Source organism: Xylophilus sp., from assembly GCA_009914555.1.
Classification (GTDB): Bacteria; Pseudomonadota; Gammaproteobacteria; order Burkholderiales; family Burkholderiaceae_C; genus WNDY01.
Genome location: WNDY01000030.1, coordinates 1 through 55722, shown reverse-complemented (window position 1 = coordinate 55722; position 55722 = coordinate 1). Strand labels below are relative to the sequence as shown.

Here is a 55722-nt window from a genome sequence, read left to right as displayed (position 1 = left end):
GCCGGGGTATGTGCACGTGGACGTGAAGTACCTGCCGCAGATGCACGACGAGAGCAACCGGCGTTATCTCTTCGTGGCCATCGACCGGGCCACGCGCTGGGTGTTCGTGCAACCCAAGGCCAACAAGACGGCCGCCAGCGCCCAGGCTTTCCTCAAGGCATTGCACAAGGCCTGTGCGATCAGGATCTCCAAGGTGCTGACCGACAACGGCAAGGAGTTCACGGACCGCCTGTTTACGAGGAAGGAGCGCGAGCCCAGCGGCAATCACGAGTTCGACCGGCTGTGCCAGGAACTGGGCATCGAGCACCGGCTGACCCAGCCCAGGACACCGAGGACCAACGGCATGGTCGAGCGCTTCAATGGGCGCATCGCCGATGTACTCAAGACGCATCGGTTCAACGGCCGAGAGGACCTCGAGCAGACCTTGCTGCGCTATGTGGCCTTGTACAACCAGCAACTGCCGCAGTCAGCGCTGGGCAGCAAGACGCCCATGCAGGCCATGAAGAACTGGTATCAGACTCACCCGCATCTGTTCCATAAGCGGCTATATGATCGTCCGGGATGCGACAGCTAAGGCCATTTTTTAGAATTGAATTGGTAGGTGCGAAATAAGAAGAAGGCCAAGACTGCATATGCCGATATGTTTAGGATTGTGCCTGTAAAAGATTTCTCGAAGAACATGGCAATGATCCAGAGTGCTACCGGAATAATGAAGAATGCTCGGTATCGCTTCTTGGCTGGTGGTGCGGCTCTTGCTGCTAAAAGAGATGTTGATGTGCCAGATGTTGTTGTGGTTGCGCTACCAAACTCCGGGCCACCTGCGCCGAATGCAAAACCTATTGAGTTGCTTCTGGTGTTGACAGTGCTGGTGCCATTTTGGTAGGCGGCCGCAAGACGTTGTGTGTTGTCAGAGCCGCAGCTTTTACATTGCATCTTTCAGCATCCTTCGCTGGTTGCAGTGAGTTCTAACTAGAATTAGACGACAGGCATCCTATCCGAGCCGGTCAACCAACACAAGAGCAACGATATGCACATCCCTGCTATTGCCGCCGTCGCGCCGCCATTTAGGCAAACCTAAAATTTTCCGGATGAATACGACCGCCACAGGAGGCACCGTTCCCGCTTCGCCCTCGGCTCCGCCCAAGCTGCTGGACCAGCTCCGGGCCCACATCCGTACACGCCACTACAGCATCCGCACGGAAGACGCCCATGCCGATTGGGCGCGGTGGGGGCGTTTCTCACGCATCTGGCGGTGGAGCGCAAGGTCTCGATTTCCACGCAGAACCAGGTCAAGGCGGCATTGCTGTATCTTTATAAACAGTTATTGAATATCGATCTGCCCTGGCGCGACGAGGTGGTGCAGGCGCGGGCCGCAGCGCCTGCCGGGGGTGATGGCGCCGCACGAGGTGCGCGACCTGTTGTTGCAGATCGAGGGCGGCACGATGAGTTTGGTCGTGCGCCTGCTCTATGGCACGGGCATGCGCTTGCTGGAATGCCTGCGGCTGCGCGTGAAGGATATCGAATTCGAGCGGCGCGAGATTATCGTACGCGAGGGCAAAGGCAACAAAGACCGGGTGACGGTGCTGCCCGAAAATCTGATCGCACCCCTGCAATCGCAATTAGCGCGCCAAGAATTTGCACGAACGCGATATTGCCGCAGGTGCCGGCGAGGTGTATTTGCCCGCCGCGCTCGCCGTCAAATATCCAGCGTCGGCCCGCGCATGGGGCTGGCAGTATGTCTTTCCATCGCCGGTGCGTCCGCTCGACCCGCGCGGCGATCCTCCGCTGGAGCGCAGGCACCCCATCTATCCCCCGCGTCGGTGCAGCGCGCCGTGCGCGCGGCTGCGCGCGCCATCGGCTTCGCCAAGCCGGTTACGCCGCATGTGCTGCGCCATTCGTTCGCACCCACATGCTGCAGGCCGGCTACGACATCCGCACGGTGCAGGAACTGCTGGGCCACGCGGACGTGAGCACGACCATGGTTTATACGCATGTGCTCAACAAGGGCGGGCATGGCGTGCTCAGCCCGCTGGACACGCTATAGGCCAGGGCTGCCTTGCCGCGCCCGTGGCGCGTCGTCCTGCTGCGCGTGCAGATGCACCGCCAGCCACAGCGCGCCCTGCGACGTCCGCTCGACCGTGTGCGGCGTGCGCGCCGGGATGAAGAGATGGTCGCCCGCCGCCAGTTCCACGGTCCTGCCATCCACCGTCAGCGTGGCCGCGCCTTGCAGCAGCACGACCCATTCGTCCTGTGGCTGCACATATGCGGTCGGCGTGGTGCCGGCCGCGCTGACGATGCGCTCGACCAACAGGTTGCGGTGGTGCAACAGTGTGTCGAAGCGCTCGCCGTGGGCGGGCGGCCGGGCGTCGCGGAAGAGGTTGCTGGCAGGCTGCGGGGCCATCATGGGCGGCATCTTGCCTCGAGATGCCCGGCGGCGGTGGAACAATCGCGTCCCGTGTCCGCGACCGCTCTCCCGTCCCCCACGCTGCTGCTGCGCGCGCCGCTGGCCGCTGCCTTGCTCGGCCTGATGCCGGCGTTCACCGGCAGCGCCGCCGCCGGGCCGGCGCTGGGGCTCGCCGTCATCGTCGACGACCGCGGTCACCCGGTCGAGTTCGCCCAGGTGCCGCAGCGCAGAGACGGTCTGCGCGCTCGGCGACTGCGCGCGGCGCGTGGGTATCGACCGCAATGCGAACTGGCCGGCAGCCATCGACGGCCCGCCGCGCGTGGGCACGATGGACGACGCGCAGGTCGAGCGCATCGTCGCGCTGCGGCCCGACCTGTGCTGCTGCGCTCGCGCAGCCGACCGGTAGGCCGCCTCCATCAGCGCCAGCAGGTCCTTGGCCCGCGCACCAGGCGCTGCTGCGCGGGCGGGGTGGTGGTCGCGTGCCGCAGGCTCAGGCTTTTTTGTCGCTGCCGACGCGGCCGGGTCGGCGGCGGCGCGGGCCGGCGGGCGCAGGGGGCTTGACGATGGGGCCGGCGCCGACGGCGCGGGCGGCGGCGAGCGGGGCGGCCAGTGCGTGCTGCTGCTTCGCATGCCGGGTGCGGAAGGCGTGCGGATCGGCATCGAAGGCCAGGCGGGCGCGCACGGCAGCGGCGCGGGCTACGGCATCCGCGAGGTTGGCCAGCCGCACGGCGAGGCCGAAGCGGTCCAGCAGCTGCGGGCGCAGCGCGCTTTCCTCGGGTTCATGGTGCCCACGAGCACGAAGCGCGCGGCATGGTGGTGCGAGATGCCGTCGCGCGCGACGGTGTTGACGCCGCTGGCGGCGGCGTCGAGCAGCACGTCGAGCAGCAGGTTGACTTCGTCCACGTAGAGCACACCGCCATGCGCGCGGGCCAGCAGCCCGGGGGCGAAGCGCACCGCGTTGCCGGCCAGGGCTTCGCCCAGGTCGAGGGTGCCGGTGAGGTGTTCGAGGCTGGCGCCCAGCGGCAGGGTGGTGAAGGGCGCCGTCGGGCAGCAACTCGGCCGGGGCGCGGGCCGCGGTGCTCTTGGCCGTGCCGCGGGGGCCTTCGATGAGGACGCCGCCGAGGGCGGGGTCGATGGCCGTCAGCAGCAGCGCCTGCTGCAAGGCGGGCTGGTGGGCGATGGCGGAGAGGGGGAAGAGGGGGCGCGGTTGTCATGTCTTTCTGCCTTTCCTGTTCAGGTGGCTGCCGGGCCCTTCGCCGCGCTCGTGCGCCGTTCGCGCAGGGCAAGGGATGCGGACCGCGCCGCCAGGGGCGCTACCGCGCGGCGCAGACGCGCACCACGTCCGCGCCGTACGCCTCCAGCTTCTTCGCCCCCATGCCGCTCACGCCGTGCAGGTCGTCGAGCGACGCCGGGTTGCGCTCGGCGATCGCCGCGAGCGTCGCGTCGTGGAAGATCACGTAGGCCGGCAGGTTGTGCTCCTTCGCCACCTCGGCGCGCCAGGCCTTGAGGTTGATGAAGCGCACCTGCGCGTCGGCGCCCAGATTGGCGGCGGCCACCGGCGGCGTGGCGGCGCGGCGGGTGCGCTTGGGCGCCGCGCTGGCCGTGGCCTCGCGCAGGGGTATCTGCTGCTCGCCCTTGAGCACCGGGCGCGAGCCAGGGGTCAGGGCGAGAGTATCGAAACTGTGGCCGCTCTCCAGCTGGACCTTGTGCAGGCCGACCGCGCCGATGGCCAGCAGCTGGCGCAGCACGCCGCGCAGCTGGGCCTCGCTGTAGGCCGCGCCCAGGCCGAAGGTGGAAAGCTTGTCGTGGCCGAACTGCCGGACCTTGTCGGTGTCCTTGCCGCGCACGATGTCCATGATGTGCCCGGTGCCGAAGGTCAGGCCGCTGGCCTGGTGTACGCGGTAGACGGTCGACAGCAGCTTGCGCGCCGCGTCGGTGCCGTCCCAGACGGCCGGGGGTTGAAGGCAGTTGTCGCAGTTGCCGCAGGGCTGCGACTTCTCGCCGAAATAGCCCAGCAGCCGCACGCGCCGGCAGTCGGTGGCCTCGGCCAGCGCAAGCAACGCGTCGAGCTTGCCGCGCATGACGCTCTTGAACTCCTCGGCCGCGGGGCTCTCGTCGATCATGCGGCGCTGGTTGACCACGTCCTGCAGGCCGTAGGCCATCCAGGCGTCGGCCGGCAGTCCGTCGCGGCCGGCGCGGCCGGTTTCCTGGTAGTAGCCCTCGATGTTCTTGGGCATGTCCAGGTGGGCGACAAAGCGCACGTCGGGCTTGTCGATGCCCATGCCGAAGGCGATGGTGGCGGCCATGACGATGCCGTCCTCGCGCAGGAAGCGGTCCTGGTTCTGCTGCCGCACCTCGGGCGGCAGGCCGGCGTGGTAGGGCAGCGCGGTCAGGCCCGCGTCGCAGAGCGCGGCGGCGATCTCTTCCACCCGCTTCCTCGACTGGCAGTAGACGACACCGGCCTCGCCCGGGTGCTCGCGCTCGATGAAGCGCAGCAGCTGCGTCAGCGGCTCCTTCTTCTCCTCGATGCGGTAGCGGATGTTGGGCCGGTCGAAGCTGCTGACGAACTGGCGTGCGTCCTGCAGCTGCAGCCGCTCGACGATGTCCTCGCGCGTGAGCGCATCGGCCGTGGCCGTGAGCGCGATGCGCGGCACCTGCGGATAGCGCTCGTGCAGCACCGACAGGCCGCGGTACTCGGGCCGGAAGTCGTGGCCCCACTGGCTCACGCAGTGGGCTTCGTCGATGGCGAAGAGCGACAGCTGGCCGCGCGACGCCAGGCCGTCCATCAGATCCAGAAAGCGCGGCGTCGTCACCCGCTCGGGTGCGGCATAGAGCAGCGTGATCTCGCCGCGCGCCAGGCGGCGCTCCACGTCCTGCGCCTCGGCCCATTCGAGCGTCGAATTGAGGTACGCGGCCGGCACGCCCGCCTCGTGCAGCGCGCCGACCTGGTCGTGCATCAGCGCGATCAGCGGCGAGACGACCACCGCCACGCCCTGGCCGGCCTGCTGCCGCACGATGGCCGGCACCTGGTAGCACAGCGACTTGCCGCCGCCCGTGGGCATCAGCACCAGCGCGTCGCCGCCGGCCGCGACATGCTCGACGATGGCCTCCTGCGGGCCGCGGAAGGCTTCGTAGCCGAAGACATCGTGCAGGACGGAAAGGGCGGGGGACAGCAAGACCGGAAGACTTTCTTTCTGAAAGGAACGGGGGGGAAAGCGGCCCGGGCCGTGGGCGGGGCGCCGCGTATTGTGCGCCCGGCGCGGCGGCGGCCGACGATTCGCAACGCCTATCGATCGGTCCGATTATCCAATTGGACGCGAATGGCTGCCCGGGCGGAAGATGCGCGCAGCCTGCGGCACAGCGGGCGCCGATCCACCACCAGGAGACACGCATGAAGCATCCCGTGCGCGCAGCGCTCGCGGCCTGCGCCCTTGCGGCCACGGCCGTCCTCGCGCCGGCCGCGGCCCCGCAGCAGCCCTATCCGTCCCAGCCGGTCACGCTGGTCGTGCCGTTCGCGGCCGGCAGCGGCACCGATTCGGTCGCGCGCGCCGTCGGCACCCGGCTCGCCGAGCGGCTCGGCCAGCCGGTCGTCATCGACAACAAGCCGGGTGCCAACGGCCAGGTCGCCGCCCAGATCGTCGCCAAGGCCCGACCCGACGGCTACACGCTGTTCATGACGACCAACACCTCGCACTCGGCCAACCCGGCGCTCTACCGCAAGCTGCAGTACGACCCGGTCAAGGACTTCACGCCCGTCGCGCGCGTGGGCGAGCTGCCGTTCGCGCTGGCGGTGCATCCGTCGGTGCCGGCGAAGACGATGGCCGAGCTGCTCGACCACGCCCGCGCCCACCCGGGCAAGCTCAGCTACGCCACGCCCAACAGCACCTCGCTGGTGTCGATGGAGAGCATCAAGCACATCGCCCAGGTCGACATCCTCGGCATCCCCTACAAGTCCAGCCCGCAGGCCATGGCCGACCTGGCCGGCGGCCAAGTGCAGGTCTACGTGGCCGACCTCGGCTCGGGCATGGGCATGCTCAAGACCGACAAGGTGCGCGTGCTGGGCATCACCACCGCCCAGCCCTCGCCGCTGCTGCCGGGCGTGCCGCCGATCGGCGCGACGGTCCGGGGCTGCGACCTGACCTCGTGGAACGGCATCTTCGGCCCGGCCGGCATGCCCCGGCCTATCGTGGAGCGGCTCAACGCCGAGCTGCAGAAGGTGCTGGCCGACAAGGACACGCAGGACAAGCTCGCGCAGATCGGCTTCCAGGTCTGGCCCAGCAAGACGCCTGACGAGTTCGCGCGCTACGTGGCCGAGCAGCTCGCGCACTGGCGAACCCTCATCCGCCAGGCCGAAATCCAACCCGAATGACCACCGCCACCGGCCCGCTCGCGGGCGTGCGGGTGCTCGACCTGACCTCGGTCATCATGGGCCCGTTCGCCACGCAGATCCTGGCGCAGCTCGGCGCCGAGGTCATCAAGCTCGAAACGCCCGAGGGCGACACCATGCGCCACGTCGGCCCCATGCGCCATGCCGGCATGGGTCCCATCTTCCTGCATGCCAACGCGGGCAAGCAGAGCATCGCGCTGAACCTGAAGCGCGCGGAAGGCCGCGAGGCCGCGCTGCGCCTCGCCGAAGGCTGCGACGTGCTCATCAGCAACGTGCGGCCGCAGGCGCTCGCGCGGCTCGGGCTGCACTACGAGGCGGTGCGCGCGCGCAACCCGCGCCTCATCCACGTGAGCTGCTGCGGCTTCGACCAGGAGGGGCCGGACGCCGCGCGCCCCGCGTACGACGACCTGATCCAGGGCGCCACCGGCATCCCCTGGCTGATGCAGCAGTACGGCGCGCCCGAGCCCAGCTACGCGCCCACCACGCTGTCGGACCGCGTGACCGGCCTGCATGCAGTCTACGCGGTGACGGCCGCGCTCTGTGCGCGCGAGAAGACCGGCGAAGGCCAGGCCATCGTCGTGCCGATGTTCGAGGCCATGGCGCAGTTCGTGCTGGGCGACCACATGGCCGGGCTCACCTTCGATCCGCCGCTCGGCGAGCCCGGCTACGCGCGCCTGCTCACCGCCCACCGCAAGCCCTACGCCACGGCCGACGGCATGCTCTGCGTGCTGATCTACAACGACAAGCACTGGAAGAGCTTCTTCGCCGCCATCGGCGAGAGTGACGGCCTGGCGCGCGATGCGCGGTTCGCCACCCACGGCGCACGCGCGGCGAACATCGACGCGGTTTATGCCGAGGTCGCGCGCATCCTGCGCACCCGCACCACGGCCGCATGGCAGGCGCTGCTGGATGCGGCCGACGTGCCCAACATGCCGATGCATTCGCCGGCCGACCTGCTCGACAACCTGCAGCTGCGCGCCACCGGCTTCGTCCACGACACCGTGCATCCGACCGAAGGGCCGATGCATGCGATGGCCCACCCGACGCGCTGGTCCGCCACGCCGCCGGCGCGCCGGCAGCCGCCCGCCCCGCGCCTGGGCGAGCACACCCGCGCGCTGCTGGCCCAGGCCGGCTACACGCCGGCGCAGATCGACGACCTGCTGGCCCAGGGCGTGGGCCACGCCCCGCAACACAACGACGAGACGACCACCCCATGACCACCTCTGCCCCACCCCGCTTCCGCGTGCGCGCCGCCGACGTGCCGAGCTACCAGCCGGCCAACCACCACCACACCTTCAACCAGCGCCTGATCGGCCCCGAGACGGTCGGCGCGCAGCAGATGGAAGTGCTGCTCGGCACGCTGCACCAGGGCGGCGGCGCGCTGCCGCATGCCCATCCGGGCATCGAGCAGGCCTGCTACCTGCTCGAAGGCACGGCGCGTGCCGAGGTGGTGGGCGAACCGGCCTTCGACATGCAGCCGGGCGACATGTGCTTCTTCCCGGCCGACCGCATGCACGTGTTCACGGTGACCAGTGAGACGCCGGTCAAGCTGCTGGTGATCTACAGCCCGCCCTATGGCGAAGCGCCCGACAAGGTGATCCGGCCATGATGGACTTCGGCTATTCGCCCGAGCAGGCGCAGATCCGCGAGGCCATCGAGCGCGTCTGCGCGCCGTTCGACGCCGACTACTGGCTCCGGAAGGACCGCGAGGGCGGCTTTCCGCATGACTTCCACCGTGCGCTGGCCGATGCCGGCTGGCTTGGCATCGCCATGCCCGAGCAGTACGGCGGCGCGGGCCTCGGTATAAGCGAGGCCGCGCTGATGATGCACACCATCGCCGCGACCGGCGCCGGCCTGTCGGGCGCGTCGGCGGTGCACATGAACATCTTCGGCCTGCACCCGGTCGTCGTCTTCGGCAGCGACGCGCAGAAGGCGCGCTGGCTGCCGCCGCTGATCCAGGGGAAGGACAAGGCCTGCTTCGGCGTGACCGAGCCGAACACCGGACTCAACACCCTGCAGCTCAAGACCCGCGCGGTGCGCGAGGGCGACCACTACGTCGTGCACGGCCAGAAGGTCTGGATCAGCACCGCCCAGGTGGCCACCAAGATCCTGCTGCTCGCGCGCACCACGCCGATCGAGGACTGCCAAGGCACCGAGGGCCTGAGCCTGTTCTACACCGACCTGGACCGCAGTACGGTCGAGGTGCGCGAGATCGACAAGCTCGGCCGCACATGCGTCGATTCGAACCAGGTCTTCATCGACGGCCTGCGCATCCCGGTGGAGGACCGCGTGGGCGAGGAAGGCAAGGGCTTCAGCTACATCCTGCACGGCCTGAACCCCGAGCGCATCCTGATCGCGAGCGAAGCCGTGGGCCTGGGCCGCGCGGCGCTGGCGCGCGCGGCCGGCTATGCGGCCGAGCGCGAGGTGTTCGGCCGGCCGATCGGCCAGAACCAGGGCATCCAGCATCCGCTCGCGCAGTCGTGGGTGGAACTGGAGGCCGCCCACCTCCTGGTGCAGAAGGCCGCCTGGCTCTACGACCACCACCAGCCCTGCGGCGCCGAGGCCAATGCCGCCAAGTACCTCGCGGCCGAAGCCTGCTACCGCGCCTGCGAGCGCGCGATCTTCACCCACGGCGGCATGGGTTATGCGAAGGAATACCACGTCGAACGCTACCTGCGCGAGGCCTGGATCCCGCGGCTGGCGCCGGTGAGCCCGCAACTCATCCTGTGCTTCATCGCGGAGAAAGTCCTGGGTTTGCCGAAGTCGTATTGAGGCGCGAGGCGGGGCATCATGCCGGGTATGAAGCTCCACCTGCTGCGCTACTTCGCCGTGCTGGCCGAAGAGCTGCACTTCGGCCGTGCGGCCGAGCGCCTCGCGATCACCCAGCCGCCGCTGTCCTCCGGCATCAAGGCGCTGGAGGACGAACTCGGCGTGCGGCTGTTCGAGCGCACCAGCAAGCATGTGAAGCTGACTGCCGCCGGCACCGCCTACCTGGCCGAGGTCCGCATCGTGCTCGACCGAGTGGCGCGCGCGGGCGAGACGGCGCGCGCCGTGGCCGCCGGCCTGCACGGGCGGCTCGACATCGGCTTCACCGGCTCGATGGTCTATCGCGACATGCCGGCCATCGTGCGGGCGTTCGGCGCGCATGCGCCAGGCATCGAGGTCAACCTGCGCGAGATGTCCTCGAACGAGCAGATCGAGGCGCTGCTGCACCGCCAGCTGCATGCGGGCTTCCTCAACGCCGGCACCGTGCCGCCACGGTTGGCGAGCCTGCCGCTCGCGGACGACCACTTCGTCTGCTGCCTGCCCGACGACCATGCGCTCGCGCAGGCCGCGGCGGTGGACCTGCGCGCGCTGGCCGAAGAGACCTTCGTGATGTTCTCGCGCGAGGTCGCGCCGGCCAACCACGACAACGTGATCGCCCTCTTCCAGCGCGCCGGCATCCATCCGCACACCCGCCATGCCACGCGCCAGTGGCTCACCGTGACCGCACTCGTCGCCATGCGCATGGGCGTGGCGCTGGTGCCGGCGTCGATGGCGCAGGCGGCCGTCAAGGGCGTGCGCTTCGTGCCGATCGCCGGGCTGCGGCATCCGACGGTCGGTGTGCTGGCCTGGCACGAGTCCGCGGTCACGCCGGCGCTGCGCGCCTTCATCGGGGCGGCGGCGGAGCATCCGCGCGGCTGACGGCTGCGCTGTGCGGTGCACCAATCCCCAGGGGCTGGGGTATTGCTCTATGGCCGGCTCTTGGCGGGCGCTTGGGGCCTATACCCTACGGCGAGGGCTGCCCCGGTTTCCCCGCTGGTCGAACATTTCTAGACTGTCTCCTTGCGCCCGCTCGGGGCGCGGAGGAGACAGTGCGATGCCCTGGTCCACCCACGAGGTCTTCAACCAGGCCGACGACCTCGTCGGCTACGACCTGCTCGCGACCGACGCCGCCCTGGGCGAGGCCCTGGCGCGTGCCGGCGCCGACTGGGCCGCACAGCCGCTCGGCGCCTACGCCCGCCGGCTCGGCGAGGCTGCGACCTATGCGCTGGCCGAGCAGGCCAACCGCCATGTGCCGCAGCTCCACGTCTTCGACGCGCGCGGCCGGCGCATCGACGCGGTGGAGTACCACCCCGCCTGGCACGAACTGCTCGCGCTCTACCGTGCTCAAGGGCTGGTCAGCCTGCCGTTGCGCGACACCCGCACCGGCCGCTGGACGGCCTGGGCCGCCGGCTTCTACCTGCACGGCCAGGTCGAGCAGGGCACGCTCTGTCCGGCCACGATGACGACGGCCGCCATCCCGCTGCTGGCGCGCGAGCCGGCGCTCTGGGCCGCCGTGCAGCCGGGCGTCTGGAGCGACGAGCACGATCCGCGCGACCGGCCGGCCGCGCAGAAGGCCGGCCTCTGGTTCGGCATGGGCATGACCGAGAAGCAGGGCGGCTCCGACCTGCGAACCAATGCCACGGTCGCCACGGCGGTCGGCGCGGGCGGGCGCGGCGGCGAATACCTGCTGCGCGGCCACAAGTGGTTCTTCTCGGTGCCCGCCGCCGATGCCCACCTCGTCGTGGCGCGCGTCGGCCAGGGCAGGGGCGAAGGCGGGCCGTGCGCCTGCTTCTACGTGCCGCGCTGGCGGCCCGACGGCACGAAAAACGCCGTCCTCGTCCAGCGCCTGAAGGACAAGGTCGGCAATCGCAGCAATGCCAGCGGCGAAGTCGAGTTCCACGACGCCTGGGGCGTGCTGCTCGGCGAGGAGGACCGCGGCATCCCGACCATCATCGAGATGGCGACGACCACCCGACTCGCCTGCGTGCTCGGCAGCGCGGCCATCCTGCGGCAGGCCACGGTGCAGGCGATCGCCTATGCGCGGCGGCGCCACGCCTTCGGCCGGGCGCTGGCCGACCAGCCGCTGATGCGCACCGTGCTGGCCGACCTGGCCCTGGAGAGCGAGGCGGCGCTCGTCCTGGCGATGCGCCTGGCGCGCGCGTTCGAGCGCGATGCCGACGGCACCGGCGGCCCGGTCGAGCGGGCCTGGAAGCGGCTGGTCACGCCGGCGGCCAAGTTCTGGGTCTGCAAGCGCACGGTCGAACTGACCGGCGAGGCGATGGAAGTCTTCGGCGGCAACGGCTACGTGGAGCCCGGCGTGGCCGCGCGCCTGTTCCGCGAGGCGCCGGTCAACTCGATCTGGGAGGGCTCGGGCAACGTCATGTGCCTGGACGTGCTGCGCGGCATGGCGCGCGAGCCCGAGGCCGCCGAGGCGCTGTTCACCGACCTGGCCGACGCGGCGTCCGGCGCGCCGGTGATCCTGGCCGCGCTCAAGCACCTGCGCCTGCTGCTGCTGCACGGGCCCGAGGAACTGGAGTCGCTGGGCCGGGTGCTGGTCCAGCAGCTGGTGCTGATCGCCCAGGCCGGCCTGCTGCGCCGCCATGCGCCCCGGGCCGTCGCTGACGCCTTCGCCGCCGCGCGCTTCGGCACCGACGACCACCACGCGCCCAGCCGCGTCGCCGGCGCGATCGACCCGCGGATGCTGGATGTGGCGGCGATCCTGGCGCGCGCGTTCCCGGCGGACGCCGCATAAGCATCGAACGGAAGGTTCGTTGGGCGGCGCCAGGGCGGCGCCTAGCATGGCGCTCCCTTTTTTCCGCTCTGCCATTCCCATGCCGCTGCCCCTCTCCCTGCGCACCGCCACCCGCCGCCTTGGCGCCGCGCTCGCGCTCGCCGCCACCGTCCTCACCGCCCAGGCCGAGGGCCGCATCCGCATCGCCTACCAGTTCGACGTGGGCGACATCGTGCTGCACGTGGTGCGCGACCAGAAGCTCATCGAGAAGTACGCCGCCCGGCAGGGCGTGGCCGACGTGCAGGTCGAATGGAAGCAGCTTTCGGGTGGCGCCGCGATCAACGACGCCATCCTGTCCAACACGCTCGACGTGGCCTCCACCGGCCTGCCGCCGCTCCTGACCATCTGGGACCGCACCCACGGCAAGCAGAACGTGAAGGCCATCGCCGCGCTCGGCTCGCTGCCGACCTACCTGCTCACGCGCAACCCGGCGGTGAAGACGCTGGCCGACTTCGGCCCGGGCGACCGCATCGCCGTGCCCGCCACGACGATCTCGCTGCATGCGCGGCTGCTGCAGATCGCCGCCGCCCAGCAGTTCGGCAAGGACCAGGCCAATCGCTTCGACCCGTGGACCGTCAGCCTGCCGCACAGCGACGCCGCCGCCGCGCTGCTGTCGGGGGCGACCGAGATCAACGCGCACTTCGCCAGCCCGCCGTTCCAGTTCCAGGAACTCAAGAACCCGGCGATCCGAAAGATCACGACGTCGTACGACCTCCTCGGCGGCCCGAGCACGCTCAACATCCTGTGGGCGCCCGAGCGCTTCAAGCAGGAGAACCCGCGGACCTTCGCCGCGCTGCGCCAGGCGCTGGCCGAGGGCCTGGCGATCGTCAACGCCGACAAGGCGCGCGCCGCGCAGGTCTACGTGAAACTGGAGAACTCCAGGCTGCCGGTGGACTTCGTTCAGGAAATCATCTCCTCGCCCGACGTGCGCTATACCCTGCAGCCGCAGAACACGCACAAGCTCGCGAGCTTCCTGGCCGACGTGGGTGCCATCAGGAACCGTCCGGCCTCGTGGAAGGACTACTTCTTCGAGGACGCCTGGGCCGACGGCGGCAGCTGACCCGGTATACCCCACGGCTGGGCGCCAGCGGCGGGCAGTCTCAGGGCGCCTGCGCCGGATACCCCTGTATGCCGTTGAAAGGCGGCTGCCGCGGGCCGCCGGCCCGGCAACCCGCCCCCTGCGGGCAAGGTTGTGGATAAGGCCTTGATAAATTACAATGGTCGGTCGCCTGAGGCTCCGAATATCCACAGAACCGACCACAGAATGACAGAGGGATCGAGCCGCGCGGCCGCGGCATCCATGCCGCCACACACTGGCTCCGACGCGGGCCAGGGGCTCTGGCAAGCCTGCGTCGAGCAACTCGCGCAGGACCTCCCCGAACAGCAGTTCAACACCTGGATCCGGCCCCTCGCGGCCGTGGTTACGGACGACTTCTCCAAGGTCACGCTCTTCGTGGCCAACCGCTTCAAGATGGACTGGATCCGCGCGCAGTACGCGGGTCGCATCGCTGCGCTGCTGGAGCAGCTCTACGGCCAGCCGGTCACCCTGGAGTTAGCGCTCGCTCAGCGCGAAGCCACCGTCCGCACGTACGTTCCGCCGCTCGCGGCCGTGGCGCCCAGTGCCGCGCCCGAGGCCCCGCTTGCGGCCGAGGAGCCGGCCTCGGCCGGCGGGGGCTTCAAGTCGCGCCTCAACCATGCGCTCACCTTCGAGACGCTGGTCGAGGGCACGGCCAACCGCATGGCGCGCGCCGCGGCCATGCATGTGGCCGGCACGCCGGGCCACCTGTACAACCCGCTCTTCATCTACGGCGGCGTCGGCCTGGGCAAGACCCACCTGGTGCATGCGGTGGGCAACAAACTGCTGGCCGACCGGCCGGAGGCCAAGGTTCTCTACATCCATGCCGAGCAGTTCGTCTCGGATGTGGTCAAGGCCTACCAGCGCAAGACCTTCGACGAGTTCAAGGAGCGCTACCATTCGCTGGACCTGCTGCTGATCGACGACGTGCAGTTCTTCGCCAACAAGGACCGCACGCAGGAAGAGTTCTTCAACGCCTTCGAGGCGCTGCTGGCCAAGAAGTCGCACATCGTGATGACTTCGGACACCTATCCCAAGGGCCTCGCCGACATCCACGAGCGCCTGGTCTCGCGCTTCGACTCCGGGCTGACCGTCGCCATCGAGCCGCCCGAGCTGGAGATGCGCGTGGCCATCCTGATCAACAAGGCGCGGGCCGAGGCGGCCGAGATGCCCGAGGAAGTCGCCTTCTTCGTCGCCAAGAACGTCCGGTCCAACGTGCGCGAGCTCGAAGGCGCGCTGCGCAAGATCCTCGCCTACAGCCGCTTCAACCAGAAGGACATCTCCATCCAACTCGCCCGCGAGGCGCTGCGCGATCTGCTGTCGATCCAGAACCGGCAGATCTCGGTGGAGAACATCCAGAAGACGGTGGCCGACTACTACAAGATCAAGGTCGCCGACATGTACAGCAAGAAGCGCCCGGCCAGCATCGCCCGCCCGCGCCAGATCGCCATGTACCTGGCCAAGGAGCTCACGCAGAAGAGCCTGCCGGAGATCGGCGAACTCTTCGGCGGCCGCGACCACACGACCGTGCTGCACGCGGTGCGCAAGATCGCCGGCGAGCGCCAGCAGCTCACCGAGCTGAACCAGCAGCTGCACGTGCTGGAACAGACCCTCAAGGGTTGACCGGGAACCCGGGAACCGCCGTCGAAACCAGCGAAAATGACGCGTTTTGCCCATTCCGTCGATCCCCGCTGGGAGGCGGGTTCTTCCATTCACAAGAGGTTGACATGAACGTCCTGAAGGCAACGCAAGACAAGGTCCTGGCGGTACTGCAGTCCGTGACAGGCATCGTCGAGCGCCGGCACACCCTGCCCATCCTGGCCAACGTGCTGATCAAGAAGACCGGCGATGCGTTGCAGCTGACCACCAGCGACCTCGAAATCCAGATCCGCACCACGGCCGAGCTCGGCGGCGACCCCGGCAGCTTCGCCACGACCGTCGGCGCGCGCAAGCTCATCGACATCCTGCGCACCCTGCCGGCCGACCAGACCGTCAGCCTCGAATCCACGCAGAACAAGCTGATCCTGAAAGGCGGCAAGAGCCGCTTCACGCTGCAGACCCTGCCGGCCGAGGACTTCCCGCTGGTGCAGGAATCGGCCAACTTCGGCCCGGCCTTCAGCGTGCCGCAGAAGACCTTGAAGCACCTGCTCGGCCAGGTCAGCTTCGCCATGGCGGTGCACGACATCCGCTACTACCTCAACGGCATCCTGTTCGTGGCCGAAGGCAAGACGCTCTCGCTCGTCGCTACCGACGGCCACCGCCTGGCCTTCGCCTCGGCCACGCTCGACGTCGAAGTGCCCAAGCAGGAAGTCATCCTGCCGCGCAAGACCGTGCTGGAACTCCAGCGCCTGCTGTCCGACGCAGAAGGCGCCATCGAGCTGCAGTTCGCCAACAACCAGGCGCGCTTCGGCTTCGCCGGCATCGAGTTCGTCACCAAACTGGTCGAGGGCAAGTTCCCGGACTACAACCGCGTGATCCCCAAGGGCCACAAGAACAGCGTCACGCTCGGCCGCCAGCCGCTGCTCGCGAGCCTGCAGCGCGCGGCGATCCTGACCAGCGACAAGTTCAAGGGCGTGCGCATCAACGTCGAGCCCGGCACGCTGCGCGTGGCCTCCAACAACGCCGAGCAGGAAGAGGCGGTCGACGAGCTCGACATCGACTACGGCGGCGACACGGTGGAGATCGGCTTCAACGTCACCTACCTGATCGACGTGCTCGGCAACATGGACCAGGACCTGGTCACCGTCGAGCTCGCCGACTCCAACAGCTCCGCGCTGATCACCAATCCGGACGACGCCGCCTTCAAGTACGTCGTCATGCCGATGCGCATTTGATTGGCCGATCTGCCTGGATGGATCCGTCCGCGGGGCCGGCCGGCCCCGTGATGGCGCTGGCCTGCGACGACCCGCGCTGTTTTTTCTGCGCCGCCAGCCCGCGCGGCGCGATGAAAGATTGCTGATATGACCGACCCGATACCGACCCCCCCGCACACCGAGCCCGTCTACGAGGCGGAGATCGAGAAAGCGGTGCCGATCGAGATCACCCCGCCCGTCGGCGGCGACTACGGCGAAAGCTCGATCACCATCCTCGAAGGGCTCGAAGCGGTGCGCAAGCGCCCGGGCATGTACATCGGCGACACTTCCGATGGCACCGGCCTGCACCATCTGGTGTTCGAGGTGGTCGACAACTCCATTGACGAGGCCCTGGCCGGCCACTGCGACGACATTGTCGTCACCATCCACACGGACAACTCCATCAGCGTGGTCGACAACGGCCGCGGCATTCCCACGGGCGTCAAGTGGGACGACAAGCATGAGCCCAAGCGCTCAGCCGCCGAGATTGCGCTGACCGAGCTGCACGCCGGCGGCAAGTTCAACCAGAACAGCTACAAGGTCTCGGGCGGTCTGCACGGCGTGGGCGTGAGCTGCGTGAACGCGCTCAGCAAGTTCCTGCGGCTGACGGTGCGGCGCGAGGGCAAGGTGCACACGCTCGAATTCAGCCGCGGCGCGGTGCAGAACCGCATCGTGGAGACGGTCGACGGCGTCGAGGTCTCGCCGATGAAGGTCACCGGCGAGACCGAGAAGCGCGGCACCGAGGTGCACTTCCTGCCGGACGTCGAGATCTTCAAGGAGAACAACGACTTCCACTACGAGATCCTCAGCAAGCGCCTGCGCGAGCTGAGCTTTCTCAACAACGGCGTGCGCATCCGCCTGAAGGACGAACGCTCGGGCAAGGAAGACGACTTCTCCGGCGCTGGCGGCGTGCAGGGCTTCGTCGAGTTCATCAACAAGGGCAAGACCATCCTGCACCCCACGCCGTTCTACGCGGCCGGCGAGAAGCCCGCCGAGACCTACGGCGGCATCCCCGGCACGCACATCGGCGTCGAGGTGTCGATGCAGTGGAACAGCGGCTTCACCGAGCAGGTGCTCTGCTTCACCAACAACATCCCGCAGCGCGACGGTGGCACCCATCTGACCGGCCTGCGCGCCGCGATGACCCGCGTCATCAACAAGTACATCGAGGAGAACGACCTGGCCAAGAAGGCCAAGGTCGAGGTCACCGGCGACGACATGCGCGAAGGCCTGACCTGCGTGCTCTCGGTGAAGGTGCCCGAGCCCAAGTTCTCCAGCCAGACCAAGGACAAGCTCGTCTCCAGCGAAGTGCGCGCGCCGGTCGAGGACATCGTCGGCCGCCTGCTCACCGATTACCTGCAAGAAAAGCCCAACGACGCCAAGATCATCTGCGGCAAGATCGTCGAAGCCGCCCGCGCCCGTGAAGCCGCCCGCAAGGCCCGCGAGATGACGCGCAGGAAGGGCGTGCTCGACGGCATGGGCCTGCCGGGCAAGCTGGCCGACTGCCAGGAGAAGGATCCGAGCCTCTGCGAGATCTACATCGTCGAGGGCGACTCCGCCGGCGGCTCCGCCAAGCAGGGCCGCGACCGGAAGTTCCAGGCCATCCTGCCGCTGCGCGGCAAGATCCTGAACGTGGAAAAGGCGCGCTACGAGAAGCTGCTGACCTCCAACGAAATCCTCACGCTCATCACCGCTTTAGGCACCGGCATCGGCAAGGCCGGCAGCACGCCCGACGGCAAGAGCGGATCGGACGACTTCGACGTCGCCAAGCTGCGCTACCACCGCATCATCATCATGACCGACGCGGACGTGGACGGCGCCCACATCCGCACGCTGCTGCTCACCTTCTTCTACCGCCAGATGCCCGAGCTGGTCGAGCGCGGCCACATCTATATCGCCCAGCCGCCGCTCTACAAGGTCAAGAACGGCAAGGAAGAGCTGTACCTGAAGGACGCCCCGGCGCTCGACGGCTTTTTGCTGCGCGTGGCCCTGCGCGATGCGGTCGTCACCACCGGCGGCGACGCGCCGCGCGCCATCGAGGGCGAGGCGCTGGAAGACCTGGCCCGCAAGCACCAGGTGGCCGAAGCCGTCATCGCCCGCCTGGGCGCCTTCATGGACGCCGAGGCCCTGCGCGCCATTGCCGACGGCGTCACGCTGGACCTCGACACCGTCGAAGCCGCCGAGCAGAGCGCCATCGCCCTGCAGGCCCGCCTGCGCGAACTGGCCAGCAACGGCACGCCGGCCGAAGTCTCCAGCGAATTCGACAGCCGCACCGACAAGCCGGTGCTGCGCATCAGCCGCCGCCACCACGGCAACATCAAGAGCAGCGTGCTGACGCAGGACTTCGTCCACGGCGCCGACTACGAAGCCCTGGCCCAGGCCGCGCAGACCTTCAACGGCCTGCTGGCGGCCGGTGCTACCGCCCGCCGTGGCGAGGGCGAGCGCGCCCGCGAGGAGAAGGTCGGCGACTTCCGCCACGCCATGCGCTGGCTGCTGTCCGAAGCCGAACGCACCACCGCCCGCCAGCGCTACAAGGGCCTGGGCGAGATGAACCCCGAGCAGCTCTGGGAAACGACGATGGACCCCGACGTGCGCCGCCTGCTGCGCGTGCAGATCGACGACGCGATCGAGGCGGACCGGGTGTTCACGATGCTGATGGGCGATGAGGTCGAGCCGCGGCGGGACTTCATCGAGACGAATGCGCTGCGGGCGGCGAATATCGACGTGTGAGCGCCAGCGCGGCCGGGCTGCGCTCGATGGATGCAAGGGCCCGGCGTCGCCGGGCCCTTTCCTTTGGACGGCCTGCCGACCGGCGCCGCCGCGCTGCCGGCGGGCGCTATGATGGACCGCTCCGCGCCCTCTGCCGACCCGTGCGGTGCGCCGCTTTCCGATAGCGCCGGCCGACGTGCAGGCGCGCAACCATGAGTGTGACCCCCGACATCCCCGCGCCGCCCTTCGATGTGCTGGGCATCGTCGCGTCCGCCGGCGGCCTCGAGGCGATCTCGGCCGTGCTGGCCGACCTCGAGCCCGGCTTCGGCGCGGCGGTCGTGGTGGGGCAGCACCTGGGCGGCGAAAGCGGGCTGGTCGACATCCTCGCGCGCCGTATCTCCCTGCCGGTTGTCTGGGCGTCGGACGGCATGGCCCTGCAGGCCGGCCGCGTGCACGTCATGCCGCCGCGGACATCGCTCGAAGTGCACCCCGACCACAGCTGCGCGATCAAGCCGACGGCCGACGGGCTGTGGGCGCGCACGCTCGACATCCTGCTCCAGTCCCTGGCGGACAGCTTCGCCAGCCGCAGCATGGCGCTCGTGCTCACCGGCATGGGAAGCGATGGCGCGGCAGGCGCCCGTGCCGTCAAGAACGCGGGCGGCGCGGTCATCGCGCAGAGCGAGAAAACGGCCGACCACCCCGACATGCCGCGCGCGGCCGTGCTCGCCGGTGCGGTCGACCTCGTGCTGCCGCTGCGCGAGATCGGCCCGACGGTCTCGCGGATCATGGGCGGCGGGCGCTTCCCGCAGCCGCGCACCGAGCAGGAGGCGCGCCGGGCCCTGTTCGACGGCCCCGGGCCCGCCAGGCAGGCCCTGCGCGCCGTGGCCTGGGAATCCAGCGCGCTGGGCCAGGTGCTCCACTGGCCCGCCGCGCTCAAGGCCGTGGCCGCCGCTATGCTGGGCAGCGGCTTCGGCACCTGCATCGCCTGGGGCCCCGACTTCAGCCAGCTCTACAACGATGCCTGGATCGGCGTGCTGGGCAGCAAGCACCCCGGCGCCGCCGGCACCTCGTCGCACGTCACCTGGCGCGAGCACTGGCCCTCGCTCGCGGCGACCTACCGGCGCGTTCTCGAGACGTCGCAGACCAGCTATGTCGAGGACTTCCTGCTCGAACTCAGGCGGCACGGCTACACGGAAGAAGCCTACGTCACCCTGTCGTGCAGCCCGCTCGCCGACGACAGCGGGGCGGTGCGCGGCGTGATGACGATCGCCACGGAAACCACCCCGCGCGTGCTGGCCGAGCGGCGCCTCGTGGCCCTGCGCGCGCTCACCTCGGCCGTGGCCGGGGCCGAGACGGTCACCGAGGTCTGCCGCCGTGCCGAGCAGCTGCTGGCCGAGCAGTCGCGCGACCTGCCGTTCGTGCTGCTGTACCGCATCGACGACCTGCGCCAGCGCGCGACGCTGGCCGCCGCCTCCGGCGTCGCCGCCGGGTCGGCGTTCGCGCCCTACACAGTCGATCTGCAGGTCTTGCCCGCGGCCTGGCCACTCGGGCGCGTGGCGCGCCAGGGCGAGCCCCTGCGGGTGGACGACCTGCCCGCGCGGCTGCCGGCCTTCCATGCCGGCCCCTGGCCCGAGCCGCCGACGAGCGCCATGCTGCTGCCGGTGCGCGTGGAGGGCGAGGCGCTGGGCGCCGTGCTGGTGGCGGGGCTGAGCCCGCGCATCGGCTTCGACCGGTCCTACCAGGACTTCGTGGGGCAGCTGGCGCAGCAGCTCGGCGCCAGCCTGACCGATGCGCGCCTGCGCGAGTCGGCGCGCGAGCGCCTGCACCGGCTGGCGGAGCTGGACAGGACGAAGACGGAATTCTTCTCCAACGTCAGCCACGAGTTCCGCACGCCGCTCACACTGATCCTCGCACCCCTGGAGGACGTGCAGATGCACGCTGCGGCGAGCGTCGCGCTGCGGTGCGAACTGGAAGTCGCGGCGCGCAACGCCAAGCGGCTGCTGAACCTGGTGGACACGCTGCTCGACTTCTCGCAGATCGAGGCCGGCCGGCTGCGCGCCCAGTTCGAGATGGTGGACCTGGCGGCGCTGACGCGCGACGTCGCAGGCCTGTTCCGCAGCGCTGCGGAGCGCCTCGGCGTGGCCCTGCACGTGGACTGCCCGCCGCTGTCGGCCCCGGTGCCGGTCGACCGGCAGATGTGGGAGCAGATCGTCTCCAACCTGCTGGCCAACGCCCTGAAGCACACCTTCGAGGGCAGCGTGACCGTGGGGCTTGCCGAACTGGGCCAGCATGTGCAGCTCACCGTCGCCGACACCGGCGTGGGCATTCCGGAGGACGAGCTCGACAACGTGTTCATGCGCTTCCATCGGGTGCGCGGCATGCGCTCGCGCACGGACGAAGGCGTGGGCATCGGCCTGGCCATGGTCCATGGCATGGTGCAGCTGCACCGCGGCCGGGTGCGCGTGCGCAGCCGGCCCGGGCGGGGCAGCACGTTCACCGTCTGGCTGAACCGGACGGTGGCGTTCAGCGCCGACCGCCAGCAGCGGCAGCGCCCGGCGCGCAACGTCGCGCTGCAGCTCGCGCGGGAGGCCGACCGCTGGGCCGCACCGCAGGCCGGCGCGGTGGCGGCGGCTGGCGTCATGGAAAGCGTGCTGGGCCCGGCCCGGCCCGAGATGCCGGCGCGCGTGCCGCATGCGCGCGTGCTGGTGGTCGACGACAACGCCGACATGCGCGACTACCTGGCCCGCGTGCTGGGGCTCTACTGGGACGTCGTCGTGGCGCACGAAGGCGAGGAAGCGCTGGCGCTGGCGCGCAGCCAACGGCCGGACCTGGTCCTGACCGACGTGATGATGCCGGGCCTCGACGGCTTCGGCCTGCTGCGGCGCCTGCGCGAGGACGACGAGCTCAAGGCCACGCCCGTGGTGCTGGTCACCGCGCGCGCGCACGAACAGGCCGCCATCGACGGGCTGCTGGCGGGCGCCGATGACTACGTCGCCAAGCCGTTCGCCTCGCGCGAGCTGGTCGCGCGCATCGGCGCGCAGCTCGAACTCGCGCGCGTGCGGCGCCACGGCGAGCGGCAGGTGCGCGAGCTGCTGGCCCTGATGCCGGTGGCCGTCTATGCCTGCGACCGGGACGGCCGCTTCGAGATCGTCAACCGGCGCGTCATCGAGCTGTGGGGCGCCGAGCCCGGCCGCGACGACCGCGCCTGGGCCCTGCGCGGCGGCCCCCGGGTGCGGTGGCCCGACGGCCATGCGCTCGTGGCGGAGGAAGCGCCGATGGTCACCGTGCTGGCCAGCGGCCAGTCCGTCGTCGACCAGGAACTGGTCATCGTCCAGGCCGATGGGAAGACGCGGGACATCCTCGTCAACATCCGGCCCCTGCACGATGCCGACGGGCACCTCGTCGGCGCCGTGAGCGCATTCCTCGACGTCACCGAGCGCAAGCGCGCGGAGCGCGCGCTGCAGACCATGACGAGGAGCTGGAGAAGCGCGTGGCACATCGCACGGCCGCGCTGGCGGCCAGCGGGGCGGCGCTGGCGGCCGACCTGCGCGACACGATGCTGCTGCACCGTGTGAGCGCGCGCCCCGACGGCGAGAGCGAGATGCAGTCGCTCTACCTCGATATCCTCGACACGGCCATCGCGCTGATGCAGGCCGACGCGGGCACGGTGCAGATCCTCGACGAGGCGACGGGCGACCTTGTCATGCTGGCGCACCGCAACCTGGAGTCCGTGGTCGGGCACTTCCTGCGCGTGCCGGCGGGGTCGGGCACGCCCTGCGGCGTCGCACTGTCCCGGGGCGTCCGGGTCTTCCTCGACTTCGACAACCCGCAGACCCCGGGCCCGCACGATTCCAACAACATCCATTTCCGGGCCGGCCTGCGGTCGGCCCAATCCACCCCGCTGGTGACCCGGCGCGGCCGTCCGATCGGCATGTTCTCGACGCACTGGCACGGCCGCCACCGGCCCGGCGAGCGCGAACTGCGCTACCTGGACCTGCTGGCGCGCCAAGCCGCGGACCTGATCGAGCGGCAGCAGACGCTCGAGCGCCTGCATGAGCGCGACGCCGTGCTCACGCGCCTGAGCGCGGGCGCCTCCTGAGCATGGCCCCCGGCCTTCTCCCCCATCGCGCGGCCGTGACGGGGATGCGGAGCCGCGGCGGGCTTCACCTGGATGAATGCAGGCCCCTAGCCGCCGAACGCCCGCATTGCCGCAGGGCGCGCCATGCACCGCCGGTGCCATGCCAGCGCCCGCGGATAGTCCGTGCCCCCCATCAGCGCGAGCCTTTGCAAAACGGCTGCCACGTTCAGGTCGGCCACGGTGAAGCGCTCCCCCAGGAGGTAGGTACGCCCGTCCAGCGTCATCTCCAGCACCGCGAAGCGCGAGCGCAGTTCGTCGAGCGCGGCCTGCACCTGGGCGGGATCGCGCTGCTCCGGCGGCAGGAAGGATGTGTGGCGGAACCACTGCCGCGCCGGCGGTTCGGCCTCCGTGGCGGCCCAGAGGGTCCACTGGAAGATCAGGGCTTCCTCCTGCGCGTCGTGCGCCCACAGGGCGCCGCCGCCGTGGTTCTTCGCCAGGTACAGGTCGATGGCGAGGGACTCGAACAGCACCAGATCGCCATCGACCAGCGTGGGAACCTTGCCGTTGGGATTGAGCGCGAGGTAGTCGGGGCGCTTGATCTCCGGGCCTGCATGGTGCCGTTCGACCAGTTCGTAGGGGATGCCGAGTTCTTCTGCCGTCCAGAGGGGACGGACCGCGCGTGAGCGGGTGATGCCGTAGAGGGTGATCATGGTCTTTCCGAAGCAGGGAGCGGGCGGGTCTCGCCCGGGTTCACGGGTAGGCCGAACGCGCCAGGATCGCCAGCGCGCCGCAAGCCGCGAGCCAGAGCAGGATGAGCCGCGTCCGGCGGGGGTCGATCAGCCGGGTCAGCCGGTTGGACAGCAGGAAGCCCGCGACCATGAACGGTGCGAGCGATGCGCCGAGCGCGAGCCCGGGCAACGTGAAATGGCCCACCGCCGTCAGCAAGGCGAGCGACACGACCGCCCCGATGCCGAAGATGCAGCCGAGCGAGGCGCGGATCTGCGCCGGTGGCATGGCCTGCATGACCAGCGCGAACGGCGGCGCGCCGGACGAGGTGATGGTCCCCATCAGCCCGGAGGCAGCGCCCGCCAGGGCGATGTTGCGCAGGCTCGGCAGGAAGCTGCGGCCGGCCAGGCTCAGCGCGACGCCAAGCAGGATCATCAGCGCGAAGGCGATGGCCAGGAAGCGGGGCGACAGCACGGCGATGGCACAGGCGGCGCCCAGCGTGCCGGCGACACGGCCGGCCATCGCGCTGCCCACGACCGGCCACTGGATGGCGTGGCGCTCGCGCAGCGCCGACAGCCCCGACAGCGCGCCTCCCAGCACCAGCAGCGGGCCCGGCGCGAGTTCGGGAAAGAAGAGGCCGGCGACCGGCGCGGAGAACATGGCGAAACCCAGCCCGCCCACCCCCTGGAGGAAAGAGCCTACGGCGATCAGCAGGCCCATGCAGGCATAGCGGCCGAGGCTCGCATCGAAGAGAAAGTGGGTGGCTAGCGGCAAAACGGTCGTCTCCTCCGGATGTGCGGCGTGCGCTCACCAGCCGGCCGCGAAGCCGTCCTTGCGCTTGTCGGAGGCGCCCGCCAAGCGGCCGTCGGCGGTGCGCATGACCCATTGCGCGCCACCGAAGTCGCTGCGCCCGCCCAGTTCGCCCAGGCCCGCCGGCTCCACGTAGCCGGCATCGCGCAGCGCCTGGGCCACGTCCGCGGGCATGCCGGCCTCGATCGCCAGCGCCGTGTCGGACTCCAGCCGCCAGCGCGGCGCGTCGAGCGCGGCCTGGAGCGGCTCGCCCCAGGCGGCCACGCGCAGCAGAAGCTGTAACTGCCCCTGCGGCTGCATGGCGCCGCCGACCACGCCGAAGCCGGCATGGAAGCGCCCGTCGCGCAGCGCGGCGCCCGGCACCACCGTGTGGTAGGGGCGCTTGCCGGGCGCGGGGCCGTTGATGTGGCCGGGCTCGGAGAAGCCGAAGCCGCGGTTTTGCAGCACGAAGCCGCAGCCCGGCGCCGCGATGCCAGAGCCGAAGCGCTTGAACACGCTCGTCATCAGCGTGACGGCCAGCCCGTCGCGGTCGACCACGGCGGTGCAGACCGTGTTGCCGGCCGGGTCGGCCACGGTCCGCTTCGCCCACTGCAGAGCCTCGCCCATCGCCTGCACGGCGCGCACCGTGGTCTGCGGATCCTGCGGATCGAGCGCCTGCCCGGCGAGCGCGTCGAGCGCCCGCAGCACGGCCACGCCGTGGGTGTTGGGCGGGCATTCGAGCACCGTGAGCCCGCGGAATTGCGTGGACGCCGGCGCGCAAAAGTGGCCGGTGTGCGCGGCGAAGTCTTCCGCGGCCAGCACGCCGCCCAGCGCCTGCACGTGGGCGGCGGCAGCGCGGGCCGGCTCGCCGAGGTAGAAGGCGTTGGGGCCTTCTGCTGCGATCGCCTCCAGGGTGCGCGCCAGCCCGGGGTTGGCGAAGCGATCGCCGGCCGAAGGCGGCGCCGGCGCCCGGTAGAGCGCGCTGACGGCGGCGTCGCGCAGCAGCACGCCGGCGAACAGCCCCCATTCCCGGGCGCAGACCGGCGCCACCGCGAAGCCGTCACGCGCTGCGGCGATCGCAGGCGCGAACAGGCCGGCCCAGGGCAGCCGGCCGAACCGGGCATGCAGGTCGTGCCAGCCGCGCACGGCGCCGGGCACGGTGACCGACAGGGGATGGCGCTCGGGGAGGCGCGCCTGCGGCAGCGCCTCGACCCGCGGCGCATCCAGCCCCGCCGGCGCGCGGCCGGTGCCGTTGTAGGCCACGGGCGCCGCGCAGGGCGGGACGACCATGGCCAGCATGTCGCCGCCCACGCCGGTGGTCATCGGCTCGACCACGCCGAGCACGGCGTCGGCGGCGATCGCCGCGTCCACCGCGCTGCCGCCGGCGCGCAGCACGCACAGCGCGGCGTCCGAGGCGAGCGGATGGCCCGTGGCCACCATGCATTCGGCGCCCTCGGCCCCGTGGAGGGACGGCGACTGTGCCGCACTGGTCAACAGGTCCACGCTGTCACCTCCAGAGGAAGATGGCGCAGACCGTCGCCACCACGAGCCCGCTGACCACGGGCACCAGCAGCGCGCGCACGGCCGAGAGCACGGGCACCCGGGCGAAGCCGGCCACCGCGATCAGCGACGACCAGGCCACCAGCGTGCCGCCGCCGGTCCACACGGCGCCCATCTGGCCGATGGCGGCCAGCGTGGCCGGGTCCATGCCGGCCGTGGGCGCGAGCGCGCCCGACAGCGAGCCAGTCAGCGGCAGGCCCGCGAAGCCCGAGCCGTCGATGCCGGTCACCATGCCCACGAGCAGGATGCCGAAGGCCACGAAGAAGTGGCTGTTGGGAATCAGGTGCTCGGCGCCCTGGATCAGCTCGAACAGCAGGTGCGGCGGGGTCGCGCCCTGCGCGATGTTGAGGATGGCGCCAGCGGTCTCGCCGGCGCCGATGAAGAAGAAGCCTGCGATCGGCAGCACCGATTTCATCGCCTTGAAGGCGAAGACGAAGCCGCTGGTGATGTGGTCGGCGCTGACGTCGAGCATGCGGCGCGGGCCTTCGGCGGCCAGCGAGGCGAGGATCATCAGCAGCGCGGCCATGCCGCCCACCAGCGTGGCGGCAGTGTGGTGACGATCTTGGGCGCCACCATCGTCATGATCACGGCGGCGAAAGCCAGCGGGGTCAGCACTGCGAAGAGCCGCGACCAGCCGATCTGCCGGCGCGACGCGGCAGACAGTTCGCTGTCGAGCTGCGCGTCGCTCAGGATCGGCGCGCGGCGGTCGGTGCCGCGCGCCAGCTCGGCCTTGTCGAAGGTGCCTACGTCTTCCAGCGCGGCTTCGCTGGCCACCGTGCGCGTCTGCCAAGCGGTCAGCAGGCCGTTGCTCGGCGGACGGATGTGCCGGCGCAGCGCGAAGTAACCCAGCATCAGCGCCACGCCGCCGACGATGAGCGACAGCACTAGCGCCCGATCCGCCACTACCGCCGCGTTCACGGCTGCGCCGGCGGCCTTGGCGCTAATGCCGGGCGCCACGCCGATCACGTAGTCAGAGGACAGCGCCATGCCCTGGCCGGCGATGGCGATGGCGACCGCGCCGGCCAGCGGCGGCAGGCCGGCGGCGATGGCCGCGGGCAGCAGCACGGCCGAGACCAGCGGCACGGCCGGCGTGGGCCAGAAGAACAGCGAGATGAAGTAAGTGATCCCGGCCAGAACGAAGTAGGCCACGTGGCCGTTCTTCATCACGGCGCGGAAGGGCTCGACCATCCGGATATCCGAGCGCAGTTCCTTCAGCGCGTTGAGCAGCGCCGTCATGAGCGCGATCACGAGGAAGATGTTGAACAGTTCCTTGGCCGCGACGAAGCTGGCGGTGAAGATGCTTCCGAGCGCCGTTGCCGGACTGTGCGACCAAGCCAGGGTCACGCAGAAGGTGGCCACGATGGAGGGGACCACGACGTTGGCCCGGAAGATCATCGTGATCACGATGGCGGCAACGCCGACGAGATAGGTCCAGTGCGCGGCACTGATGGTGGCAACGGTGGGGTCCATGAGTGTTTTCCAAAGGGTCGAGGGTAAAACGACCGGTATACTGTATTCATCATCGAGCCTCGAGCACCTAGCATTTACCCTTTCTGAAAATTCCTATGAGGCGTGCAGAATTGCAATCCGCCACACTCCCTGCCAAAAGCGGCATTCATGCGGATTTATTCGGTATATCGAATACTTTTATAGGTTCGTTGAGAAGCTCTTACGGCCGATCCGCCTGGAACGTGAAGCTGTCGCTGTAGATGTGGTCGATGCTGGCGCCCCGCGCCAGGAACTCCTGCCGGGCCTGCCGTACCATGTCGGGAGAGCCGCACAGGTAGATCGCATGCTCGGAGAGGTCGGGGAAGTCCTCGGCCACGGCCTGCTGCACGTGGCCGCGGCGCCCGCTCCACTGCCCGTCCGCACGCGACAGCACCGGCTCGTAGCGGAAGTCCTCGAAGCGCCCGGCCCAGGATGCGACCTCGGCATGCAGGTAGAGATCGGCTTCGGTGCGCATGCCCCAGTACAGGGCCACGGGCGGGCAGTCGTCGGCGTCCATCAGCGATTCGGCGATGCTCTTCAGCGGCGCCAACCCGGTGCCGGTGGCCACGAGCATCAGCGGCCGGTAGTCCTCGGAGTGGTAGCAGAAGGTGCCGAGCGGCAGCTCGGCTTCCAGCACGTCCCCGGGGCGCAGCGCGTCCACGCGGTGGTGGGTGAAGCGGCCGCCGGGGATACGGCGCAGGTGGAAGTCCAGCGACCGGCCGGCCGGCGCCGAGGCCATCGAGAAGCTGCGGGGCGTGCCGTCTTCCAGGAACAGGTTGACGTACTGGCCGGGGCGGAACACCAGGTCTTCGGCCTCGGGCGGCAGGTCGAGCCGCAGGTGGGTGACGCCGCAGTCCCACCGCGTGACGGCAGCGACGGTCGCGCGGTAGCGCGCCGGCGGCGAGCAGGGCGCGAGCCGGCGCTCGGGCAGCAGCGCCACATCGCTGCACGGGCGCGCCTGGCAGGCCAGCGCGAAGCCGGCCGCGGCCTCCTCCGGGGTCAGGCCGGGTGGGAGGCCGTCTTCGCCGTATTCGACGTGGCCCGAAGCCAGCCGCACGCGACAGGTGCCGCAGGTGCCGAAGCGGCAGTCGTGCGGCAGGCGCAGGCCGGCGCGCTCCGCCGCGTCGATCAGGGTCTCGCCGGGGGCGGCCTCGAAGTGCGCCGCGGGGTCGAGCAGGTGGACGTGGTAGGCCATGTCACTTCTTGATGTCGGCCTGCGCCAGCACCTGCAGGCCGCGCGGCGCCAGCAGTTCCTGCAAGGCCGCCAGGGCGGCGAGGCCGCAGGCCGTGTCCTGCTCTCCGTTGCCGCCGGAGAGCCCGAGGCCGCCGACCACCTCGTCGCCGATCACGATCGGAAAGCCGCCGACGAAGACGGCGAACCGGCCGTCGAAGCTCCACTGGATGCCGAAGGCTTCGTTGCCCGGCAGCGCCGGCCCGTTCGGAGCAGTGTTGAAGAGATGGGTCGAACGCTTGTGGCCGGCGGCGGTGAACGCCTTGTTCCAGGCGATCTGGGGCCCGGTGATGCGTGCGCCGTCCATGCGCTCCAGCGCGATCGGATAGCCGCCGTCGTCGCAGATGCAGACGGTTTCCAGCACGCCGATCTCCTGGGCTCTGGCGACAGCGGCGGCGATCATGTGGCGTGCTTCGGATCGTTCGAGACGGATGGAATTTCTGGTCATGGCAATGGCGTCTGTGGAAGGGAAGAGGAAAGGAAGGAGGTATCAGGCGCCGCGGTAGACGGTCTTGATCTGCGTGTAGAACTCCAGCCCGGTGCGGCCGGACTCGCGGAATGTGGAAACACTGGAGCGCTTGAGCCCGCCAAAGGGCGCGTTGATGAGGTTGCCGGTCGTGGTGCGGTTCACCTTGACCGTGCCAGCCTCGACGTCGTGCGCGAACGCATGGGCGTAGCGCGCGCTGCGGGTGCAGATGGAGGCCGCGAGGCCGTATTCGGTATCGTTCGCCTGCGCGAGGGCGTCGGCGTAGTCGGCCACCTCGATGACCGTGAGCACGGGGCCGAAGATTTCCTCGCGGGCGATGCGCATCGTGTTGGTCACATCGCCGAAGACGGCGGGCGTGACGTAGTAGCCGTGCGCGTAGTCGCCGTCAGTGAGTTGCTCGCCGCCGCACAGCAGCGTGGCCTCGTCCTTGCCGGCCTCGATGTAGCCGAGCACGCTCCGGAGCTGGCCGGCGGACGTCAGCGGCCCCAGGTCCACGCCCGGCGTCAGGCCGCTGCCGATCTTCAGGGCCCGGACCCGGGCGACCAGCTTCTCGGTGAAGGCGGCCCGCACCGCCGGCACCACGAGGATGCGGCTGGTGCCGGTGCACGCCTGGCCCGACAGCGACAGCCCGCCCTTGACCGCGAGGTCCACCGCCAGGTCGAGGTCGGCGTCCTCCATCACGATCAGCGGGTTCTTGCCGCCGAGTTCCATCTGGGTGCGCGTGGTCAGGCTGGCCGCGCGGTGGATCTGCTCGCCCGCCGCGGTCGAGCCGGTGAACGAGATCGCCCGCACCGGCGCCGCCGTGGTGAGCACCGGGCCGACCTCGCCGGCGCGGCCGGTCACGAAGTTGAGCACGCCGGCCGGCACGCCGCCGTGCACCAGCGCCTCGACCAGCCGCAGGCCCGACAGCGGCGCCTCCGACGAGGGCTTGAACACCACCGTGTTGCCCGCCACCAGCGCCGGCGCAATTTTGCGGGCCGGGATCGAGACCGGGAAGTTCCACGGCGCGATCACGCTCACCACCCCCAGCGGCTCGCGCTGGGTGTAGACCACCATGTCCGGATCGTCCTGCGGGAAGGTCTCGCCGGTGAAGCTCTGCCCCTCGACCGCGTAGAAGCGCAGCGTCTGGGCCGAGCGCAGGAACTCGTCGCGCGCCTGGGCCAGCGCCTTGCCTTCCTCGCGCGTCAGCTCCCGCGCGAACGCATCGGCATGGCGCTCCAGGTAGTCGGCCGCGCCGAACAGGATCCGCGCGCGCTTCGTGACGGGCGTCCTGCGCCAGGCATCGAACGCGGCGGCGGCCGCGTCCACCGCTTCCTGCGCATCGGCCGCGACCGACGCCTGGAACAGGCCGACGAGGTCGCGCACGTCCGCCGGGTTGGTATTGGCGAAGGTGGCGCCGCTCGTGGAGGGCTTCCACGTGCCGGCGATGAGGTTGAGGAAGATGGCAGCGCCGGAATCGGAAGAGGGGGTCATGGAGAAGATATCCTGAGAGTAAATAGACAAATACTGTATACCGCACAAATAAAAAATGCCCGCATATCGGAGCAGATAAAGGGCAAACACTGTATTGATTGCTAACTGCACGGTATACAGTATTCTACAGGCCGTGATTTTGGTACTTGCCGCCCGCACGGCCAGCCCTTCCCAACCTTCTTCCACAGGACCCTTCCGATGTCTACCCTGCTGTCTCGCGACGAACTCCGCACCGCGCTCGAAAAGGCCATCCAAGGCAAGAGCGCCAACAAGTCCCCCTTCAGCCTGGCCTGGGCCAGCGGCACACTGACGCGTGCGCACCTCGCGCGCTGGGCCGAGAACCACTACCACTACGTCGGCCCGTTCGCCGACTACCTGGGCTACATCTACGCCCGCACGCCCGATACCTATACCGAGGCCAAGGACTTCCTGCTGGCCAACATGTACGAGGAGGAGATCGGCGGCGATCGCCACACCGACCTGCTGATCCGCTTCGCCGAAGCCTGCGGCACCAGCCGCGAGCGCGTGACGAGCCCCGACAACATGTCGCCGACCACGCGCGGCCTGCAGAGCTGGTGCTACACCGTGGCGATGCGCGAGGACCCGATCGTGGCGGTGGCCGGCCTTGTTGTGGGTCTGGAGTCGCAGGTGCCCTCCATCTACCGCAAGCAGACCCCGACGCTGCGCGAGAAGTACGGCTTCACCGACGAGGAGGTGGAGTTCTTCGATCTGCACATCGTCTCCGACGAGATCCACGGCGAGCGCGGCTACCAGATCGTGCTCGAGCACGCCACCACGCCGGAGCTGCAGCAGCGCTGCCTGAAGATCTGCGAGATCGGCGCCCAGATGCGGCTGCTCTACACCACCGCGCTCTACAACGACTACGTCGCCGTGCCGGCGGAAGAAGAAGCCGTTGCCGCCTGATTCCGCGCCCCAGCCTCCATGCCGCACGTCGTCTTCCGAAAGAATGGCCAAGCCCACGAGGCGGAGGTGGGTGTCCGCACCAACCTTGTCGTGCGGGCCGGCATCAAGCAGTTCCCGTTTCCGTACCTGAAGTACGAGTGCGGCATGGGCAAATGTTCGAAATGCGCCTGCCTGGTCAGGGCAGGCGCCCAACACCTGCCGCCTGCCAACTGGAAAGAGAAAAAGCAGCTCGGCGAGCGTATCGACGCCGGATGGCGCCTGGCCTGTCAGCTGTGGATCGAACACGACATCGAACTGGAGCAGGACGATGCGCCCGCTGGCTGAATCCACCGCCTCTCTTGCCGCGCTTCTTGCGCCACCTCCCATGTACGTCATTCTCACGAGCAAGCCGGGCCAGTTCCGCACCGAGGCCGGCGCAGGCCTGCGGCCCGTCCAAGCCTACGACTACCTCTTCTTCGGCCGTCCAAAGGCCCGCTTCGTCATTGCCGAGCTGACCGGCGAACTGGCCGGCACGCGCGTGCGCGTCATCGACGAGTCGGGCCACGGCGCCGTCAACCCGGTGCCGGTCAAGTTCCTCGAACGCTTCGACAGCGCCGAGGACGCCCTGCACGAGCTGGGCCACCTGATCCGCTTCGGCTCCATGCAAACCGCCCTGGTGCCCGTCTGAGCCGGCCGCCCGCCCATCCATCGTCCATTTCATGGCTCAGATCACTTTTCTCACCGGCGGCCCCAAGGTCGTGGAAGCGCCGGACAACAGCAACCTGCTGCGCGTCTCGCTGCGCGCGCAGGCCGGCATTCCGTTCAAGTGTGGCGGCGGCCTCTGCGGTACCTGCCGCTGCCGCATCGAGCAGGGGCTGGAACACACCGACAAGGTCAAACCCAAGGAACGCAAGCACCTGAGCGACGCGGACCTGGCCGCCGGCTACCGCATGGCCTGCCAGACCTTCGTCGCCGGCGGCGACGTCGCCGTGTCCTGGTAGCCGCAGGAGAACCATTCCATGAAACACGTGACCGACGAGATGGTCGACCGGCTGGTGGACCCGGCCGCCGCGCAGCGCGTGCTGGAGGAGGCGCTGCGGCAGTTCGGCCGCGGCGAGGCCGCCATGCAGGAGCGCGTGCGCACCGAGGCCGCGGGCGTGAAGCTCTCCACGCTCGGCGCCGTCATCCCCGGCCAGCAGGTGGCCGGCGCGAAGGTCTACACGACCATCGCGGGCCGGTTCTCCTTCGTGATTCTGCTGTTCTCGGCAGAGGACGGCCGGCCGCTGGCCTCGTTCGACGCCGGCGCCATCACCCGGCTGCGCACAGCGGCCTGCTCGGTGATCGCGGCCCGGCGGCTCGCGCGGCCGCATGCGCGCACCCTTGCCCTGCTGGGCGCGGGCGTGCAGGGCCAGGCGCACGCGGTGCAGTTCTGCGAAGCCTTCGGCGGCATCGGGCGCATCCGGGTCTTCGACCCGCACCTGCCGGCCGCCGCGGCCGATGCGCTGCAGCGCCGCTGCGGCGTGCCGGTCGAGCTTGTCCACGACGCCGGCGACGCCGTGTCGGACGCCGACATCGTAGTCACCGCGTCGCGCTCGGCCACGCCGCTCTTCGGCGGCGAGCGGCTGCCGCCGGGCTGCTTCGTCGCCGCCATCGGATCGAGCCTGCCGCACACGCGCGAGCTCGACGACACCGCGCTGCGGCGGGCCAGCCTGATCGCCGTGGAGTGGAAGCGCCAGACGCTGCGCGAGGCGGGCGACCTCGTGCAGGCCGCGCCCGATGCGCTGCAGCCGCCGGGCAAGGTGGTGGAGCTGGCCGACCTGGTCACCGGGCAGGTGCCGGGCCGCCGGCGCGACGACGAGGTCACCCTTTACAAGTCCGTCGGCGTGGGGCTGCAGGACGTGGCCCTGGCCGGCTGGGCCTGGCGCCGGCTGCAGGAGGCCGGCTAGGCCGCCGCGCACCGGGCGGGATCATGGATGCACGTCCTACAATACGGACCATCATCTGTCCACCGCGGCTTCCGGCCGCGGCTTTCTTTGCGCATGCCCGACACCACAGCGCCCCGCGAGCCGGAAGGGGCGCCTTCCGCCAACCCATCGACCAGGACCGCTGCGCCGCTCAATCTGGGCGAGCAGCACGTTTCGCTCGTGTCCCAGGTGGCTGACGCCCTGCGCCGCAGGATCCTGGACGGCGAGTACGGCCAGGGCGAGCGCCTTGTCGAAGGCCGGCTGTCGGACCAGCTTGGCGTCTCGCGCATCCCGGTGCGCGAGGCCCTGCGCGCGCTGGCCGCCGAGGGACTGGTGCGCATCGAGCCCCGCCGGGGCGCCACCGTCGCCAGCGTGTCCGACCAGCTCGCCCAGGAGCTGGTGGAAGTCCGGGCCACGCTCGAAAGCCTCAATGCCCGCCTGTCGGCCGAGCGGCGCAGCAGCCTCATGGTGCAGCGCCTGCGCCATCTGCTGAACCAGGGGCGCGAGGCTGCCGCCGGCAACCGGGTGGACGAGCTCGTCGCCATCAATGCCCAGGTGCACGACCTGGTGGCCGAAGGGGCGGGCAACAGCGTGCTGGGCGACATGACCCGCGCGCTGCGCGACCGTACGGCGCTGCTGTTCGGCCCGATCAACCGGGCCCGCGCACAGGATAACTGGACGGACCACTCGCGCATCCTCGAAGCGATCGTCGCGGGCGACGCAGAGCTGGCCGCCCTGCTGGCCGCGCGGCACGTCAACCACGCGGCGGCGGCCTACCGGGCGCACCATCCGGTCGGCCAGAGCCAGGCCGCGTGACCGGGGCGGGCCGCCGTCCGGCCGCGCCGCCGCCGGACGGGGCCTGATCCCGGCAGCCCCCGCGCGCGGCGCGCTTCAGCGCGGCGTGGGCGTGACGCCTGCGCCCGGCACCATGACGCCCTTGACGCGCCCCTGCAGCTGGGCGACCTGCCCGAGGTTGTCGTAGTCCAGCGAGTCGGCGGTGAACTGGTCGCTGCCGCGGATCAGCGTGACCGGCTTGTTGGAGCGCACCTGCTCGGTGTTGACGAAGACATGCAGGAACTCGCCGCGGAACTCCATGCGCGGCTGCGGATCGCCCTTGGCGTTGGGGCCGGCCTCGCGCACGACGACGGCGTTGCCGAACAGCTGCACCTCCGAGCCGTCGCCGTTGGACAGCGCACGGTTGGCCGTGGCGACGGTGCGGCGGCCGTCGTCGGCATACGAGGTGATGTGGGCCTGGTCGATCTCCAGCGTGTCGGTGTCGGGGAAGTGGCGCCCGTCCACGCCGCGCACCTCGCTCTTCAGGCGCCCGCCCACCTCGAAGTTCTTGACCGAGAAGTCGTGCATGAAATAGTCGGGCTCGTGGCGCACCGGGCGCTCGGGCTGGGCCTGCGCGGGCGCGGGCGTGCTGCGCACCAGCCAGTAGGTGCCGAGCGCGAGCAGGCCCATCAGCACGACCGGCAGGTAGAGCGACACGCGGTCGAGCGCCACCCGCACGCACAGGCGGGCCAGGGCGGGCAGAGCCGGGCGCTGCCGCTGCGCAGCGGTGGTCATGACGTTTATGTGGGAATACGATTGTCGATACTGAGGGTAGTAGTATGCTTAGGCCAACTGAATACGTCGGCTACGGCCGTATACCCATAGGTTTCAGGTCAGCCACGCGCTTCTTCCAGAAGGCGGGCGTAGTGCCCTCTGGCGACCAGCAGCAGGTCGCAGAACTCGCGCGCCGCGCCCTGGCCGCCGTGGGCCTGGGTGACGTAGCGGGCGGCGGCCAGCACTTCCGCCTGCGCGTGGGGCGGCGCGGCGGCGAAGGCGGCGGCCTGGCTCCAGTCGAGACCCAGCCCGGCCAGGATGGCTTCGGCGGCGGGGCGCTTGTCCTCGGTGCCGAAGCGGGCGTGGGTGACGCCCGGGGCCTTCAGGCGCAGGCGCAGCGGGGCGCAGTCGCGGCTGGTGACGACGGCCGGCACGATGCCCGTGCGCTGCAGCAGCTTGATGCCGTGGCCGTCAAGCGTGTGGAAGCGCTTGATCGTCTCGCCGGCGTCGGTCAGGTAGATGCTGCCGTCGGTCAGCACGCCGTCGACGTCGAAAAAGGCGATGTGGATGCCCTGGGCAGCGAGCAGCAGTTGCGGGTCGAAGTTCAGGGCCGGCCCGCTCATATCACCTTCGCGCGCAGCAGGTCGCTGCTGTTGATCGCGCCGACCAGCCGGCCGTCGGCATTGGTCACCAGCAGCCGGGTGATGCCGTGCTGCTCCATCAGCTGCGCCGCCTCGACCGCGAGCGCCTCGGCGCGCACGGTGCGCGGGTGGGGGTGCAGCACGTCGGCCGCGGTCTGGCCGCGCAGGTCGGCACCGGTCTCGACCAGACGGCGCAGGTCGCCGTCGGTGAAGATGCCGGCCAGCCTGCCCTGCGCATCGACCACGCCGGTGGCGCCGAAGCCGCCGACCGACAGCGCGCGTATGACCTCGCCGAAGGTCGCCTTGGGCGCCACGCGCGGCACGGCGTCGCCGCTGCGCATCACGTCGCTCACATGAGTGAGCAGGCGGCGGCCCAGCGCGCCGCCGGGGTGGGAGCGGGCGAAGTCCTCTTGCCGGAAGCCGCGCGCGTCGAGCAGCGCGACGGCCAGCGCGTCGCCGAGCGCGATCTGCGCGGTGGTGCTGGCGGTAGGCGCCAGGTTGAGCGGGCAGGCTTCCTTCTCGACGCCGCTGTCGAGCACGAGATCGGCATGGCGCGCGAGCGTGGAGCCGGCGCGGCCGGTGACGGCCACGAGCACGGCGCCCAGGCGCTTGATGAGCGGCAGCAGCACGGCCAGTTCCTCGACCTCGCCGCTGTTGGAGACGGCAAGCACCAGGTCGTCGGCAGTGATCATGCCCAGGTCGCCGTGGCTGGCCTCGGCCGGGTGGACGAAGAAGGCCGGCGTGCCGGTGGAGGCGAGCGTGGCGGCGATCTTGCGTCCCACATGGCCGCTCTTGCCGATGCCCATGACGACCACGCGCCCGCGCAGCGCCAGGATCCGCCCCACGGTCTGGCCGAAGCTCGCGCCGAGGCGGTCCTTCAGGCCGGCCACGGCGGCGGCCTCGATGTCGAAGGTGTCGCGCGCCCGCTGGAGGGCGCGCTCTGCGTCGAAAGTCATCGGCGGATTCTACGGTCGCCACCCGCATGCCCTAGGATCGGCGACCTATGTCCTCCCTCGCCCTCGCGCTGCTCTACCTGGCCGCCGCCGTGCTCGGCGTGGTGGCCTGCCGCAGCCTCAAGCTGCCGCCGATGCTCGGCTACCTGGCCGCGGGCGTGCTGATCGGCCCGCATGCGTTCGCGCTGGCGCAGGCCTCCGAAGGCGTGCGCCACCTGGGCGAATTCGGCGTGGTGTTCCTGATGTTCGCGATCGGGCTGGAGTTCAGCCTGCCCAAGCTGCGCGCCATGCGGCGCCACGTGTTCGGCCTGGGGCTGGCGCAGGTGGTGCTGACCATGGGCGCGGCCACCGGCGGCGCGCTGCTGCTGGCGCGCTGGCTGCCGCCGGCCTGGCGCGTGGGCTGGCAGACGGCGCTGGCGCTCGCCGGCGCGCTGGTCATGAGCAGCACGGCCATCGTCGTCAAGCTCATGGCCGAGCGGCTGGAGCTGGAGAGCGAACACGGCAAGCGCGTGATGGGCGTGCTGCTGTTCCAGGATCTGGCCGTGGTGCCGCTCCTGGTGCTGATCCCGGCGCTGGGCGCGCCGCCGGCGCAGCTGCTCGAATCGGTGGGCTGGGCGCTGGCGAAGGCCGCGGTGCTGGTCACGCTGCTGCTCGCGGGCGGCCAGCGGGTGATGCGCTGGTGGCTCACGCTCGTTGCGCGGCGGCGCAGCGACGAGCTCTTCATGCTCAACCTGCTGCTGGTCACGCTGGGGCTGGCGTGGCTGACCGAGCAGGCCGGCCTGAGCCTGGCGCTCGGCGCCTTCATCGCCGGCATGCTGGTGGCCGAGACCGAATACAAGCACCAGGTGGAGGCGGACGTGCGCCCGTTCCACGACGTGCTGCTGGGCCTGTTCTTCATCACCATCGGCATAATGCTGGACTGGCACGTCGTGCTCCAGCGCTGGGGCCTGGTGTTCGCGCTGCTGGTGCTGCCGCTGGCGCTCAAGCTCGCGCTGGTGGCGCTGCTGGCGCGCGCCCTGGGCGCCACCGCCGGCGTGGCGCTGCGCACCGCGCTCTACCTGGCGCAGGCCGGCGAGTTCGGCTTCGTGCTGCTGGCGCTGGCACAGGAGCGCGGGCTGGTCGCGCCGGAGCTGCTCAACCCGATCCTCGCCGCGATGGTGCTGTCGATGCTGGCCACGCCTTTCATCATCATGTACAGCAACCGCATCGTGATGAAGCTGGTCGCCAGCGAATGGCTGCACCAGTCCTTGCAGATGACGACGATCGCGCGCAGGGCCATCAACACGAACCGCCACGTGCTGATCTGCGGCTACGGCCGCTGCGGCCAGAACCTGGCGCGCATGCTGGAGCAGGAAGGCATCCCCTACCTGGCGCTGGACCTGGACCCGGACCGCGTGCGCCAGGCCGCGGCCGCGGGCGATTCGGTCGTCTTCGGCGACGCGGCGCGGCTGCAGGCGCTGATCGCCGCCGGCCTGGCGCGGGCCAGCGCGGTGGTCGTCACCTACCTCGACGTGCCGGGGGCGCTCAAGGTGCTGGCCCATGCGCGCTCGCATGCGCCCAACGTGCCGGTGGTCGTGCGCACGCAGGACGACCACGACCTGGAGCGGCTGCAGGCCGCCGGCGCGACCGAGGTGGTGCCCGAGGCGATCGAGGGCTCGCTGATGCTCGCGAGCCATGCGCTGGCGCTGGTCGGCGTGCCGATGCGCCGCGTGATCCGCGTGGTGCAGGACCAGCGCGACGCGCGCTACGGCCTGCTGCGCGGCTACTTCCACGGCGCCGACGACGACACCTCGTATGAACGCGGGCAGGAGCGCCTGTCCACGCTGGTGCTGCCGGCCGGCGCGGCGTCCATCGGCGAGCGCATCGGCGCACTGGGCCTGGCGAAGCTGGAGGTGCGCGCCGTCACGCTGCGCCATGCCAGCGGGCGTGCCAGCGAGCCGGGCGACGCCACGGTGCTGGCCGAAGGCGACACGCTGGTGCTGTCGGGCCGCCCCGAGGCGCTGGCGCGGGCCGAGGAAAAGCTGATCCGGGGTTGAGGGGGTATGGGCTGGCAGGGCGCGGATTCCGCCCGCTGTGGCGTATAAGCTTGGGGAGTATTGCTACAGCAGCGCCTCGAAGGCAGCCCCGGTCATCGGCTTGCCGTACAGGTAGCCCTGGAAGCGCAGGCAGCCGTGGCGCAGCAGGAAGGAGCGCTGCCCTTCGGTCTCGACGCCCTCGGCCACCACGTCCAGCCCCAGGCTGTGGGCCAGCGCGATGATGGTGCGGGCGATGGCCGCGTCGTTGCGGTCGGTGAGCACGTCGCGCACGAACGACTGGTCGATCTTGAGCTGGTCCAGCGGCAGCCGCTTGAGGTAGGCCAGCGACGAATAGCCGGTGCCGAAGTCGTCGAGCGAGAAGCCCACGCCCAGGGTCTTGAGCGCGTTCATCCTGGCGATGCTCTCCTGCACGTCGTGCAGCAGCATGCTCTCGGTCAGCTCCAGCTTGAGGCGGCGCGGCGGGGCGCCGGTCTCTTCGAGCACGCGGACCACCTCGCCCACGAAGTCGGGGTGGCGGAACTCGCGCGCACTCACGTTGACCGCGACGATCAGATGCGACGTGCGGCGCGAGCCGGCCCAGCGCACCAGCTGGTCGCAGGCCAGGCGCAGCATGTGGCGGCCCAGCTGCTGGATCAGGCCGGTCTGCTCGGCCAGCGGGATGAACTCGCCCGGCGGCACCAGGCCGCGCGCCGGATGGCGCCAGCGCGACAGCGCCTCGGCGCCGGTGATGCGGCCGGCGGCGTCCACCACGGGTTGGAACCAGGCCTCGATGCTGCCCCGCTGCAGGGCCACGCGCAGTTCGGCCTCCAGCGCCGAGCGGGCGGCGGCGTCGGCCTGCATGCGGGGCGTGAAGAAGCACAGCGTGTTGCGGCCCTGGTCCTTGGCCTGGTACATGGCCAGGTCGGCGCGCTGGAGCAGCTCCTCGGCGCGGATCGGCTCGGGGCCGAACAGCGTGAGGCCCAGGCTGGCCGAGCTGTGGACCGCGTCGCTGCCCAGCGCGAAGGGCCGGTTCAGTGCGGCGATGATGGTCTGCGCGACCGCCTCGGCTTGGGCCGCGGCCTCCGGCGGCGACGCGTGCAGGCCGTCGAGGATGACGGCGAACTCGTCGCCGCCGGGCCGCCCCACCGTGGCCGACGCATCGACCGCCGCCTCGATGCGCTGCGCCACCTGGGCCAGCAGCTGGTCGCCGCTGCCGTGGCCGAGCGCGTCGTTGAGGCTCTTGAAGTTGTCGAGGTCCAGGTACAGCAGCGCGCCGTGGACGCCGGCCTCGGCGGCGCGCCGTGGACGCCGGCCTCGGCGGCGCGCCGCACCGCGTCGGCCAGCAGCGTCTGCAGCTGGCGCCGGTTGGGCAGGCCGGTCAGCTCGTCGTAGTAGGCCAGCCGCTCGATCTCGGCCGTGGCGATGCGCAGCGCGTGTTCGCTGTCGTGGCGCGCGGTGACGTCGGTGAAGGTGCGCACGCGTCCGCCGTCGGCCGTGCGGCGGGTGTGGACCTGCAGCACGCGGCCGCCGGGCGTGCGGCGCACGTAGTCCTCGGGCAGATGGCCTTCGCCCGTGGCCAGCTCGCGCACAAGCTGCGTGCGCAGCGGCGGCTCGATCATCGAGGCGGGGCCGTCGTAGTCGCCGCGCTCGATCATCAGCTGCCCGACTTCGCGCAGCGTCGGGTGGCGCGCCATCAGGTCGGCCGACAGGTCCAGCAGCTCCAGCAGGCGCGGGTTGTACAGCTGCACGCGGTCGTCGCTGCCGATGCGGATGATGCCCTGGGCCATGCTGTCGAGCGTGTCTTCCAGCGCATGCGTCTTCTGCGCCAGCTGCGCGGTGGCGGCCTGCAGGCGCGCCTGGGTCACGCGGTTGGCGGTCTCGGCGCGGCGCGCCTGCACCAGCTGGCCGATGGCGCCGAGCAGCGGCTGGAGGAACTGCGCGTCGGCGCCGGCGTAGCCGCCGGGCCGGTTGGCCAGGCCGAGCATGGCCACCAGCCGGTCGCCGGCCAGGATCGGCAGGCCGAGGAAGGCGGTGAGCGGCGGGTGTCCCGGCGGCAGGCCGCTGCCGCGCGGATCGGCGGCCGGGTCGTTGCTGAGCACGGGCTCGCGCGTGGACAGCGCGGCGCCGAACAGCGAATCGAGGTTGGAGAACACCATGCCCTCCTGCGCCGACGCGGCATGGCGGCCGCGCGACCCGCCGTCCCAGGCGATGTCGGTGATGGCATGCACGCACAGCGCGGGCAGGCCGTCGGGGCCGTGCTCCACCTCGCCGAGGAAGCCGAAGGCGCTGCCGGTCAGGTCGAGCAGCCGGGGCAGCAGTGCGCGCATCGGCGCATGCGAATCGCCGCGCGCGGTGATGAACTGGGCCTGCGTGTGCAGGATGGCTTCGAGCAGCGCATGCTGGCGCAGCAGCGTGCCGTGGGCGCGGGCGCGTTCGAACGCGGCCTTGGCCTGCGTGGGCAGCACGGCCAGGTAGCTGCCGGCGGCGTCGCAGACCGCGTAGTCGGAGAAGCCCGCGTGCATCGCATCGGCTGCCTCGGCCTCGCGGCCCGGCTCCACCAGCACGATGGCCGGCAGGCCGCCGAGCCGCGGCGCGAGGCTGCGCGCCGCGCCGTCGGGCAGCAGGCGGGCGCAGACCACAAGGTCCACGCCGCCCTGCGCGATGTGCGTGCAGGCGGCCTCCAGCGAAGCGGCGGTGCACAGCTCCGGGCCGTCCTGCCGCGCTGCGGTGAGTGCCTGCGCCACGGCCAGGGCGCGTTTGGCATCGGCATCGATCAGCAGGATGGTATGGGGCATGGGGACGACAGACGCGGCACGCGCGATGGGGCGCAGCGGGCCAGGGCCGCAAAGCAGAAACGGCAGGCCATGCGCGCGGTCCATGATGCGGGGAGTCGGGGCCTGTCGAAGGCGAATGATGGCGCAAACAGCGCACAATCGGCCCTTCGGTTTTCCAGACTTCGCCGCTGCCCGCCGGCAGCTGTCCGCCCATGCCCGACACCACCGTCGCCGCCACCATCCGCAGCCACATCCGCACCGTGCCGGACTGGCCCGCGCCGGGCGTGCAGTTCCGCGACATCACGCCGCTGCTCCAGGACCCGGCCGTGTTCCGCGTGCTGATCGGCGGCTTCGTCGAGCGCTACCGCGGCGCGGCGCGCCGGCCCACGGTGGTCGCGGGGCTGGATGCGCGCGGCTTCATCATCGGAGCGGTCGTGGCCTACGAGCTGGGGCTGGGTTTCGTTCCGATCCGCAAGAAGGGCAGGCTGCCGTTCACCACGGTCGAGGAGACCTATGAGCTGGAATACGGCAGCGCCACGGTGGAGCTGCATTCCGATGCGGTCCGGCCCGGCGACCGCGTGCTGCTGATCGACGACCTGATCGCCACCGGCGGCACCATGATGGCCGGCCGCAGGCTGCTGGAGAAGCTCGGCGCCGAGGTCATCGAGGGCGCCGCCATCGTCGACCTGCCGGAGCTGGGCGGCTCGGACAAGCTGCGCGAGAGCGGGCTCGACTTGTTCACGCTGGTGCACTACTGAACCCCGCACGGGCGGAGTCCGGCTAGATCAGGTCACCGTACTGGGTCGTGCTCAGGCCCTGCGGGCGCGGGTCGCGGCCGTCGGGCACTTCGGTGTCCTCGAAGCCGGTCGCCGCGGGCGGCCGGCGCAGCGCGGAGCGGGCAGGCGGCTCGGCCGGGGCGGCTGCCGTGCCTCTGGCCAGTGCACGCTGGAAGGCGGCCATCTCGTCGGAGCCGATCGGCTCGGGCCGGTAGGCCGCGGCGCGCACCGGCTGCGCAGCCGGGCGTGGCGCCGGTGCGGCAGGGGGTGCCGCCGGCGTGCCGGCCGGGCCGCTGCGGCGCGGCTGGCCCACGGCCACGTGGTCGTTGATGCGCCAGTACACGGCGGTCACCAGGATGTCGTGGCGCGCCTTGGCGGTCTGCGCGAGCAGGGCCTCGGTCTCGCTCAGGCGGGCCGTGTCGCCGCCGTGGTCGCGGGCCACGTCGATCATCACGAGGAACTGCCGGCCCTGCGGGTCCAGCGCCAGCACCTTGAACTTGTAGCTGGCCGACAGCACGCCGGCGCGCACCATCGTGTCGCGCACCACCGCGTAGAGCAGCTCGCGGCGCTCCAGGCGCTCGGCGCGGCGGTTCACCGCGTGCTCGACCGGCGGCGGCGGACCGGCGAAGTCGCGGCCATGCACCAGCGGGCGCGTGGCATCGGAGGGCAGCAGGTCGGCGGGTTCGTGCGCGGCGCGCGCGGGCTTGGCGGGGCGGCGCAACAGCCGCTGGAACAGAGAGGGCATGGAAGGCGGGTCGGCGTCAGGGCAACACGGCCGCGCACCCTGTTGTGCGGCGCGGCCTGCTGTGCAGCATAGCCGCAGCAGTTGGCAAGCCACAGTCAAATCCCAGCACTGCAACTGATGGTTGCAGGATGGGGCCGCCCCCCAGGGGCTCACGTACTGGCCACGCGCCTGCGGCGGCTGCGCATACGCTTGGCCAGCACCGCGCCCACGGCCATCGACAGGCCCAGGGCCACGGCCGGCTGGCGGTTGCTCAGCTCGGAGAAGCGCAGCGCCGGCAGGCTCCAGAGCCGGCTCGCCGCGCTGGCCTGCACCGTGGCCACGCGCGGGCGGTGCGAGAAGAAGCCGGCTTCGCCCAAGACCGTGCCTGCGCCCACCAGGGCCAGCCGCACGCGGCCCTTGTCGTCCTCGTAGTGCACGCTGAGGCTGCCGCTTTCGATGAAGAACAGCGTGCGGTCCTCGACGCCGCGGGTGAACAGCAGCTGCCCCTGCGCCAGCGCGACCGGAAGCAGGTAGCCGCGCAGCAGTTCCCACTGGTCCGCGCCGAGTGTGTTGACCAGCGCGTCCTCGGCATGGGCGTGGGCGATGGCCTGGGCCAGACCGGCAAGGTCGTATTGCAGAGGCGCGGGCAGGGCTGCGTTCATGGTGGGCGCATCTTGGCGACCGCTCCCACCTGCCGGCAAGGGGGCTAACGACCGTTTACATCTGAAACGTCCCTGGAACCGGCCTCGGCGGCATGGCGATTGACCGGGATGTCCAGCCCCAGGTGGTCGCGCAGCGTGCGGCCCGCGCCGTAGCCGTCGCGCGCCAGGCCGCGCCGGCGCAGCAGTGGCAGCACGCCGTCGATAAAGTCGGCCTGCGAGCCCGGCAGCGCTTCGCTGATGTTGAAGCCGTCGGCCGCGCCCTGCGCCAGCCAGTCGGCCAACGCGCCGGCCACCTGCGCATGGCTGCCGACGAAGTGGGTGCGCGAGACGGCGTGGCGGCGCGCGACCGCGATCAGCGTGAGCCGGTCGGCGCGCGCCTCCTCCAGGATGCGGCGCGGTGCGTGGTGCCGGGCGGCGGCTTCGATGCCGGGGATCGCGGCGAACGGCGTGTCGTGCGCAACGCCGGAGAAGTCGAAGTCGTTGAAGTGCCAGCCCACGGCCGCGATCGCCTGCTCGGGCGTCTGCAGCGCCGCCAGCGCGGCGAATTTCTCCTCGGCCTCGGCCGCGGTCGGCGCGGACACCGGCCGGATGCCCGGAAAGACCAGCGGCAGCTGCGTGCGGCCGTGGCGCAGCGCGCGCCCGCGCAGGTCGCTGCGGTAGGCGCGAGCCGCGTCAATGTCGGGCTGGATCGCGAAGATCGCATCGGCCCGCCGCGCGGCGAAGTCGCGGCCCTGCTCCGACGCGCCGGCCTGGAAGACGACCGGCTGGCCCTGCGGCGAGCGGGCGATGTTGAGCGGCCCGCGCACGCGGAAGAACTCGCCTTCGTGGTCCAGCGCATGCAGCTTGTCCGCGTCGAAAAACCGGCCGCCGGCCTTGTCGTGCAGCAGCGCGTCGTCCTCCCACGAGTCCCACAGGCCCTGCACCACGTCGAGGTGCTCTGCCGCGAGGCGGTAGCGGCGGTCGTGGTCCGGGTGGGCCTCGCGGCCGAAGTTCTCGGCCGTGCCGTCGCGCCACGACGTGACCACGTTCCAGCCCGCGCGGCCGCCGCTGATGTGGTCGAGCGAGGCGAACTGCCGCGCCACGTTGAACGGCTCGCTGTAGCTCGACGACAGCGTGCCGACGAGGCCGATGCGCTCGGTCGCCGAGGCGAGGGCCGACAGGATGGTCAGCGGCTCGAAGCGGTTGAGGTAGTGCGGGCCCGACTTGGCCGTAATCGCCAGGCTGTCGGCCACGAACAGAAAGTCCAGGCCGCCGCGCTCGGCCGCGCGGGCCTGCGCGAGGTAGTGCGGCAGGCTGGTGCTCGCGGCCGGGTTGGCATCCGGGTGGCGCCAGTCGCCCCAGCCGGCGCCGGCGCCGCTGAGGATGAAGCCGAAGCGCAGCTGCTGCGCGGGTGCGGATGCGGTGGTCATGTCGGTGCGGAGGAATCAGGAAGCGCCAGCAGGCGCAGGAAGTGCGATCGCACCAGCAGCTGCAGCAGCTGGCGCACGTGCGCCGCGGGCAGGGCGGCGAATTCGGCATGCAGCGCCCGGGCCGCGAAGGCGCCTTCGCGCGCGGCGAGATGCCGGGCCAGCGGCGCGACGGCTGCGGGTATCTCGGTGCGCAGCGTCTCGCGCTCCACCCAGTCGCGGTCCCAGGCATGCAGCACCAGCAGCGCGCGGCCGGGCGCTGCCGGCCCCACCTCCAGCCGCGAGGTGGGCACGCGCGCGAAGCGGCTCGCCGGGCCGATGGCCGCGATGCGCTCGGGCTCGGTGCGCGGCGCGAGCGCATCGGCCGGCAGCCGCGCGAGCGTGGCGGGCAAGGTGGACAGCAGGCCGTGCAGCGGCGCGAGGGCGTCGGCGCGGCCGGGGCTCGCGGGCCGCAGGCCGTAGAGCGGGCGGCGCCAGCGCACTTCGGCGCGCAGCAGCGGCTCCAGCTGCGCCAGCAGCGCGTCGAGCGCGGTCTGCGGCCGCAGCGCGATCGTGAGCGAGAACGAATCGGTTCCTCGCGCCTCGGTGCGGTGCCAGGTGCCGCGCGGCAGCCACAGCACCGAGCCGGGCGCCATCTCCACCGTCTCGAAGCGGGCGCGCGCCGGGTCGGGCAGGCGGTCGCCGAGCTGCTCGTAGAGGTCTTCCACCGCGGCCATGCCGGGGCCGAACTGCGCGCCGTACGGCGCGGCGATCTCCTCCATCGGCGCGACGTGGAAGGTCTTGCGGCCCGCGAGCTGGACCGAGATGACCTCCTCGGCGTCGTAGTGCAGCGACACGCCTTCGTCGCCCGGCGAGGCGAACGCGGTGAGCCGCGCCGTGCCCTCGCCGATGCCGAGCTCGGCTTCGAGCGCCTGCAGGAACGCGTGCGCGCCGGGCACCGCCGGCGCGATGTCGCGCAGGTAGACCGTGAGGCCCAGCCGCGCGAGCCGCGCCGGGCTGGCATGGCTGTCAAAGGTCTGCGGATCGCGCAGGCCGCGGCCGAACGAGAGCGGGCCGCGGTAGCGCTGGGCGAGCGCGTCGAAGCTCGCGAGCACCGGCTGGCGCAGCACGGCGGGCAGCCGCGCCGCGCCGCCATGCACCGCGAACCAGCCTTCGCGGTCGCCGCCGGCGAACGGGCGGCCGGCGAACAGTGCGTTGAGCAGCGACGCGGTCATGGCTTTTTCGCCGCCGGGCCGCCCCAAGGCGAAAAACGGCCCCCGCGGGGGGCGACGGACCGCGCGCAGCGGGAGCGCGTGGGGGTCATGGCTTCTCGGGCGCACCGAGGCCCAGGTGGCCGCGCAGCGTCGTGTGCTCGTACTCGCGGCGGAAGATGCCCTTGCGCTGGAGCAGCGGCACGACCTGCTCGGTGAACGCCTCGAAGCCGTCGGCCAGCACGTCGGGCATGAGGTTGAAGCCGTCGGCCGCGCCGGCGGCGAACCAGCGTGCGATGTCGTCGGCCACCTGCTCGGGGGTGCCGATCACCACGCGGTGGCCGATGCCGCCGCCCAGCCGGCGCAGCAGCTGGCGCAGCGTGAGGTTCTCGCGCCGCGCCAGGCCCACGGTCGAATGAAAAGCCGTGTGGTGGCCGTCGGCCGGCGGCGCCAGGTCGTCGGGCAGCGGTGCGTCGAGGTCCAGCGTGGAGACGTCGCGGTGCAGCACGCTGCTCAGGCGCGCGAACCCATAGGCCGGCGGGATCAGGTCGGCCAGCGCCTCGTGACGCTGGCGCGCGGCGGCCTCGGTGTCGCCGATCACGGTGGAGAGGCCCGGCAGCAGCACGATGCCCGCGCCGTTGCGGCCCAGCCGCGTGGCGCGCTCGCGCACGTCCTTGGCATAGGCCACGCCGTCTTCGATCGTCTGCGAGACGGTGAAGATCGCCTCGGCATGCCGGGCCGCGAGCCCGCGGCCGTCGTCGGAGCCGCCGGCCTGCACCAGCACCGGATGGCCCTGCGGTGAGCGCGGCGTGGTCAGCGCGCCCTGCACGCGGAAGTATTCGCCGTGGTGGTCGACCGCATGGAGCTTCGCCGGGTCCACCAGCAGCGCGCGCGCCTTGTCGCCGACCAGCGCGTCGTCGTCCCACGAATGCCAGAGCCGGCGCACCACGTCGGCGAACTCCGCGGCGCGCTCGTAGCGCTGGCCGTGCGCGGCGATCGCGTCCTGGCCGAAGTTGCGCGCGGCCTCGTCCACGCCGGTGGTCACGATGTTCCAGGCCGCGCGGCCGCCGCTGATGCGGTCGAGCGTGGCGAAGCGCCGGGCGATGTTGTAGGGCTCGTTGAAGCTCGTGGACGCAGTGCCGATCAGGCCCAGGTGCGTGGTGCTCGCGGCGATGGCGGCGAGCACCACGGTGGGTTCGAGCGCGTTGATCGGCCGCAGGTCGATGCGGTCCTTGATCGCCGGCGTGTCGGCCAGGAAGATCGCGTCGAACTTCGCTTTTTCCGCGAGCCGGGCGATGCGCAGGTAGTGGCCGAGGTCGGCGAAGCCGCCGGGGTCGCTCGCCGGCCAGCGCCAGGCCGAGGCGTAGACGCCGGCGTTGAGCGCGTTGATGTTGAGGTGGAGCTGGCGGGGCGCGGTGGTGGTCATGGATAGGTCTCTCCTGGAATTTATGCGGCGAGCCAGGCGCTGGCGAGGTTGCCGCGCACGTCGTCGACGTTGGCCACGCCCTGCACGCGGCGGCTCTGTACCAGCACCGAGTCCTGCTGCAGCAGCGGTATGCGCGGCAGGTCGGCCAGCACGCGGCGCTGGAGCTGCGCGAAGAGGTCGCGGCGCCGGGCGGCGTCGCGCTCGGTCTGCGCAGCTTCGAGCAGGCGGTCGGCCTCGGCGCTCGCGTAGTGCTCGCCGTTGGAGAAGGCCACGCCGGGCTGGAAGTTTTTCGACCAGTAGTAGCGCTGGATGCCGATGGTCGGGTCCGGGCCGGTGCTGCCGCCGTAGAGCGCGGTGTCGAAGTCGCGCCGGGTGTAGACGCGGTTGACGAACTCGGCAAAGTCCGACGAGCGCACCCGCAGGTCCACGCCGATCTTCGCGAGGTTGCTGCGCAGCAGCTGGCCGACGGCCGGGAGCGGGCCGGTGGGCGCGGCGTCGCAGGTGACCACCAGGCGCGGGCCGCGGCCCTTGCGCGGCAGGCCGGCCTGCTCCAGCAGGGCTTCGGCGCGCGCGAGGTCGAGCGGATAGCGCGGAATGTCCCGCGCGGCGAAGCCGTCGAGCGAGGGCGCGATCGGCGACTCGGCCGGCGTCGCCAGGCCGTGCCAGATGCTGCGCACGATGGCCTCGCGGTCCACCGCATGGGCGAACGCCTGGCGCACGCGCACGTCGCGCAGCACGGGCCGGTCGAGGTTGAAGCCGAGCACGTTGACGCTGGCGGCATAGTTCAGCGGTTGCCGGATGACCTGGAGGCCGGGCAGCCGGCCGAGCCGCGCATAGTCGGCGAAAGGCACGAGCAGGCCGATGTGCACCTCCCCGGCCTCCAGCGCCGCGGCGTTGGCCGCCGGGTCGGCGGTGAAGCGCAGGATCACGCGGTCGAGGTACGGGCGCGGCGCGTCCCAGTAGCCGGCATTGCGCTCCAGCACGATGTGGCTGCCGCGCTCCCAGCGCACGAAGCGGAACGGCCCGGTGCCGATCGGCGCGTTGAGCGCCGGGTTGGCCAGGATGTCGCCGCGGCCGAACACGTGGCGCGGGATCACCTGCGCCTCCACGCCCGACATCAGCGCCGCGATCAGGTACGGCGCGGGCTGCGACAGGCGGAAGACGGCGGTCAGCGCGTCGGGCGTGTCCACCGCCTCGACGGGCGCGAAGGTGGAACGGCCGCGGCTGTGGTACTTCTTCCAGGCTTCGAGCGCCGAGAAGGCCACGTCGGCCGAGGTGAACGGCGCGCCGTCGTGCCACTTCACGCCGGGGCGCAGGCGGAAGGTGATGGAGCGGCCGTCGGCCGCCTCGCTCCAGCCCGTCGCGAGCTGCGGCTGCGGGCGCAGCTGCGCGTCGAACGTGAGCAGGCCGTCGAAGATCTTGCCCGAGACGGTCTGCGCGAGCCCGGCCGTGGTGATCGCGCTGGTCAGCGGCGTCGTGAGCTCCGGCCCCGGGCCGATCACCAGCGTGCCGCCGCGCACCGGCGCGCCGGCTGCGGCCAACGGGCTGGCAGCTGCCGATATCGCGGAGAGTATAGCCCCACGGCGGTTGATGGAAAAGCACTGCAGCGCCATACTCTTGGACTGTATCAGAACGATACGTCGAGCCGCGCGAAGACGTAGCGGCCGTTGTTGTCGTAGGGCGCGGTCCAGGTGTAGTTCGGCCGGTCCACCGGGAAGCCGAAATACTTGACGGCCGCATCGGTGAGCTGGTTCGGCCGGTGGTCGAACAGGTTGTTCACGCCGATCGACAGCTTGGTCTTGTCGTTGATCCAGTAGCCGACGGTGGTATCGACGAGGGTCGCCGCGGGGTTGTACTCGTCGCGGTCGGCCGCGGTGGCGTTGCGCGTGACCGACTTGCCGTAGTGCCGCACCTTGAGCAGCACGTCCCAGTCGTTGTAGACCCAGTTGCCCGAAATCGTGAACCGGTTCTTGGGCTGCGCCTCGGTGAGCTTGCTCACGACGTCGCGGCCGACGAGCGAGATGCCCGCGGCCGTCAGCACGGCCGGGTTGTTGAGCTTCTTGATCTTGGTGGACAGCACGCTGTCGGTGAACACCCACTTGATGGCGCCGAGCCCACCGAGGTTCTGCGTGTGGTCCACCACGAGGTCGAGCCCGCGCGTGACCGTGTCGCCCGCATTGGTGAAGTAGCTCACGTTCTGCGAGTCAAGGCCCGCGGCGGCCAGGATGGCATTGACGGCCGGGGTGCTGTAGTTGAGGGTCGTGGACTGCACGATGCGGTCGCGGATGTCGATCTGGTAGGCATCGACCGTCACGTTCGTGCCCTTGGCCGGGGTCCACACGAACCCCAGGCTCAGGTCGCGCGACTTCTCGGGCCGCAGGTCGGTGGCCCCGAGCGCCCGCGAATATTCGTTCGAGGCGGGGCGCAGCCCGCCGCGGCCCTGCACCCACTCGCCGGTGTTGGTGTCCCGGTTCCAGCCCGCGGAAATGTTGGTGTAGTAGGTGTTCTGCAGCGAGGGCGCGGCGAAGCCGTTGCTCAGCGAGCCGCGCACCGCGAGGGTCGGCGAGACCTTGTAGCGCGTCGAAACCTTGCCCGAGGGCACGTTGCCCACGTCGTCGTAGTGCTCGAAGCGCGCGGCCGTGGAGAGCGTCCAGTCCTGCGTGACGGCCTGCGTCAGGTCGATGTAGGCGGCATCGGTCGTGCGGCGCCACGAGCCCGCGGCCTCGGGCGAAAGGCCGGCCATGCCGGCGGAGCCGGCGGTGATCGGCTGGCCCGCCCACTGGCCCGTGGACGGCACCACGCCGCCGTAGTTCCAGGACTGCTCCTCGCCCGCGAGGATCTTGAAGGTGGACAGCCGGTGCTCGTATCCGAGGGAGACGGTCAGCGGCTTGTCGAACCAGCCGGTATCGATCTCGCGCGAGATGTCGGCGTTGGTCGTCCACTCGGCATAGTGCTCCGCGCCCAGGTAGAAGTTGCGCTTGGTGGCGGAGCCGTAGGAGCCGCTGAGCGTGTTGTTGTTGTAGATCGACGCGTTGTCGTTGCCGAGCGTGGTGCTCAGGTCCCACTTCCAGCCCCCGTCGTTGCCGCGCACCCCGGCGGCGACCTGGTAGTCGTGGTCCTGCACGCCGAACTCGGGCAGGAAGCCCTCGGGGTAGATGTCGATCAGGTTCTGCGACGCCGCCGGCGTGCGGTAGGTGCCGAAGCCGTAGGAGTCGCGGTGGCTGAAGGTGCCGAACGAGTAGAGCGTGCGGCCCTGGGGCAGCGGCAGTTCGAGGTTGTAGGCCACGTTCTTGGCATTGACGTTGGGCTGGCCCATGATCTGCCGGTAGCGGTTGGCCGTGCTTTCGCGCGCGTCGCCCGAGGGGTAGAGCAGCGTGCTCGTCGGCACCGGGCCGGCGATGTTGGTGTCCTGCTGCAGCAGGAGGTCGGCGCTGAGGTTGAGGAAGCCGCCGTCCTCGCCGAGTTTGAGCCCCTTGTTGATCTGCAGCGTGCCTGTGCGCCCGTAGTGGCCCAGGCCGCCCACGTGGGCGCCGCTGCCGTACTGGCCGTAGGTGATGCTGGCGCTGCCGCCCTCGTCGGCGTCCTTGAGGATGATGTTGATCACGCCCGCGAGCGCGTCGGAGCCATACTGGGCGGACGCGCCGTCCCTGAGCACCTCGATGCGCTTGACGGCCGACACGGGGATCAGGTCGAGGTCGGTGCCGGTGCCGCCGATGCCCGAGATGACGACGGCCGAGGCATGGCGGCGCTTGCCGTTGACCAGCACCAGCACATGGTTGCCCGAGAGGCCGCGCAGCGAGGCCGTGTTCACCGCCAGGCCCTGCTGGCCCTTGAACTGCGGCACGTTGCCGTAGGAGGGTTCGAGCGCGGAGAGCGCGTCGCGCAGGTTCTGCTTGCCGGTGCGCGCGAGTTCCTGTTCGCTCACCACGCTGATCGGGTTGAGGCTTTCGGTGACGCTCTTGGCATCGCCGCGGTTGCCGGTCACGACGATCACCTCGTCGAGCACCGCGGTGGCGGGCGCGGAGGCCTCGGTGGTCTGGGCCAGCAGGCCCTGCGAAGCCAGCAGCAGGCCCACGCCGGCGAGGCCGCGCGCGGCCAGCGGCGCAGCGGGCCGCAGCGCGGCGACCGCACGGGCGACGGGGGTGGATCGGATCGGGTGCTTCAAGGCGGTTCCTCTCGAGCGAATGCGGTATGCGTATGGCGGTGGTGGGTTCGACTGCGCAAGGCCGGTGGGATGGCCTGCCGCGCAGCAGTCCACCGTTTAGCAGCGGCCGTGCCATGGACGCCGGGCTGCGCGGCGCGCAGTCCGGCGCTGGCGATGCGGCAGTTGCAGGTGCAGCAACAGGTGTGCGAATCCATCCGCCGAATCTGCACCCGCAGCACCTCCGCACGGGCCGCCGTGCTGCTGTCAGTGGTGCAGCGCCGGCGCCCGCATAAGCAATCTCGCTGGCCGAATGTCGCGACTTCGCATGCGTTGCGTCAACGACACCAAGGCGCGTGCTGTGTTTGCAGCATGGCTGACCGCGCCGGTGCAAAACCGCGCGGCGCGGCCGGCGTGCGCCGCCGCAGCTGCGGCCGCCGTGGAAACGGCCCGGGCCGCTGGCATGAAGGCTGCACGCAGCGCCCGCGGTCGCAGGCCGCGCCACCTCCGCTGCAGCCAGCCATTGCGCAGGGGACGCCGACCCCCGCAGTCGTGGTGCGGCGTGCCCGGCGCCCCTCTTCTGCCTTCCCACTCCACCAGACCATGACCTTTCTCATCAACCGCAGGGTATGGCTCGGAAGCGCCCTTGCCGCAGGCGCATCCAGGGCATACCCCGATATGCCGTCCGGCACGCTCGTGATCGCCCAGCCCAACGAGCCGCAGTCGCTGACCAATGCCTTCTCCACCGAAGGCGCGATCTACACGGTGTCGAGCAAGCTCTTCGACGGCCTGCTGACGTTCGACGACGACCTGCGTCCGCGCCCGCGGCTGGCCGTGCGCTGGGGCTTCAGCGCCGACGGGCTCGCGCTCACGCTGCACCTGCGCCCGGGCGTGCAATGGCACGACGGCCGGCCGTTCGGTTCGGCCGACGTGGCCTGGTCGGTGCTGGAGGTCTGGAAGAAGTACAACGGCCGCGGCCGCTCCACCTTCGCCAACGTGGCGGCGGTGGACACGCCCGATGCGCTCACCGCCGTGCTGCGGCTGTCCCGGCCCGCGCCCTACCTGCTGGCGGCGCTGAGCTCGATCGAGTCGCAGGTGATCCCGCGCCACCTCTATGCCGACGCCGGCAACCCGCTGGCCAACCCGCGCAACGCCGCGCCGGTGGACACCGGGCCGTTCCGCTTCGCGCGGCGCCAGCGCGGCAGCTTCATCGAGCTGGAGCGCAACACCCGCTACTGGGACGCGCCGCGGCCGAAGCTCGACCGCATCGTCTTGCGCAGCGTGCCCGACGCCGCGGCCACCGGCGCGGCGCTGGAGACCGGCGAGGTGCACCTGGGCACCACCACGCTCGCCAACATCGCGCGCCTGAAGGCCAACCCGTCACTCGCGGTCACGGCGATCGACGAGGCCTATTCGGCCTCGCTCACCGCGCTGGAGTTCAACCTCGACCGCCCGGTGTTCCAGGACGTGCGGGTGCGCCGCGCGTTCGCCCATGCGATCGACCGGCAGTTCATCCTCCGCAGCATCTACTACGGCTTCGGCCGTGTGGCCGAGTCGCCGATCCCGCCGGCGCTCGCCGCCTTCGCCACCGACGACGTGCCGAAGTATCCGTACGACCCGAAGCGCGCCGAGGCGCTGCTCGACGAGGCGGGTTTGAAGCGCGGCCGCGACGGCCTGCGCCTGACCGTGCGCAACGACCCCACGCCCGGTGCCGAGAGCCTGCAGACCGCGCAGTACCTGCGCGCCGCGCTCGCGCGCATCGGCGTGCGGCTGGAGGTGCGCACGCAGGACTTCCCCGAGTTCATCCAACGCATCTACACGCGCCGCGACTGGGACACCGCCATCATCGGCGGCACCTCGGGCCCGGACCCGGCCATCGGCACCCAGCGCTGGTACTGGTCGAAGAACTTCCAGCCCGGCGTGGCCTTCTCCAACGGCACCCACTATGCCAACCCGGCGGTGGATGCCGCGCTCGAAGCCGCGCAGACCGAGCTCGACCCGGCGAAGCGCCGCGCGCACTACGTGCGCTTCCAGCAGCTCGCGCAGGCCGACCTGCCGCGCATCCCGCTGGTCGCCGGTGCGCGTGTCGTCGTGAGCCAGCGCCGCCTGCGCGACTTCCTCGATTCGGCCGAAGGGCTGTACGGCAACTTCGCCAACGCCTGGCTGGCCTGAACCCTTTTCCCCGGCATCCTCCATGAGCAATACCGACCTGCACGCCGCCACCTCCCCGTCCCATGAGCCTGCCGCGTACCGCGTGGACCCGCCGGCCATGCCGGCGCACCGCATCGCCGACGACGCCGAGGCGATCGACGTCGCCCGGCAGCTTGCGGCCGATTTCCGTACCGGTGCGCTGCTGCGCGACCGCGAGCGCCGCCTGCCCTGGGCCGAGCTCGACGCGCTGTCGCACAGCGGCCTGCTCGCGCTGCGCGTGCCACGCAGCCACGGCGGCGCGGGCGTGTCGTACACCACGGTCGGCCGCGTGGTCGCCACCGTGTCCGAGGCCGATCCGTCGCTCGGCCAGCTGTTCCTCAGCATCCTGCTGGCCAATGCCATCGTCGAGGCGGTCGGCACGCCCGCGCAGCAGGCCGAGCTGTTCGGCAAGGTACTGGCCGGCTGGCGCTGGGGCAACGGCCATGCCGAGGCCGGCGGGCCGCGCTCGGGCGTCACCACGACCACGCTGGTGCGGCGCGCCGACGGCAACTACGTGCTCGACGGCTGCAAGTTCTACGCGACCGGCGCGCTGTTCTCGCACTTGGTCTCGGTCGGCGCGGTGGACGAGGTCGGCCGCGCCGTCACTGCCGTGCTCGACCGCCACGCGCCGGGCCTCTCAATCGTGGACGACTGGGACGGCTTCGGTCAGCGCACCACGGCCAGCGGCACGCTGGTGGCCGAGGGCGTGGTGGTGGAGCCGGGCCGCGTGCTCGACAGCGAGCGCGCCCGCGCAATCTCGGGCAGCTTCGGCCTGCCGGACCTGGTGCACAGCGCCATCGACCTCGGCATCGCCCGCGCCGCCGCCGACGACGCCATCGCCTACACCCGCGGCCGCGCGCGCGGCCACGGCCGCGCCGGCGTGCAGCAGGCCGTGGACGACCCCTACGTGCGCCAGGAGGTCGGCAACCTCGTTGTGCGCGTGCATGCGGCCGAGGCGCTGCTGGAGCGCGGCACGCGGCTGTTCGACGCGGCCCAGGGCGGCGACGCGGCCGCGCGCGACGAGGCCACCGTCGCGCTCGCCGAGGCCAAGATCCTCACGACCGAGGCCGCGCTGCTCGCGAGCAACGTGATCTTCCAGCTCGGCGGCGCGAGCTCCACGCGCGCCCAGCACGGCCTGGACCGCCACTGGCGCAATGCCCGCACGCACACGGTGCACGATCCGGTGCACTGGAAGTACCCGCTGATCGGCGGCCACTACCTTGCCCGAGGCCGGCTCGCCTGACGGACCGCACCAACGGGAACCGCATATCGAAAGAAGCGTTTGCCGGGACGTGCTTTGGTTGAATGCGGAGGCGCCGAGCGCACCACCGGAGAAGCCACCATGTCCCTCCTGCACGCTTGGCGATGCGCGGCCGCCGCCATCGCCCTGATCGCCGCCCTGTCGGCCGCCGCCCAGGCGCCGCAGCCCGGCGGCACGCTGACCATTGCGGCCACCGAGCCCACGTCGCTGCTGTCGCTGACCGAGACCAACACCGACATCCGCACCATCAGCGCCAAGGTCACCGAGGGCCTGCTGCGCTACGACGCGCAGTT

General features: G+C 70.9%; 43 protein-coding genes and 6 pseudogenes. 27 read left to right on the top strand and 22 right to left on the bottom strand.

Annotated features, from left to right (window positions below):
* The 4 genes and pseudogenes from GAK38_RS14060 to GAK38_RS14050 form a co-directional block, all read left to right on the top strand.
* Nucleotides 1-574, top strand: a 574-nt coding sequence (locus GAK38_RS14060) for a DDE-type integrase/transposase/recombinase (protein ID WP_325345104.1), incomplete at its 5' end; no start/stop codon positions are given.
* A gap of 27 nt (nucleotides 575-601) precedes the next feature.
* The gene (locus GAK38_RS14055) at nucleotides 602-883 is read left to right on the top strand and encodes a hypothetical protein (protein ID WP_325345102.1); all 282 of its coding nucleotides are present in this window, start codon (nucleotides 602-604) and stop codon (nucleotides 881-883) included.
* 342 nt (nucleotides 884-1225) lie between these two features.
* Nucleotides 1226-1288 (top strand): annotated as a pseudogene (locus tag GAK38_RS23950) (hypothetical protein); the annotation flags it as partial.
* A gap of 103 nt (nucleotides 1289-1391) precedes the next feature.
* A pseudogene (locus GAK38_RS14050) lies at nucleotides 1392-2044 on the top strand (tyrosine-type recombinase/integrase).
* Here GAK38_RS14050 and GAK38_RS14045 read toward each other — a convergent pair.
* The 3 genes and pseudogenes from GAK38_RS14045 to recQ form a co-directional block, all read right to left on the bottom strand.
* Nucleotides 2039-2758, bottom strand: a complete 720-nt coding sequence (locus GAK38_RS14045; protein WP_325345100.1) for a cupin domain-containing protein — start codon at nucleotides 2756-2758, stop codon at nucleotides 2039-2041. The pseudogene GAK38_RS14050 and the gene GAK38_RS14045 sit on opposite strands and share 6 nt — an antisense overlap.
* A gap of 226 nt (nucleotides 2759-2984) precedes the next feature.
* Nucleotides 2985-3584, bottom strand: a pseudogene (locus GAK38_RS14040) (ATP-binding protein); the annotation flags it as partial.
* Nucleotides 3585-3717: 133 nt separating this feature from the next.
* Nucleotides 3718-5577, bottom strand: a complete 1860-nt coding sequence (gene recQ, locus GAK38_RS14035; RefSeq protein ID WP_325345110.1) for a DNA helicase RecQ — start codon at nucleotides 5575-5577, stop codon at nucleotides 3718-3720.
* Between the two features lie 218 nt (nucleotides 5578-5795).
* Here recQ and GAK38_RS14030 point away from each other — a divergent pair, with 218 nt between their 5' ends.
* From GAK38_RS14030 to GAK38_RS13975, 12 genes are all read left to right on the top strand, one after another.
* The gene (locus GAK38_RS14030) at nucleotides 5796-6773 is read left to right on the top strand and encodes a Bug family tripartite tricarboxylate transporter substrate binding protein (RefSeq protein ID WP_325345098.1); all 978 of its coding nucleotides are present in this window, start codon (nucleotides 5796-5798) and stop codon (nucleotides 6771-6773) included.
* The gene (locus tag GAK38_RS14025) at nucleotides 6770-8008 is read left to right on the top strand and encodes a CaiB/BaiF CoA transferase family protein (RefSeq protein ID WP_325345096.1); all 1239 of its coding nucleotides are present in this window, start codon (nucleotides 6770-6772) and stop codon (nucleotides 8006-8008) included. The genes GAK38_RS14030 and GAK38_RS14025 overlap by 4 nt, the downstream gene beginning before the upstream one ends.
* A complete protein-coding gene (locus GAK38_RS14020; protein WP_325345094.1) occupies nucleotides 8005-8400 on the top strand; it encodes a cupin domain-containing protein in 396 nt (131 codons plus the stop codon). The genes GAK38_RS14025 and GAK38_RS14020 overlap by 4 nt, the downstream gene beginning before the upstream one ends.
* Entirely contained in the window at nucleotides 8400-9563 is a 1164-nt protein-coding gene (locus tag GAK38_RS14015; protein ID WP_325345108.1) for an acyl-CoA dehydrogenase family protein, read from the top strand. Before GAK38_RS14020 ends, GAK38_RS14015 begins: the two co-directional genes overlap by 1 nt.
* 27 nt (nucleotides 9564-9590) lie before the next feature.
* Nucleotides 9591-10475 carry a LysR family transcriptional regulator gene (locus GAK38_RS14010; protein ID WP_325345092.1) on the top strand — a complete coding sequence of 295 codons (885 nt, stop codon included), beginning with the start codon at nucleotides 9591-9593 and terminating at the stop codon, nucleotides 10473-10475.
* A gap of 175 nt (nucleotides 10476-10650) precedes the next feature.
* Complete coding sequence (locus GAK38_RS14005) at nucleotides 10651-12348, top strand: acyl-CoA dehydrogenase family protein (protein ID WP_325345090.1); 1698 nt, start codon at nucleotides 10651-10653, stop codon at nucleotides 12346-12348.
* A gap of 79 nt (nucleotides 12349-12427) precedes the next feature.
* Nucleotides 12428-13447 carry an ABC transporter substrate-binding protein gene (locus GAK38_RS14000; RefSeq protein WP_325345088.1) on the top strand — a complete coding sequence of 340 codons (1020 nt, stop codon included), beginning with the start codon at nucleotides 12428-12430 and terminating at the stop codon, nucleotides 13445-13447.
* 240 nt (nucleotides 13448-13687) lie between these two features.
* A complete protein-coding gene (gene dnaA, locus GAK38_RS13995; protein WP_443089219.1) occupies nucleotides 13688-15085 on the top strand; it encodes a chromosomal replication initiator protein DnaA in 1398 nt (465 codons plus the stop codon).
* A 104-nt stretch (nucleotides 15086-15189) separates the two neighbouring features.
* Nucleotides 15190-16296: a DNA polymerase III subunit beta gene (gene dnaN, locus GAK38_RS13990; RefSeq protein ID WP_325345085.1), complete on the top strand. Its 1107-nt coding sequence runs from the start codon at nucleotides 15190-15192 to the stop codon at nucleotides 16294-16296.
* Between the two features lie 126 nt (nucleotides 16297-16422).
* Entirely contained in the window at nucleotides 16423-19044 is a 2622-nt protein-coding gene (gyrB, locus tag GAK38_RS13985) for a DNA topoisomerase (ATP-hydrolyzing) subunit B (protein WP_325345083.1), read from the top strand.
* A 191-nt stretch (nucleotides 19045-19235) separates the two neighbouring features.
* Nucleotides 19236-22598: a chemotaxis protein CheB gene (locus GAK38_RS13980; RefSeq protein WP_325345082.1), complete on the top strand. Its 3363-nt coding sequence runs from the start codon at nucleotides 19236-19238 to the stop codon at nucleotides 22596-22598.
* The gene (locus tag GAK38_RS13975; RefSeq protein WP_325345081.1) at nucleotides 22514-23122 is read left to right on the top strand and encodes a GAF domain-containing protein; all 609 of its coding nucleotides are present in this window, start codon (nucleotides 22514-22516) and stop codon (nucleotides 23120-23122) included. Before GAK38_RS13980 ends, GAK38_RS13975 begins: the two co-directional genes overlap by 85 nt.
* A gap of 86 nt (nucleotides 23123-23208) precedes the next feature.
* Here GAK38_RS13975 and GAK38_RS13970 read toward each other — a convergent pair whose 3' ends face one another.
* The 7 genes and pseudogenes from GAK38_RS13970 to GAK38_RS13940 form a co-directional block, all read right to left on the bottom strand.
* Nucleotides 23209-23811 carry a glutathione S-transferase family protein gene (locus GAK38_RS13970; RefSeq protein ID WP_325345080.1) on the bottom strand — a complete coding sequence of 201 codons (603 nt, stop codon included), beginning with the start codon at nucleotides 23809-23811 and terminating at the stop codon, nucleotides 23209-23211.
* 40 nt (nucleotides 23812-23851) lie between these two features.
* Nucleotides 23852-24601 carry a sulfite exporter TauE/SafE family protein gene (locus tag GAK38_RS13965; RefSeq protein ID WP_325345078.1) on the bottom strand — a complete coding sequence of 250 codons (750 nt, stop codon included), beginning with the start codon at nucleotides 24599-24601 and terminating at the stop codon, nucleotides 23852-23854.
* 33 nt (nucleotides 24602-24634) lie between these two features.
* Nucleotides 24635-26119, bottom strand: a complete 1485-nt coding sequence (locus tag GAK38_RS13960; RefSeq protein ID WP_325345076.1) for a gamma-glutamyltransferase family protein — start codon at nucleotides 26117-26119, stop codon at nucleotides 24635-24637.
* 4 nt (nucleotides 26120-26123) lie between these two features.
* Nucleotides 26124-27646: pseudogene (locus GAK38_RS13955) on the bottom strand (hypothetical protein).
* 199 nt (nucleotides 27647-27845) lie between these two features.
* Entirely contained in the window at nucleotides 27846-28859 is a 1014-nt protein-coding gene (locus tag GAK38_RS13950; RefSeq protein WP_325345074.1) for a 2Fe-2S iron-sulfur cluster-binding protein, read from the bottom strand.
* A gap of 1 nt (nucleotide 28860) precedes the next feature.
* Nucleotides 28861-29343 carry a GlcG/HbpS family heme-binding protein gene (locus GAK38_RS13945; RefSeq protein WP_325345072.1) on the bottom strand — a complete coding sequence of 161 codons (483 nt, stop codon included), beginning with the start codon at nucleotides 29341-29343 and terminating at the stop codon, nucleotides 28861-28863.
* Nucleotides 29344-29385: 42 nt separating this feature from the next.
* On the bottom strand, nucleotides 29386-30855 hold the full coding sequence (locus GAK38_RS13940; protein ID WP_325345070.1) for an aldehyde dehydrogenase family protein: 1470 nt from the start codon (nucleotides 30853-30855) through the stop codon (nucleotides 29386-29388).
* A 198-nt stretch (nucleotides 30856-31053) separates the two neighbouring features.
* Here GAK38_RS13940 and GAK38_RS13935 point away from each other — a divergent pair, with 198 nt between their 5' ends.
* The 6 genes from GAK38_RS13935 (at nucleotide 31054) to GAK38_RS13910 (ending at nucleotide 34538) form a co-directional block, all read left to right on the top strand.
* Nucleotides 31054-31779 (top strand): TenA family transcriptional regulator, encoded by a 726-nt coding sequence (locus tag GAK38_RS13935; RefSeq protein WP_325345068.1) that lies wholly within the window; start codon nucleotides 31054-31056, stop codon nucleotides 31777-31779.
* An 18-nt stretch (nucleotides 31780-31797) separates the two neighbouring features.
* Nucleotides 31798-32103, top strand: a complete 306-nt coding sequence (locus GAK38_RS13930) for a 2Fe-2S iron-sulfur cluster binding domain-containing protein (RefSeq protein ID WP_325345066.1) — start codon at nucleotides 31798-31800, stop codon at nucleotides 32101-32103.
* A 40-nt stretch (nucleotides 32104-32143) separates the two neighbouring features.
* On the top strand, nucleotides 32144-32446 hold the full coding sequence (locus tag GAK38_RS13925) for a ferredoxin (RefSeq protein WP_325345064.1): 303 nt from the start codon (nucleotides 32144-32146) through the stop codon (nucleotides 32444-32446).
* A 31-nt stretch (nucleotides 32447-32477) separates the two neighbouring features.
* The gene (locus tag GAK38_RS13920; RefSeq protein ID WP_325345062.1) at nucleotides 32478-32759 is read left to right on the top strand and encodes a 2Fe-2S iron-sulfur cluster-binding protein; all 282 of its coding nucleotides are present in this window, start codon (nucleotides 32478-32480) and stop codon (nucleotides 32757-32759) included.
* Nucleotides 32760-32777: 18 nt separating this feature from the next.
* Nucleotides 32778-33704: an ornithine cyclodeaminase family protein gene (locus GAK38_RS13915; protein ID WP_325345060.1), complete on the top strand. Its 927-nt coding sequence runs from the start codon at nucleotides 32778-32780 to the stop codon at nucleotides 33702-33704.
* Between the two features lie 93 nt (nucleotides 33705-33797).
* Entirely contained in the window at nucleotides 33798-34538 is a 741-nt protein-coding gene (locus GAK38_RS13910) for a GntR family transcriptional regulator (protein ID WP_325345058.1), read from the top strand.
* Between the two features lie 75 nt (nucleotides 34539-34613).
* On the opposite strand, the gene lptC is transcribed toward GAK38_RS13910, so the two are convergent.
* From lptC to GAK38_RS13895, 3 genes are all read right to left on the bottom strand, one after another.
* Nucleotides 34614-35291: an LPS export ABC transporter periplasmic protein LptC gene (lptC, locus tag GAK38_RS13905; protein ID WP_325345056.1), complete on the bottom strand. Its 678-nt coding sequence runs from the start codon at nucleotides 35289-35291 to the stop codon at nucleotides 34614-34616.
* 98 nt (nucleotides 35292-35389) lie between these two features.
* A complete protein-coding gene (locus tag GAK38_RS13900) occupies nucleotides 35390-35893 on the bottom strand; it encodes a KdsC family phosphatase (RefSeq protein ID WP_325345054.1) in 504 nt (167 codons plus the stop codon).
* Nucleotides 35890-36867 (bottom strand): KpsF/GutQ family sugar-phosphate isomerase, encoded by a 978-nt coding sequence (locus GAK38_RS13895; RefSeq protein ID WP_325345052.1) that lies wholly within the window; start codon nucleotides 36865-36867, stop codon nucleotides 35890-35892. Before GAK38_RS13895 ends, GAK38_RS13900 begins: the two co-directional genes overlap by 4 nt.
* Before the next feature lie 47 nt (nucleotides 36868-36914).
* On the opposite strand from GAK38_RS13895, the gene GAK38_RS13890 reads away from it, so the two are divergent.
* The gene (locus GAK38_RS13890) at nucleotides 36915-38900 is read left to right on the top strand and encodes a monovalent cation:proton antiporter family protein (RefSeq protein WP_325345050.1); all 1986 of its coding nucleotides are present in this window, start codon (nucleotides 36915-36917) and stop codon (nucleotides 38898-38900) included.
* 63 nt (nucleotides 38901-38963) lie between these two features.
* On the opposite strand, the gene GAK38_RS13885 is transcribed toward GAK38_RS13890, so the two are convergent.
* Both GAK38_RS13885 and GAK38_RS13880 read right to left on the bottom strand, forming a co-directional pair.
* Nucleotides 38964-40139: a putative bifunctional diguanylate cyclase/phosphodiesterase gene (locus tag GAK38_RS13885; protein ID WP_325345106.1), complete on the bottom strand. Its 1176-nt coding sequence runs from the start codon at nucleotides 40137-40139 to the stop codon at nucleotides 38964-38966.
* A 236-nt stretch (nucleotides 40140-40375) separates the two neighbouring features.
* Nucleotides 40376-41206: pseudogene (locus GAK38_RS13880) on the bottom strand (GAF domain-containing protein); the annotation flags it as partial.
* 659 nt (nucleotides 41207-41865) lie between these two features.
* Between GAK38_RS13880 and GAK38_RS13875 the strand changes: the two are divergent.
* Nucleotides 41866-42411: an adenine phosphoribosyltransferase gene (locus GAK38_RS13875; RefSeq protein ID WP_325345048.1), complete on the top strand. Its 546-nt coding sequence runs from the start codon at nucleotides 41866-41868 to the stop codon at nucleotides 42409-42411.
* 22 nt (nucleotides 42412-42433) lie between these two features.
* On the opposite strand, the gene GAK38_RS13870 is transcribed toward GAK38_RS13875, so the two are convergent.
* The 7 genes from GAK38_RS13870 to GAK38_RS13840 all read right to left on the bottom strand — a co-directional run bounded on the left by GAK38_RS13870 (nucleotide 42434) and on the right by GAK38_RS13840 (nucleotide 52002).
* Nucleotides 42434-43174, bottom strand: a complete 741-nt coding sequence (locus GAK38_RS13870) for a hypothetical protein (protein ID WP_325345047.1) — start codon at nucleotides 43172-43174, stop codon at nucleotides 42434-42436.
* A gap of 149 nt (nucleotides 43175-43323) precedes the next feature.
* Nucleotides 43324-43815 carry a Crp/Fnr family transcriptional regulator gene (locus GAK38_RS13865; protein ID WP_325345046.1) on the bottom strand — a complete coding sequence of 164 codons (492 nt, stop codon included), beginning with the start codon at nucleotides 43813-43815 and terminating at the stop codon, nucleotides 43324-43326.
* 44 nt (nucleotides 43816-43859) lie between these two features.
* Nucleotides 43860-45224, bottom strand: coding sequence for an NtaA/DmoA family FMN-dependent monooxygenase (locus GAK38_RS13860; RefSeq protein ID WP_325345044.1), 1365 nt, complete (start codon nucleotides 45222-45224; stop codon nucleotides 43860-43862).
* The gene (locus tag GAK38_RS13855; RefSeq protein ID WP_325345042.1) at nucleotides 45221-46435 is read right to left on the bottom strand and encodes a JmjC domain-containing protein; all 1215 of its coding nucleotides are present in this window, start codon (nucleotides 46433-46435) and stop codon (nucleotides 45221-45223) included. Before GAK38_RS13855 ends, GAK38_RS13860 begins: the two co-directional genes overlap by 4 nt.
* Nucleotides 46436-46520: 85 nt before the next feature.
* Nucleotides 46521-47837, bottom strand: a complete 1317-nt coding sequence (locus tag GAK38_RS13850) for an LLM class flavin-dependent oxidoreductase (protein ID WP_325345040.1) — start codon at nucleotides 47835-47837, stop codon at nucleotides 46521-46523.
* A 20-nt stretch (nucleotides 47838-47857) separates the two neighbouring features.
* Nucleotides 47858-49378, bottom strand: a complete 1521-nt coding sequence (locus tag GAK38_RS13845) for an ABC transporter substrate-binding protein (RefSeq protein WP_325345039.1) — start codon at nucleotides 49376-49378, stop codon at nucleotides 47858-47860.
* Between the two features lie 86 nt (nucleotides 49379-49464).
* A complete protein-coding gene (locus GAK38_RS13840) occupies nucleotides 49465-52002 on the bottom strand; it encodes a TonB-dependent receptor plug domain-containing protein (RefSeq protein WP_325345037.1) in 2538 nt (845 codons plus the stop codon).
* A 654-nt stretch (nucleotides 52003-52656) separates the two neighbouring features.
* Here GAK38_RS13840 and GAK38_RS13835 point away from each other — a divergent pair.
* The 3 genes and pseudogenes from GAK38_RS13835 to GAK38_RS13825 all read left to right on the top strand — a co-directional run.
* Nucleotides 52657-54150: an ABC transporter substrate-binding protein gene (locus GAK38_RS13835; RefSeq protein ID WP_325345035.1), complete on the top strand. Its 1494-nt coding sequence runs from the start codon at nucleotides 52657-52659 to the stop codon at nucleotides 54148-54150.
* 97 nt (nucleotides 54151-54247) lie between these two features.
* Entirely contained in the window at nucleotides 54248-55411 is a 1164-nt protein-coding gene (locus GAK38_RS13830; protein ID WP_443089220.1) for an SfnB family sulfur acquisition oxidoreductase, read from the top strand.
* Between the two features lie 99 nt (nucleotides 55412-55510).
* Nucleotides 55511-55722: pseudogene (locus GAK38_RS13825) on the top strand (ABC transporter substrate-binding protein); the annotation flags it as partial.

What these genes read in the sequence shown, in the direction of transcription:
- GAK38_RS14045 (WP_325345100.1), bottom strand. Translation starts at nt 2,758, where the DNA reads ATGCGCTCGACCTGCGCGTCGTCCATCGTGCCCACGCGCGGCGGGCCG.
- GAK38_RS14030 (WP_325345098.1), top strand. Translation starts at nt 5,796, where the DNA reads ATGAAGCATCCCGTGCGCGCAGCGCTCGCGGCCTGCGCCCTTGCGGCC.
- GAK38_RS14025 (WP_325345096.1), top strand. Translation starts at nt 6,770, where the DNA reads ATGACCACCGCCACCGGCCCGCTCGCGGGCGTGCGGGTGCTCGACCTG.
- GAK38_RS14020 (WP_325345094.1), top strand. Translation starts at nt 8,005, where the DNA reads ATGACCACCTCTGCCCCACCCCGCTTCCGCGTGCGCGCCGCCGACGTG.
- GAK38_RS14015 (WP_325345108.1), top strand. Translation starts at nt 8,400, where the DNA reads ATGGACTTCGGCTATTCGCCCGAGCAGGCGCAGATCCGCGAGGCCATC.
- GAK38_RS14010 (WP_325345092.1), top strand. Translation starts at nt 9,591, where the DNA reads ATGAAGCTCCACCTGCTGCGCTACTTCGCCGTGCTGGCCGAAGAGCTG.
- GAK38_RS14005 (WP_325345090.1), top strand. Translation starts at nt 10,651, where the DNA reads ATGCCCTGGTCCACCCACGAGGTCTTCAACCAGGCCGACGACCTCGTC.
- GAK38_RS14000 (WP_325345088.1), top strand. Translation starts at nt 12,428, where the DNA reads ATGCCGCTGCCCCTCTCCCTGCGCACCGCCACCCGCCGCCTTGGCGCC.
- dnaA (WP_443089219.1), top strand. Translation starts at nt 13,688, where the DNA reads ATGCCGCCACACACTGGCTCCGACGCGGGCCAGGGGCTCTGGCAAGCC.
- dnaN (WP_325345085.1), top strand. Translation starts at nt 15,190, where the DNA reads ATGAACGTCCTGAAGGCAACGCAAGACAAGGTCCTGGCGGTACTGCAG.
- gyrB (WP_325345083.1), top strand. Translation starts at nt 16,423, where the DNA reads ATGACCGACCCGATACCGACCCCCCCGCACACCGAGCCCGTCTACGAG.
- GAK38_RS13980 (WP_325345082.1), top strand. Translation starts at nt 19,236, where the DNA reads ATGAGTGTGACCCCCGACATCCCCGCGCCGCCCTTCGATGTGCTGGGC.
- GAK38_RS13970 (WP_325345080.1), bottom strand. Translation starts at nt 23,811, where the DNA reads ATGATCACCCTCTACGGCATCACCCGCTCACGCGCGGTCCGTCCCCTC.
- GAK38_RS13950 (WP_325345074.1), bottom strand. Translation starts at nt 28,859, where the DNA reads ATGGCCTACCACGTCCACCTGCTCGACCCCGCGGCGCACTTCGAGGCC.
- GAK38_RS13945 (WP_325345072.1), bottom strand. Translation starts at nt 29,343, where the DNA reads ATGACCAGAAATTCCATCCGTCTCGAACGATCCGAAGCACGCCACATG.
- GAK38_RS13940 (WP_325345070.1), bottom strand. Translation starts at nt 30,855, where the DNA reads ATGACCCCCTCTTCCGATTCCGGCGCTGCCATCTTCCTCAACCTCATC.
- GAK38_RS13935 (WP_325345068.1), top strand. Translation starts at nt 31,054, where the DNA reads ATGTCTACCCTGCTGTCTCGCGACGAACTCCGCACCGCGCTCGAAAAG.
- GAK38_RS13930 (WP_325345066.1), top strand. Translation starts at nt 31,798, where the DNA reads ATGCCGCACGTCGTCTTCCGAAAGAATGGCCAAGCCCACGAGGCGGAG.
- GAK38_RS13925 (WP_325345064.1), top strand. Translation starts at nt 32,144, where the DNA reads ATGTACGTCATTCTCACGAGCAAGCCGGGCCAGTTCCGCACCGAGGCC.
- GAK38_RS13920 (WP_325345062.1), top strand. Translation starts at nt 32,478, where the DNA reads ATGGCTCAGATCACTTTTCTCACCGGCGGCCCCAAGGTCGTGGAAGCG.
- GAK38_RS13915 (WP_325345060.1), top strand. Translation starts at nt 32,778, where the DNA reads ATGAAACACGTGACCGACGAGATGGTCGACCGGCTGGTGGACCCGGCC.
- GAK38_RS13910 (WP_325345058.1), top strand. Translation starts at nt 33,798, where the DNA reads ATGCCCGACACCACAGCGCCCCGCGAGCCGGAAGGGGCGCCTTCCGCC.
- lptC (WP_325345056.1), bottom strand. Translation starts at nt 35,291, where the DNA reads ATGACCACCGCTGCGCAGCGGCAGCGCCCGGCTCTGCCCGCCCTGGCC.
- GAK38_RS13900 (WP_325345054.1), bottom strand. Translation starts at nt 35,893, where the DNA reads ATGAGCGGGCCGGCCCTGAACTTCGACCCGCAACTGCTGCTCGCTGCC.
- GAK38_RS13895 (WP_325345052.1), bottom strand. Translation starts at nt 36,867, where the DNA reads ATGACTTTCGACGCAGAGCGCGCCCTCCAGCGGGCGCGCGACACCTTC.
- GAK38_RS13890 (WP_325345050.1), top strand. Translation starts at nt 36,915, where the DNA reads ATGTCCTCCCTCGCCCTCGCGCTGCTCTACCTGGCCGCCGCCGTGCTC.
- GAK38_RS13875 (WP_325345048.1), top strand. Translation starts at nt 41,866, where the DNA reads ATGCCCGACACCACCGTCGCCGCCACCATCCGCAGCCACATCCGCACC.
- GAK38_RS13870 (WP_325345047.1), bottom strand. Translation starts at nt 43,174, where the DNA reads ATGCCCTCTCTGTTCCAGCGGCTGTTGCGCCGCCCCGCCAAGCCCGCG.
- GAK38_RS13865 (WP_325345046.1), bottom strand. Translation starts at nt 43,815, where the DNA reads ATGAACGCAGCCCTGCCCGCGCCTCTGCAATACGACCTTGCCGGTCTG.
- GAK38_RS13860 (WP_325345044.1), bottom strand. Translation starts at nt 45,224, where the DNA reads ATGACCACCGCATCCGCACCCGCGCAGCAGCTGCGCTTCGGCTTCATC.
- GAK38_RS13855 (WP_325345042.1), bottom strand. Translation starts at nt 46,435, where the DNA reads ATGACCGCGTCGCTGCTCAACGCACTGTTCGCCGGCCGCCCGTTCGCC.
- GAK38_RS13850 (WP_325345040.1), bottom strand. Translation starts at nt 47,837, where the DNA reads ATGACCACCACCGCGCCCCGCCAGCTCCACCTCAACATCAACGCGCTC.
- GAK38_RS13835 (WP_325345035.1), top strand. Translation starts at nt 52,657, where the DNA reads ATGCCGTCCGGCACGCTCGTGATCGCCCAGCCCAACGAGCCGCAGTCG.
- GAK38_RS13830 (WP_443089220.1), top strand. Translation starts at nt 54,248, where the DNA reads ATGCCGGCGCACCGCATCGCCGACGACGCCGAGGCGATCGACGTCGCC.